Source organism: Chryseobacterium sp. C2(2020) (genome assembly GCF_014218915.1).
GTDB lineage: Bacteria > Bacteroidota > Bacteroidia > Flavobacteriales > Weeksellaceae > Chryseobacterium > Chryseobacterium mucoviscidosis.
Window position 1 is genome coordinate 173,015 of the sequence record NZ_JACLCT010000004.1, and the last position, 42,077, is coordinate 215,091.

At 37.1% G+C, this 42,077-nt stretch carries 37 protein-coding genes (1 of these 37 cut by a window edge); 27 read left to right on the plus strand and 10 right to left on the minus strand.

All coding sequences use genetic code 11. From position 1 onward, the window contains the following. Positions 1-1,392, minus strand: the 5' portion of a protein-coding gene (locus H6W52_RS04180) for a G-D-S-L family lipolytic protein (RefSeq protein ID WP_116096621.1). Its footprint begins 135 nt before the window's first position; 1,392 of the gene's 1,527 nt are visible here — the first part of the coding sequence; it begins with the start codon at positions 1,390-1,392; its stop codon lies off the left edge, out of view. A gap of 16 nt (positions 1,393-1,408) precedes the next feature. Further along, positions 1,409-2,644 (minus strand): OmpP1/FadL family transporter, encoded by a 1,236-nt coding sequence (locus H6W52_RS04185; protein ID WP_076393882.1) that lies wholly within the window; start codon positions 2,642-2,644, stop codon positions 1,409-1,411. 273 nt (positions 2,645-2,917) lie between these two features. On the opposite strand from H6W52_RS04185, the gene H6W52_RS04190 reads away from it, so the two are divergent. The 5 genes from H6W52_RS04190 (at position 2,918) to H6W52_RS04210 (ending at position 10,160) form a co-directional block, all read left to right on the plus strand. Then, positions 2,918-4,348, plus strand: coding sequence for a stage 0 sporulation family protein (locus H6W52_RS04190; RefSeq protein WP_116096619.1), 1,431 nt, complete (start codon positions 2,918-2,920; stop codon positions 4,346-4,348). After that, positions 4,341-4,805 (plus strand): gliding motility lipoprotein GldH, encoded by a 465-nt coding sequence (locus H6W52_RS04195; protein ID WP_116096617.1) that lies wholly within the window; start codon positions 4,341-4,343, stop codon positions 4,803-4,805. Before H6W52_RS04190 ends, H6W52_RS04195 begins: the two co-directional genes overlap by 8 nt. 6 nt (positions 4,806-4,811) lie before the next feature. After that, positions 4,812-7,190 (plus strand): penicillin-binding protein 1A, encoded by a 2,379-nt coding sequence (locus H6W52_RS04200; RefSeq protein WP_116096615.1) that lies wholly within the window; start codon positions 4,812-4,814, stop codon positions 7,188-7,190. A gap of 74 nt (positions 7,191-7,264) precedes the next feature. Beyond that, positions 7,265-8,806, plus strand: a complete 1,542-nt coding sequence (locus tag H6W52_RS04205; RefSeq protein WP_116096613.1) for a protein adenylyltransferase SelO — start codon at positions 7,265-7,267, stop codon at positions 8,804-8,806. Positions 8,807-8,885: 79 nt separating this feature from the next. Further along, positions 8,886-10,160: a DUF6080 domain-containing protein gene (locus tag H6W52_RS04210; protein ID WP_116096611.1), complete on the plus strand. Its 1,275-nt coding sequence runs from the start codon at positions 8,886-8,888 to the stop codon at positions 10,158-10,160. Between the two features lie 101 nt (positions 10,161-10,261). Here the strand turns inward: H6W52_RS04210 and H6W52_RS04215 are convergent, their stop codons facing one another. After that, positions 10,262-10,801 (minus strand): SPOR domain-containing protein, encoded by a 540-nt coding sequence (locus H6W52_RS04215; RefSeq protein WP_116096609.1) that lies wholly within the window; start codon positions 10,799-10,801, stop codon positions 10,262-10,264. A 184-nt stretch (positions 10,802-10,985) separates the two neighbouring features. Between H6W52_RS04215 and H6W52_RS04220 the strand changes: the two genes are divergently transcribed. The 13 genes from H6W52_RS04220 (at position 10,986) to H6W52_RS04280 (ending at position 27,068) form a co-directional block, all read left to right on the plus strand. Beyond that, positions 10,986-12,350 (plus strand): c-type cytochrome, encoded by a 1,365-nt coding sequence (locus H6W52_RS04220; RefSeq protein ID WP_116096607.1) that lies wholly within the window; start codon positions 10,986-10,988, stop codon positions 12,348-12,350. A 23-nt stretch (positions 12,351-12,373) separates the two neighbouring features. Beyond that, on the plus strand, positions 12,374-15,436 hold the full coding sequence (locus H6W52_RS04225) for a TAT-variant-translocated molybdopterin oxidoreductase (protein ID WP_116096605.1): 3,063 nt from the start codon (positions 12,374-12,376) through the stop codon (positions 15,434-15,436). Positions 15,437-15,461: 25 nt separating this feature from the next. Beyond that, on the plus strand, positions 15,462-16,859 hold the full coding sequence (nrfD, locus tag H6W52_RS04230; RefSeq protein WP_027381049.1) for an NrfD/PsrC family molybdoenzyme membrane anchor subunit: 1,398 nt from the start codon (positions 15,462-15,464) through the stop codon (positions 16,857-16,859). Further along, the gene (locus H6W52_RS04235) at positions 16,846-17,367 is read left to right on the plus strand and encodes a DUF3341 domain-containing protein (RefSeq protein WP_076393898.1); all 522 of its coding nucleotides are present in this window, start codon (positions 16,846-16,848) and stop codon (positions 17,365-17,367) included. The genes nrfD and H6W52_RS04235 overlap by 14 nt, the downstream gene beginning before the upstream one ends. Then, positions 17,360-18,076, plus strand: a complete 717-nt coding sequence (locus H6W52_RS04240) for a c-type cytochrome (RefSeq protein WP_076393900.1) — start codon at positions 17,360-17,362, stop codon at positions 18,074-18,076. Before H6W52_RS04235 ends, H6W52_RS04240 begins: the two co-directional genes overlap by 8 nt. Positions 18,077-18,084: 8 nt before the next feature. After that, on the plus strand, positions 18,085-19,416 hold the full coding sequence (locus H6W52_RS04245; protein ID WP_116096603.1) for a quinol:cytochrome C oxidoreductase: 1,332 nt from the start codon (positions 18,085-18,087) through the stop codon (positions 19,414-19,416). Between the two features lie 160 nt (positions 19,417-19,576). Beyond that, on the plus strand, positions 19,577-20,590 hold the full coding sequence (locus tag H6W52_RS04250; protein WP_116096601.1) for a hypothetical protein: 1,014 nt from the start codon (positions 19,577-19,579) through the stop codon (positions 20,588-20,590). A 50-nt stretch (positions 20,591-20,640) separates the two neighbouring features. Continuing rightward, the gene (locus H6W52_RS04255; protein ID WP_116096599.1) at positions 20,641-21,849 is read left to right on the plus strand and encodes a hypothetical protein; all 1,209 of its coding nucleotides are present in this window, start codon (positions 20,641-20,643) and stop codon (positions 21,847-21,849) included. A 2-nt stretch (positions 21,850-21,851) separates the two neighbouring features. Further along, the gene (locus H6W52_RS04260) at positions 21,852-22,388 is read left to right on the plus strand and encodes an adenine phosphoribosyltransferase (protein ID WP_116096597.1); all 537 of its coding nucleotides are present in this window, start codon (positions 21,852-21,854) and stop codon (positions 22,386-22,388) included. A gap of 239 nt (positions 22,389-22,627) precedes the next feature. Next, the gene (locus H6W52_RS04265; protein WP_116096595.1) at positions 22,628-23,323 is read left to right on the plus strand and encodes a tetratricopeptide repeat protein; all 696 of its coding nucleotides are present in this window, start codon (positions 22,628-22,630) and stop codon (positions 23,321-23,323) included. A gap of 3 nt (positions 23,324-23,326) precedes the next feature. Next, positions 23,327-23,845, plus strand: a complete 519-nt coding sequence (gene ribH, locus H6W52_RS04270; RefSeq protein ID WP_108411667.1) for a 6,7-dimethyl-8-ribityllumazine synthase — start codon at positions 23,327-23,329, stop codon at positions 23,843-23,845. A gap of 205 nt (positions 23,846-24,050) precedes the next feature. After that, positions 24,051-26,135 carry an LTA synthase family protein gene (locus H6W52_RS04275; protein ID WP_116096593.1) on the plus strand — a complete coding sequence of 695 codons (2,085 nt, stop codon included), beginning with the start codon at positions 24,051-24,053 and terminating at the stop codon, positions 26,133-26,135. Between the two features lie 81 nt (positions 26,136-26,216). Then, a complete protein-coding gene (locus H6W52_RS04280; RefSeq protein ID WP_116096591.1) occupies positions 26,217-27,068 on the plus strand; it encodes a neutral zinc metallopeptidase in 852 nt (283 codons plus the stop codon). Positions 27,069-27,126: 58 nt separating this feature from the next. Here the strand turns inward: H6W52_RS04280 and H6W52_RS04285 are convergent, their stop codons facing one another. Then, positions 27,127-27,981 (minus strand): GLPGLI family protein, encoded by an 855-nt coding sequence (locus H6W52_RS04285; RefSeq protein WP_116096590.1) that lies wholly within the window; start codon positions 27,979-27,981, stop codon positions 27,127-27,129. A 273-nt stretch (positions 27,982-28,254) separates the two neighbouring features. Here H6W52_RS04285 and H6W52_RS04290 point away from each other — a divergent pair, with 273 nt between their 5' ends. The 7 genes from H6W52_RS04290 (at position 28,255) to H6W52_RS04320 (ending at position 35,201) form a co-directional block, all read left to right on the plus strand. Continuing rightward, entirely contained in the window at positions 28,255-28,584 is a 330-nt protein-coding gene (locus tag H6W52_RS04290) for a HesB/IscA family protein (protein WP_076393920.1), read from the plus strand. Positions 28,585-28,665: 81 nt separating this feature from the next. Next, positions 28,666-30,114 (plus strand): Fe-S cluster assembly protein SufB, encoded by a 1,449-nt coding sequence (sufB, locus tag H6W52_RS04295; RefSeq protein ID WP_076393922.1) that lies wholly within the window; start codon positions 28,666-28,668, stop codon positions 30,112-30,114. 223 nt (positions 30,115-30,337) lie between these two features. After that, positions 30,338-30,646 (plus strand): GxxExxY protein, encoded by a 309-nt coding sequence (locus H6W52_RS04300; RefSeq protein WP_372487773.1) that lies wholly within the window; start codon positions 30,338-30,340, stop codon positions 30,644-30,646. Positions 30,647-30,770: 124 nt separating this feature from the next. After that, positions 30,771-31,517, plus strand: a complete 747-nt coding sequence (sufC, locus tag H6W52_RS04305; RefSeq protein ID WP_087711759.1) for a Fe-S cluster assembly ATPase SufC — start codon at positions 30,771-30,773, stop codon at positions 31,515-31,517. A 102-nt stretch (positions 31,518-31,619) separates the two neighbouring features. Continuing rightward, complete coding sequence (gene sufD, locus H6W52_RS04310) at positions 31,620-32,927, plus strand: Fe-S cluster assembly protein SufD (RefSeq protein ID WP_116096802.1); 1,308 nt, start codon at positions 31,620-31,622, stop codon at positions 32,925-32,927. A 243-nt stretch (positions 32,928-33,170) separates the two neighbouring features. Beyond that, positions 33,171-34,706 carry a YifB family Mg chelatase-like AAA ATPase gene (locus tag H6W52_RS04315; RefSeq protein ID WP_116096586.1) on the plus strand — a complete coding sequence of 512 codons (1,536 nt, stop codon included), beginning with the start codon at positions 33,171-33,173 and terminating at the stop codon, positions 34,704-34,706. Positions 34,707-34,862: 156 nt separating this feature from the next. Further along, positions 34,863-35,201, plus strand: a complete 339-nt coding sequence (locus H6W52_RS04320; protein ID WP_116096584.1) for a hypothetical protein — start codon at positions 34,863-34,865, stop codon at positions 35,199-35,201. A 93-nt stretch (positions 35,202-35,294) separates the two neighbouring features. On the opposite strand, the gene H6W52_RS21170 is transcribed toward H6W52_RS04320, so the two are convergent. The 4 genes from H6W52_RS21170 to H6W52_RS04335 all read right to left on the minus strand — a co-directional run bounded on the left by H6W52_RS21170 (position 35,295) and on the right by H6W52_RS04335 (position 38,751). Beyond that, entirely contained in the window at positions 35,295-35,486 is a 192-nt protein-coding gene (locus tag H6W52_RS21170; protein ID WP_241277887.1) for a YdeI/OmpD-associated family protein, read from the minus strand. 55 nt (positions 35,487-35,541) lie between these two features. Then, positions 35,542-35,766 carry a DUF1905 domain-containing protein gene (locus tag H6W52_RS21175; RefSeq protein ID WP_228457521.1) on the minus strand — a complete coding sequence of 75 codons (225 nt, stop codon included), beginning with the start codon at positions 35,764-35,766 and terminating at the stop codon, positions 35,542-35,544. Positions 35,767-35,776: 10 nt separating this feature from the next. Further along, positions 35,777-36,451 (minus strand): hypothetical protein, encoded by a 675-nt coding sequence (locus H6W52_RS04330; RefSeq protein WP_116096582.1) that lies wholly within the window; start codon positions 36,449-36,451, stop codon positions 35,777-35,779. Between the two features lie 98 nt (positions 36,452-36,549). Continuing rightward, a complete protein-coding gene (locus tag H6W52_RS04335; protein WP_116096580.1) occupies positions 36,550-38,751 on the minus strand; it encodes a S46 family peptidase in 2,202 nt (733 codons plus the stop codon). 87 nt (positions 38,752-38,838) lie between these two features. On the opposite strand from H6W52_RS04335, the gene H6W52_RS04340 reads away from it, so the two are divergent. After that, positions 38,839-39,273 (plus strand): META domain-containing protein, encoded by a 435-nt coding sequence (locus H6W52_RS04340; protein WP_116096578.1) that lies wholly within the window; start codon positions 38,839-38,841, stop codon positions 39,271-39,273. 201 nt (positions 39,274-39,474) lie between these two features. Further along, a complete protein-coding gene (locus H6W52_RS04345; protein ID WP_116096576.1) occupies positions 39,475-39,753 on the plus strand; it encodes a hypothetical protein in 279 nt (92 codons plus the stop codon). Between the two features lie 65 nt (positions 39,754-39,818). Here H6W52_RS04345 and H6W52_RS04350 read toward each other — a convergent pair whose 3' ends face one another. After that, positions 39,819-41,168, minus strand: a complete 1,350-nt coding sequence (locus H6W52_RS04350) for an ankyrin repeat domain-containing protein (protein ID WP_185216475.1) — start codon at positions 41,166-41,168, stop codon at positions 39,819-39,821. A gap of 8 nt (positions 41,169-41,176) precedes the next feature. After that, positions 41,177-41,974: an ankyrin repeat domain-containing protein gene (locus H6W52_RS04355; RefSeq protein WP_116096572.1), complete on the minus strand. Its 798-nt coding sequence runs from the start codon at positions 41,972-41,974 to the stop codon at positions 41,177-41,179. Positions 41,975-42,077: the final 103 nt, after the last annotated feature.

Here is a 42,077-nt window from a genome sequence, read left to right on the forward strand (position 1 = left end):
AGAGAAAGCTCCCCCAGTTACGAATTTTGCAGTGTATCTTATCCCATCATACAAAATTCCGGATTGAGAATTAAGCTCTACCATTTTAGCATTTGCATCTACAAATGCAAGTCCTTTAGCATCTGCAATAGACTTAATTGAAGTATTATAGGCAGTCATAGCTGTTGTGACATTTGCTGCTTCAGTTTTTGAAAGCACGTGCTGGTTTTCTAATGGATAAGAAATACCGTATACATTAATGGAAGCCGGAGCATTCGGATTAGTAGATCCGATTACCGCTCTGGTCGTAAGAAGGATATAATCTTCTGCGGTTGCCTGTCTCGCCTGTCCGTAAATCTGTCCGAAAGCAGCAGCTGTAGCCGCTCCTAAAGACGGCGTAAGTGCCGCAGTAAGCTGTGCTGATAAATTTGTTAAAGAAACATCTCTGATCAAAACAGGATTTGAGGCAGTAGAAGATAAAAGATTGATCCTGTCTCCTGCACCAAAGGCTGTAAGCGCCTGTTTAAGCGGACCGTACAAACTTGTGTTAAGTGTATTAAGATTAGCACCTAAAGCGGCTGGAGTTAACGGATTGTAAGGAACCGTTGTAAAGAAAGGAATAGCGGTTACGCTTGGAATATTTGCGACAACTCCTTTCGCACCGTTGGCCGTAAGAGCAGTTACATAAGAATTGATACTGGATGCAACTACATTTGGATCAGAAATATCATTAGATCCATAAGTTGCAGGATTAAGATTTCCTGTCTGAACTACAGCAGGTGTGTATGTTGTAACGCCGCCTGTGGTTGTAGAATTTGTTCCTCCACTGGTTGCATAGCTTAAAATATCGTTATTTCCGATCCATAAAGAGAAGAAAGTAGGATTTTGAGCTACTGCCGCCGCCACAGGACTTACCCCTGTAGAAAATCTTGCATAAAACGGATTAAGAGTTCCATAGCTCGCGATGCCTAAATGAAAAGATTTTGCGCCCGGAATCCCTAAATTCTGATAAGGTGCACCTGAAGAAATGTTATCTAACGCCGCTGCAGGAGCAGATGGGACCGGTGTAAGTGACCCATTTACTACACTAAGAACCAGTTTACCTGAAAATCCCGGAAGATTATTAAATCCACCAACGTTATTTGGCATTAAAGGCTGTTTAAAATCACCCCCTCCTGCAAGCTTCATCTGCATTGCAATCATTGAAGGATAAGATTCGTTTTGTCCATCCAAATAAAGAGCTCCGTCTCTATATCCCGAAGTAAGAGAGTTTCCTAAAGATACGTATTTGGAAAAATTGGCTTCTCCGGAAGTTACTACCACATCCTTTACATCAGTATCGAAGTCTGTATCACAACTTACATTTAACAACAACGCTGAAATAGCGAATGTAGAAATTAATATTTTTTTCATAATTCTTGATTAAAAATTAAAATGCGTTATAAGACAAACCTAAACCAAAGTAAAATGCTTGTGCTTTAGCCTGCCCATAAAGGTTATAAAATGCATTGTTTATATTTCTTGACTTCTGGAAGTTGTAAGCTCCTGAAAGGTCTACTCCTAATTTATTTAGTTTAAATCCAATCCCTCCGGTAATTACATTAGCATCAAAAGATGGTGTTTCCGGACTGAAGTGTGCGTCGTCATAAGGTGATTCATCATGATAATATCCTAATCTTCCTGCAACTTTATCTGTAATCATATATTGCGTTCCAATTCTGAAAGCTTTAGAATTGTGGAAGTTTTTAGGTGTTACATTTTTTGTAGGATCATCAGCCTGATTTCCTGCCAATGCGTTTTCAAAATCTAATGTAAGTTTATTATACTTCTCCCATCCGTAGTAGTTGAAATCTCCGGACACCTGCCATTTCGGTGTTATTTTATAGGTAACCCCTATTGTATATTCATCCACCAAAGGAAGAACAGCCTTAAAGTTATCCTGTCCGTTAGCGTCTAATCTTACTGAAGAATATAATGCCTGAGAAATATTAAATGTAGCTTTTCCTTTGTCCGCATTCATATAAACCGGAGATCTGTAAGCAATACTTACGTCCAGTTTTTCTTCAGGTCTGAAATAGAAACCTAAACCAAAACCGTGTCCTGAAGCCTTATCATCTTTTAGATTTAAATTTCCTCCTAATTGAGTAACTGCTTTCGTCCAGTCTACACTTCCTTTAGCATAGATATAGCTCGCTCCGAAAGAGACCCAAGGTGATAATTTCACAGAAACCATCGGCTGAAAATAAAATGCCTTCAGTTCTATATTCTCTACAATTTCTTTTCCAGCCCAGTTATCCGGCCATTCTACCGTACTTCCGTAAGGCGTTGAAAAATTAAAACCTAAAGAAAGATTATCTAACACTTTGTAAGCTACCGCAGCATAAATAGGAGTTCCCATAGGATTATCCGTAGAATAAGATTCCAAAGTAGTAAGATTCTGATAGGTTACTTTAGAACTTATCCCGAATCCGCCCGCAGCAACACTAAGTTTTGAAGGAATGAAAGACATTCCCGCAGGGTTAAAGAACGTAACACTCGCATCTTCAGCATGTGCACTGGTATGCGCCATTGCCAATTGTTTCACCCCTTGCAGAGAAACCCTGAAGCCTCCTGCGTAAGATAATACACCTGCCAATAAAGCTGTTGATATCAATATTTTTTTCATAGACTATTATTATATAATCCAAATATAAAATTATTTTAGATACATCTGTTAATAAATCATAAAATTTTAAACATCAATGCAAAAGAAAACTATGTTTAAAATAGCACTTTAAGTAAACTCTTTTGTAAATACATCATAGTTAAACATTTAATCAAAATTATATCATCCGGATGCGATTTTGTTTAGTTTTAAACAAAGCTATTCCCGATAATTTGATTATTTTAGACCTCATAAAGATAAAAATCATAAATTTGCAAATTAAATATATTATATATGAGTTGTGGATGTAAAACATCCGGCGATTCTGCACATTCTTGCGGACCCAAGAAGACCGCGAATGGCTGTGAAAATGTAAATACCTGTGGTAATAGTTATAAATTAAGTGTTTTTGACTGGCTTTCTAACATCAACAATCCCGCACCGAACCGATGTGATTTTGTAGAAGTTAGATTTAAAAATGACAGAAAATCGTTTTATAAAAACGTAAACAATATCCCTTTACATATAGGTAGTGTAGTAACAGTAGAATCGAGTCCCGGACACGATGTAGGTGTGGTAAGTCTCACCGGAGAATTGGTAAAGATTCAGATGAAAAAGAAAAAATGCTCTGAAGAATCGGCACTAAAAATATACAGACAGGCCAATCAGAAAGATCTTGAAGTTTGGCAGGAAGCAAGAAAAAAAGAGGACAGCGTAAAAATAGACGCCCGAAAAATAGCACACAGATTAGGTCTTGAAATGAAGATCACCGATGTGGAATATCAGGGAGACGCCTCTAAAGTCACATTTTATTATACGGCAGATAACCGTGTAGATTTCAGACAGTTGATTAAAGAATACGCCGGAGCTTTCCGTACAAAAATCGATATGAAACAGATCGGTTTCAGACAGGAAGCCGCAAAAGTAGGCGGAATCGGATCTTGTGGAAGAGAACTTTGCTGTTCGACTTGGTTAACGGATTTCAGATCTGTAAATACCAACGTGGCAAGATATCAGCAATTGAGCATTAACCCTCAGAAACTTGCCGGACAGTGTGGTAAACTTAAATGCTGCCTTAATTATGAATTAGACAGTTATCTGGATGCTTTAAGCAATTTTCCGTCTTCTTCCACCACTCTGGATACCGAGAAAGGAAGAGCTTTCTGCATTAAAATCGACGTTTTCAAAAAGAAAATGTGGTTTGCTTATGTAGAAAATTCAATTGCGTGGTACGATTTCGATATCGATTTGGTTAAAAAACTGATCTCCAAAAACAAACGCGGAGAAAAAACACTTCCATTGGAAGAGCTGAAACAGCCGGAAACGCCTTTTGCAAGTATTGATCTGATTCAGGAGAATAACGTAGACCGTTTCGAAAAGAAAAACAGAGGCAACAGAAATAAAAACCAAAACAGACCGAATAACAACAATCAGAACAGCCAGAATCAGCAGGGTCAGAAGAAAAACAATAACCGACCTGAGAGACAGGAACGTCCTGAAAGAAATGAAAAATCTGTTGAAAAGCCTCAAAGACTGGAAAAACAGCAACAAAATCCAAAAGCCAATTCTAATAACAACCAACCGAGACCGCAAAAGCCTCAACAGCCTAAACCTCAGTTGGAAAAAGTAGATGCTTCTTCTGGTGCTGAAACCGAGAAAAAAACCAACCCGAATAAAAAGAAATTTAAAAAGAAGTTTCCTCCAAAAAAAGATAACAATGCGTAAAATTTTAGGATTATTTACTCTTATTCTTTTCTTTAGCTGTAATTCTTCCTCCGAAGGAGAAGTTTTTATGAATTCCGTTGATAACAAATGGAATAAGAAAAGTGAACAAAAATTTAATCTTGAAATTTCAGATCCTCAAAATCCGAAAAATATTATATTTGTTGTAAGAAATAATAACAATTATCCTTACAGCAATATAAGGTTTATTGTGAATTTCACCGACCTTCAAAGTAAGAAAAAACAGACCGATACATTGAATTATGTATTGGCAAAACCTAACGGAGAATGGCTCGGAACAGGATTCGGAGATACAAAGGAAACTTTGTTTCAATATAAACTGAATTATAAATTTCCCGCAAAAGGAAAATATGAAATCGGTCTTACTCAGGCGATGAGAAACGACAACCTTCCGGGAATTGAAGACATTGGAGTAAAAATAGAAACGGCTAAACCGTAATCATCAATGGAAGTGAACAAACAAAATACTGGGAACAAAGGGAAAACCTTCCCTCTTCCTCCTAAAAAGAAAGACACTGCCTGGAAAAGGTGGGTTAAATTTATCTGGATCGGATTCTTTGCTTTGGTTTTAGGAATTTCAGGGCTATTCTTTGCCGTATCGCAAGGTTTCGTAGGAGAAATGCCGGATGTAAAAGAGCTTGAAAATCCGGATATATATGTTGCCTCACAAATCTACTCTTCAGACGGAGTTCTTTTGGGTAAATTTGAAAAAGAGAAAACACAGCCTATCATTTATAAAGATCTCCCGCCTTACTTAATCTATGCTTTACAGGCAAAAGAGGATGAACGTTTTAAAGAACACTCAGGAATTGATTTACAATCAGTTGTAAGAGCGGTAGCTTATGGAGGTAAAAGAGGCGGTGGATCCACAATAACCCAACAGCTTGCAAAATTACTTTTCACCGGAAATGCTTCTCAAAACAGAATTGAAAGAGCATTCCAGAAATTAAAAGAATGGGTTGTTGCCGTAAGTCTTGAAAAAAGATATACGAAAGAAGAAATCATAACACTGTATTTCAATAAGTTTGATTTCTTATTTAATGCTAACGGAATTGAAATGGCTTCGAAGATTTATTTTAATAAAAAAACTTCTGAGCTTACTTTACCGGAGGCAGCAACATTTGTTGCCATGCTTGAAAATCCAAGAAAAAATAATCCATACAGAAATCCTGAAAGAGCAAAAACAAGAAGAGATGTTGTTTTGGATCAAATGCTGAAAACAGGATATATTGATCAGGCAACATTTGATAAAGCTACAGCAACGCCAATTACAGTTGATTTTCATCCTATAAGTAATATTACAGAAGGCTATTCCGCTTATTATAAGTTTTATCTGAAAAAAGAAATCGACAAATATCTTGACGATTACGAAAAAGAAACCGGTAAAAAATTAAACCTTTACAAAGACGGTTTAAAAATATATGTAACTCTTGATTCCAGAATGCAAAAATATGCAGAAGATGCAATCAGAGAGCATTTAACGGATCTTCAGAAAAGATTTGACGCTGAACAGAGAGGAAGAAAAAACTGGCCATTTTATTACCTGAATGATAAACAGGTGAACGATCTGATGCTTCAGGCAATGAGAAGAACAGGACGCTACAAACTTCTTAAAGCAGACGGAATGCCGGAAGATTCTATTTTAATGGAATTTAAAAAACCTGTTAAAACCTCAAGATTTACATGGGCTGGAGAAGAAGAAGTAGAAATGTCTCCTTGGGATTCTATCAGATGGCACAAGAAAGTTGCTCAGGCAGGATTGATGTCTGTAATTCCGGGAACAGGAGAAATTAAAGCCTGGGTTGGAGGAATCGATTGGCAGCATTTCCAGTATGACCACATTAAGCAGGGTAAAAGACAGGTAGGTTCAACATTTAAGCCTTTCGTTTACGCAACTGCGATTATGAAACTAGGTTTAACACCGTGTTCTACCATCTCTAATGCAACATTTACAAAAGGAAACTATCGTGTTCCGGGAAGAGGCGGAATGCTTACTTTAAAAGATGCATTGGCACACTCGCAAAACCCAGTTGCGCTTCGTCTTGCCGAAATGACGGGAACACAAAGCGTAATACAAACCGCGAGAGATTTGGGAGTAACAGAAGAAATCTCCACAAGCTTACCAATGGCTTTAGGAGCTTCGGATATTACCATTTACGAAATGGTAGGAGCTTACAGTACTTTTGCCAACTATGGTAACTACAACAAACCGGAGATGATCTGGAGAATTGAAGATGCCAACAGCCGCGTAATTAAGGAAGTAAATGTAGAACCTAAAGAAGTGATGAATCCGCTGTACGCTTATACCATGATTGAACTGATGAAAGGTGTAGCGCAATACGGAACCGCTTCTGGAGAACTGGGAAGAAAAGGAATTTCAAAAGATATAGAAATTGCCGGTAAAACAGGAACTACCCAGAACAACTCAGACGGTTGGTTTATGGGAATCGTACCGAAACTGGCAACCGGAGCATGGGTTGGATGGGAAGACAGAGCCACCCACTTCTACGGAACAGGAGAAGGACAGGGAGCTAAAATGGCATTACCGATCTGGGCAATCTACATGAAGAAAGTCTGGGCAGATAAAAGCTTAAAAATCTCTCCGGATGATAAATTCGTGAAACCTTCGGAGTGGAAAGACGGCTGTTCAAACCTTAAAGGATTAGGAGCAGGTTATGGAGATGATGGCGGATTACAGACGCTTGATGAGATCAAAAATCCGAAACCGGCAGATCCAAGCGGACCAAAAACATCCGGTAAAAAAGAAGAAAATGTAAACGAAAACCTAAATACAGGGGAAGATATAGACTTCAATAATAAATAAATTCTTTTTTAGAAATATACAAGACCTTTCAATCATTTGGAAGGTCTTTTCTTTTTAATTAATACCTTTGAATTATGAATCTTGAAAACATACAACAACCCTTTATAAAAAAGTTTCCCGGAGATTTTTCCGGCAATAACCTACAGAGAAATACTCCGAAGGTTTTATTTTCCACTGTTCAGCCGGTTGGTTTTGATCATCCAGAGTTAATTGCTTTTAACGAAAAACTTTCAGAAGAAATAGGGCTTGGAGCGCTTGAAGAAAAAGATCTTAATTTTTTGGCAGCAACACATCTTCCCGAAAATATCAAAACCTACTCCACGGCTTATGCAGGACATCAGTTTGGGAACTGGGCTGGACAATTAGGCGACGGAAGAGCCATTCTTGCCGGAGAAATTGAAAACAATTCAGGAAAGAAAAACGAAATACAGTGGAAAGGAGCCGGAGCAACGCCTTATTCCAGACACGCAGATGGAAGAGCCGTATTAAGGTCGTCTGTTCGTGAATATCTGATGAGCGAAGCTATGTTTCATTTAGGAGTTCCTACAACCAGAGCATTGAGTTTAGTATTTACCGGAGAAGACGTCGTAAGAGATATCATGTACAGCGGAAATCCGGAACTGGAAAAAGGAGCGGTAGTCATCAGAATCGCAGAAAGCTTTCTTAGATTCGGTCATTTTGAATTGATGTCTGCCCAACAGGAATACAAAACATTGCAGGAACTTGCAGATTATACCATTCATCATTATTTCAAAGAAATTTCTTCGGAGGGGATTCAGAAGTACAAAGATTTCTTCGAAAATGTATGCAGGAGAACGGCAGATCTTATGGTGGAATGGTATCGTGTAGGATTTGTTCATGGAGTAATGAACACAGATAATATGTCGATTTTAGGTTTAACGATCGATTATGGACCTTATTCGATGATGGATGAATACGATTTAAATTTCACCCCGAATACCACCGATCTTCCAGGAAGAAGATATGCTTTCGGAAAACAGGGACAGATTTCCCAATGGAACCTATGGCAATTGGCAAACGCACTTCATCCTTTAATTAAAGATGAAAAATTTCTGGAAGATGTTTTAAATGATTACGGAAGCTATTTCTGGGAATCGCACGACAGGATGCTTTGCAGAAAATTTGGTTTTGATCAGTTGCTAACCAGCGACGAAAAATTCTTTACAACATGGCAAAGTCTCATGCAGGATCTTCAATTAGATTATACCTTATTTTTCAACGAACTCGAAAAATATGATGACCAGAAAGATCTCAGACAGCAATTTGAAAATGTCTCTTACACATTTTTAAATGATGAGAAACTTTCGAAACTGGAAGATTTTATGAAAGCTTATCATTCAAGGTTAGAAAAAAATATTATTTCAAGAGAAAAATCTTTGGAAATAATGCATAAAACCAATCCAAAATTTATTCTTAGGAATTATCTGCTGTACCAATGTATTGAAGAAATTAATAACGGTAAAACCGATTTGCTTACAAAACTGACTCACGCTTTAGAAAATCCTTATCACACCGTTTATCCGGAATTTTCATCAAAAAGACCTTCTGGTTATGATGGCGTTTCGGGATGTTCCATGCTGTCGTGCAGTTCGTAGTTTTAAAATCATAAAATCAAAACAAAACTCATCAGATTTGGTGGGTTTTTTATTTTACTTTTGCAGAAAGTTTTTGCAGGTGTCAAAATTCAAAACAAAATTTATCCATTTTTTCAAATTGCTTTTTCCGTCGACGGGAATTGAACTTATTGTTCTTCTTTTCTTTCTCGTTGCATACGGATATATGGGATCATACATTGCGATTCATCATAAAATTATTTTTGACGGAAGAATTCCTTGGGATGCGTATTTCAGCTTCGATAACAAATCTATTGTAATGACCGGCGGAAGTTTTGAAAGACACCCTCTCTCCTATTATTTTTTCAACTGGATCCGGGAACTGGCTTTACTTTTCTCCAACGGAAAAATGGATGGAAATTTCCGTTTCGCTTTAGCCTGGCTGAGTAATCTTGCCGTAAGTTTAAGCGTTCTTCAGGTGTTTAAATATCTTAAAAACATTATTGGACTTCCATTAATTTTAAGTATCTTATTAATTCTGTTTTTCGGAGCCTTTTCAACGAATATACTACTTTCCTTCACGCCGGAAAATTTTACCTACACTTTATTTTTCCTGACCCTCTTTCATCATTATTCAGCTATAAAATTAAAGAAAGAGGAGAAAATTCCGCCTTTAGCTTTGGCTTTTTCAGGAATTACCATAGGAGGTTTAACGGTAACGAATATTGTTAAAGTATTCATTCCGGTAGCTTTTGAGAAAGGACTTTTTAAGGATTGGAAAAAATTCGGGAATGCTGTTTTCAGAGCAGTTTTTACCTGTGTGTGTTTTGTTTTATTATATCTGAACCGAATCGATTTTAAATACCAAAATATATTCAGTAAAACCAATGAACAGTACGAAAAGTTCTCCAATGTAAATTCTACTCCGACTTGGGATATGATCCTTTCCTACTTTTTCGGCGGAAATATACTTTTTTCAAATTTTCTGATCCGCGATAAACATAACATGAGCGGTTACCACTATAAAGGGATCATTATGGATGTTTATTCATCATGGATTCCTTATATTTTTATTGCCGTTTTATTGATCCTGATTTGTTGGAGTTATTTTAAAAATTTCAGAAATAAACTCGTTCAGGTTTTAATGATTTCATTCCTGTTTGATGTTATCATTCACTGTGTTATGAGATTCGGACTTCACACTTCTTACATCTACGGTGGTCATTTTGTTTTTGTCTATCCACTGTTGGTTGGTTGGCTTTTTTACAGCTATAAAGAATCACCGAAAATGCTGTCTTTTTTATCCGTAATCTTTATAATTTTATGCGCTTACCTGATCACCAACAATTATTTGAGAATGACCGAATTCTTTTGGTTTTTAAATAAATTTTATTAAAATTTTACTTTTTGTTTTGAAAAATTAAAATTCAAAATCAATAAAAAAAGCTGAGAAATAATTTTTCCCAGCTTTTTTATTTTTCTATTGCTAAATGTAAATTATTTTGCTTCCGCACAGAAAATTCTGTACTGTACTGCAAGTGCAGATTTAAAATATTCTCTCACTCTGGAAAGGTCAGAAGCCGCACTTTGTTTTGTGAAATAACTCCCCGCTAAAATTTTATAATTCGGTCTTAAAGAAGCATCAGTTTCCACTTTCAGGTTAGGAAATCTTTTTCTGAAATAAGCCTTTACCTCATTGGCTTCTTCATTACTTTTTACCGTTGTAATCTGAATTTTATACCCTAAAATTCTTGGATTTTTTCTGCATATTTCAGCATTGGTAAGTTCCCTGTTCGGAACATAAATTTTAGTTGGTTTTGAAGGGCTGTAATCTTCGTCATCTTCCCTTGAAGAAGTTGCCAAAGTTGTTTTGGAACACTTATCCTCTATGCTTTCCAGAGCCGCATTCACCTTAGAATCCATCGTCATCGTAAGTTCTGTTCCCGCCAAAGTATCTTTTCTTACAACTTGTTGTGCATCAACACCATAAAATGCAAGCACAGACAGCATCGAAATTATTTTGATTACATTTTTCATTTAAACTTGTTTGCGCAAATTTATACAAATTAAAAAATTATACCAAATTCAGTTATTTAGAATAATTACAAATTAAACGGAAATGACATTTTCCCCTTTCCATATACCGTTAAATTCCTGTTAAAAATATTATTTTTGCGGGATTGATTGAATGTTCAATATTTACTAACATAAGATAATTTAAATGATTAGTTGGAGAAAGCATTATAGACAGACGTTGATCGCAATAGGCTTATTGCTATCGACCAGTGCTTCAATTTACGGGCAGGACGGCGATCCTAAGAATGGTGAGAAGCTTTTCAAAGCGAATTGTACTGCATGTCACGCACTAGACAAGAAACTTGTAGGTCCTGCTCTTGGAGGAGTAGTTGAAAGACTGAAAAAAGATCAAAATCTAGACATTGACTGGTTTCAAAAATGGATAACCAACAATGAAAAACTTAGAGCTTCCGGAGACAAGTATGCTAATGAAGTATACGAAGCCAACGGAAAAGCGGCAATGCAGGTTTTTGAAGGGAAACTTTCAGAAAAAGATATCAACGATATCTTGGCATACACCTCAAATCCTCCGGCTGAAGAGCCTAAAAAGGATGATGCAAAAGCAACAGCAGCAACAACTGATCAGGCTGCTCCGGCAAACAACACTACAACAAGCGTAGTAATCATTTCACTTTTAGCAATCGCAGCGCTATTGGTTTGGATCCTGGTAAAATTAAGACAATTGGTAAAATTGGGTCAGTCAGACGACTTAGCCGGTCTTAACGAAACAAGGGTAAAATCTTTCAGCGAAATCTATGCAAAATATCACTATGTAGGAAAAGGATTAATCGCAATCCTTGCACTTCTGGCAACTTACGGAATCTGGAACTGGATCATGTGGATCGGGGTTTACAAAGGATATAAGCCAGAACAGCCTATTTATTTCTCCCATAAAATCCACGCTGGAGAACAGAAAATCGACTGTCAGTTGTGTCACTCCAGTGCCAAATACGGTAAAGTATCTGAAATCCCTTCGATGAACGTTTGTATGAACTGTCACAGAACAATTTCTGAATACAACGCAGATCACTACATGGAGCCAGGAAAAGATAAGGCTTTCTATGACGGAGAGATCAAGAAAATCTATGCCGCTACAGGTTGGGATCCTGAAAAACAACAGTACACAGGAAAAACTCAGCCGGTTGAATGGACAAGAATCCACAACATGCCAGACTTCGTATACTTTAACCACGCACAGCACGTAGTAGCAGGTGAACAAGCGATCATCAATTCTTTCAACAAAAAGAACCCTAACAACAAAATTGATGTTGTATGTAAAGCTTGTCACGGAAAAATCGATACAATGAATGTTGTTCAGATGGCTAACGACTTTACAATGGGATGGTGTATCGAGTGTCACAGAACTACAGAAGTTGACATGAACAACGGTTATAATAAAGAATACTTCAAAAATCTACACGACAAGTTGAAAAAACAGTACCCTAAAGATGGTGGTAAGATTACGGTAGATGCTATTGGAGGTCTTGAGTGTGGTAAATGTCATTATTAATAACTAAAAATTAGAAGTATCAAATGGCTTCAAACAAAATACAATTCAGAAGTATTCACGAACTTAAAGATCCGGCTTTAAACAATAAGCTGGCTCAGAAAGAGTTCCAGGAAGAAATTCCGGTAGAAGATTTCCTTGATGATGCGGAAAAGAACGGTTCTGCTACTTCAAGAAGAGATTTCTTAAAACTATTAGGTTTCTCTACTGCAGCGGTAACATTAGCTGCCTGTGAAGCTCCGGTAATCAAAACGATTCCTTATGTGGTAAAGCCGCATGAAATCATTCCGGGGATTCCAAACTATTACGCTTCAACGTATTTCGACGGTTTCGATTTCGCAAGCGTATTGGTAAAAACAAGAGAAGGAAGACCTATCAAAATTGAACCAAACCCGGCAGCAGGAGATTTAGGTAAAACGAATGCAAGAGCTCAGGCAAGTGTACTTTCTCTTTATGATAATGATAAAGTAAAGCAGCCTAAATTTGAAGGAAAAGACGAAACTTTCGACAAAGTAGACAGCTTCGTTATCAAAGGACTGGATGAGGCTAAAGCAGCAGGTAAAAGAATTGTTTTACTATCTCATTCTTTTGCATCCCCTACTTTCAAAAAATTATTTGCTGAATTTAAAGCTAAATATCCTACAGCAGAATTAGTAACCTATGATGCTTATCCTTATGCTGCAGCATTAGACGCAGCTCAGGAAGTTTTCGGAACAAGAGCATTACCAGTTTATGATCTTAAAGGAACTGAATTGGTGGTTGCATTCCAGGCTGACTTCTTAGGAGACTACAACGCGGGAGGCTTAGAGTCTTCTTATGCAGTGGCAAGAACTCCGGGAAAAAATATGTTGAGACACGTTCAGGTTGAATCCAATATGTCTTTGACGGGAGCAAACGCAGATTCAAGAATCAGACTAAAACCAAGCCAGGTAAACAAAACTTTAGTTGAAGTTTACAACGCAATCGTTGGTGGTGGTACTTCTGACAAAGCTGCATCTGAAATTGCAAAAGAATTATTGGCAAAAGGAAGCAAAGCAGTTGTTTTCGCTGATGGTTCTAAAGGAGCTCAGGTTTTAGCGCACTTAATTAACCAAAAATTAGGATCAGTAGCTTTCACCGGGAAAGCGAACTTCTTAAAAGATTTTGACAAAGCAAGATTCGAGGAATTCCTTGGATGGGTAAACGGTGGACAGGTTGGTGTATTGATCGCTAACAATGTAGATCCTATTTACTCTTACCACAAAGGAGAAGATTTCAAAAAATCATTATCTAAAGTTCCTTACGTAATTGCTGTTGCAGATAAGAAAAATGAAATGTACAAAGCAGCGAAAGCTGTAATTCCTGTAGCCAACTGGCTGGAATCTTGGGGAGATATCGAACCACAGACAGGAGTATATTCATTAATGCAGCCTACGATCCAGAAAATCTACAAATCAAGACAGATTGAAGAATCTTTATTGGTTTGGAAAAACGGTAAAAACAATGCTGCTAATAATTATTATGATTATTTAAAAGCAAATGCTACTTCTATCTTAGGAGCAACTTCTTTCAACAAAGCTTTATATAACGGTATCAATGCTTCTTCAAATGCGACAACATTATCGTACGCAGGAGGAAACGGTGCACAGGCTGTTGCTGAGTTAGGAGGTTTCAAAGCTTCAGATTTAGAATTGGTATTGTATACTAAGACAGCAATGGGAGACGGAACTCAGGCAAACAACCCTTGGTTGCAGGAATTACCGGATCCAATCACAAGAATGTCTTGGGATAACTACTTAACAATGTCTCCGAAAGACGCAGAAAGATTGGGTATTGATAACGATCTTAACGCGAGAATGCAGTTAGACGGTTCTCTTGTAAACCTTACTGTAAACGGAGTAACAATAAAAGATGTTCCTGTATTCGTACAACCGGGACAGGCAGACGGATCAGTAGGTCTTGCGCTTGGATACGGTAAGAAAAACTCAGGAGCGACAGCAGATACCGGTGTAAATGCTTATCCTTTATTCGATGGTTCTAACTTAGTTGTTTCTAATGTTAAAATCGAAAAAACAGGAGAAGATCACGAATTCGCAGGTATCCAGCTTCAGAATACATTAATGGGACGTTACGAAATTGCTAAAGAAGTACCTTTGGCTGATTTCTTAAACGTAGCTTTTGATGATGAACACGACGGATGGAACAAACCTTTGGAGTATCACACCATTAGCGGAGCTCTTCCAGCAAGAAAAATTGACCTTTGGGATGCTTTTGATGACACCGATGGTCCTCACTTCAACTTATCGATTGACCTGAACTCTTGTACTGGTTGTGGAGCATGTATCATTGCTTGTCAGGCAGAAAATAACGTTCCGGTTGTAGGAAAAGAAGAAATAAGAATGTCAAGAGATATGTACTGGTTAAGAATTGACCGTTACTATTCATCAAGACAGAAGGTAGAAGTTTATGAAGGATTAAAAGAAGGAATGGCAGTTCCTGAATTATACGGAACAGCTTTTAACAAAGAAGGCGGTGCATTGAATCACCCGGCTGACAATCCGGATGTAATCTTCCAGCCTGTAATGTGTCAGCACTGTAACCACGCTCCTTGTGAAACAGTATGTCCGGTAGCGGCAACTTCACACGGTAAGCAGGGACAAAACCACATGGCTTATAACAGATGTATCGGTACAAGATATTGTGCAAACAACTGTCCTTATAAAGTAAGACGTTTCAACTGGTTTACTTATAACCTGAATGACAAGTTCGATTTCAACATGAACAACGATCTTGGAAGAATGGTTCTAAACCCGGATGTTGTGGTAAGAACGAGAGGGGTTATGGAGAAATGCTCTATGTGTATCCAGATGACTCAGACTACTATTCTTGAAGCTAAAAAAGAGAATAGAATCGTGAAGGACGGAGAGTTCCAGACAGCTTGTTCTAAAGCTTGTTCTACAGGTTCAATCAAGTTCGGAGATATGAATGACAAAGAATCTGAAGTGAGAAAGCAATACGCTTCAAACAGAAGATATTATTTACTGGAAGAGATCGGAACAAAACCAAATGTGTTCTATCACACTAAAGTAAGAAACAGAGTAGAAAAATAAAGTTTAAATAATAAATAGGTAAAAAATGTCAGGACATTACGAAGCTCCGATAAGGGAACCTCTAATTATTGGTCACAAAACTTATCACGATATCACGGAAGATATTGCACGACCTATCGAAGAAAGAGCAGGCAAATTATGGTGGATTTCATTGTATGCAGCCCTAGTTCTATTCATCTATGGATTCGGATGTATCGCTTACACTATCGGAACAGGTATTGGAGCATGGGGACTAAACAGAACTATTAACTGGGGATGGGATATTACTAACTTCGTATGGTGGGTTGGTATCGGTCACGCCGGAACCCTAATCTCAGCGGTATTATTATTATTTAGACAGAGATGGAGAATGTCTGTAAACAGATCTGCAGAGGCGATGACGATCTTTGCGGTTGTACAGGCGGCAATCTTCCCGGTTATCCACATGGGTAGAGTTTGGGTAGGATATTGGGTATTCCCTTTACCAAACCAGTTCGGTTCTCTTTGGGGGAACTTCAACTCTCCTCTACTTTGGGACGTATTTGCGATCTCTACGTATTTCTCGGTATCAACTGTATTCTGGTTCATGGGATTGATCCCTGACTTTGCAATGATCAGAGACAGAGCGAAAACGCCTTGGACTAAGAAAATTTATACTTTCCTTGCATTCGGTTGGGGTGGTAAAGCAAAACACTGGCAAAGATTCGAAGAACTATCTTTGGTTCTTGCAGGTTTGGCAACTCCACTTGTATTCTCAGTACACACTACCGTATCTTTTGACTTCGCAACTTCGGTTATTAAAGGATGGCACTCCACAATTTACCCTCCTTACTTCGTTGCCGGTGCGATCTTCTCAGGATTCGCAATGGTACAGACGTTATTGTTAGTTGCAAGAAAAGTATGTCACCTTGAAGATTACATTACTATGTATCATATCGAAATTATGAACATCGTAATCATCTTAACAGGTGGTATGGTAACTGTAGCTTACGCAACTGAATATTTTATCGGATGGTATTCAGGATCAAGATTTGAAGATTTCACATATCTTTCTCCTGGTGCTGCTGTTGGACCTTACTGGTGGGCTTTCTGGTCACTAATTATCTGTAACCTTGTAGTTCCTGCTTCTTTCTGGTTCAAGAGACTTAGAACGAATATTATCTGGACATTCATTGTTGCATTAATTATCAACATCGGTATGTGGTTTGAGCGTTTTGACATCATCGTTATCAACCTTTCAAGAGATTACTTGCCGGGTTCTTGGACGATGTTTAAGCCAACAATCATTGATGTGGGAGTATATTTAGGAACAATCGGGTTCTTCTCTGTATTATTCTTATTATACGCAAGAACATTCCCTGTAATTGCACAGGCTGAATTAAAATCGATTTTGAAAATCTCAGGTGAAACTTATAAAGCAAAAGAAGGAGATGAGCACCACTAAAATTGTATACGGACTTTATGCGGACGACGACGATTTAATGAACGGCGTTAAAGCATTCAACGATAAAGGAATCAAAATAAACGAAGTGTATACTCCGTTTCCGGTTCACGGACTAGATAAAGCTTTAGGGTTAAAGAAAACAAGAATTTCTGATGCCGCTTTTATCTACGCTTGTTATGGAGTTACGATCGGTGCTACTCTTACATGGTATGTAATGAACCACGACTGGCCTCAGAACATTGGGGGTAAACCAGCTTTCGACTGGGCTCACAATATGCCGGCTTTCGTAGTACCTATGTTCGAACTTATGGTATTCTGCGCAGCACACATGATGTCATTAACTTTCTTGGTAAGAAACAAAATGTATCCCGGAGCACCTGCACAAAACCCGGATCCAAGAACAACGGATGATAAATTCTTAATGGAATTTGTAACTGAAGATGTAGAATCTGTAAAGCAGTTGCTTATTGAAACTGGAGTTGAAGAAATAACTGTTAAAGATGCTTAAAATGAAAAAGAATGTATTAAAAATTACAGCAGTTTTAGGTTTAACAACAGTTTTACTTAACTCTTGCGGACCAAAAGAGAATACTCCGCTGGTCTATTTCCCGGATATGTATTTTCCGGTAGCATACGATCCATTGATGAAAGCTCAGGACGCTTATTCAGATCATGAAAATGAAATTCCTGCTTTTGTTAAAAATAATTTTGCAACAGGTCTTTCTCCTGTAGAAGGATCCGTAGCTCAAAATAAAGATGGTGTTTTCGAAGAAGGATTACTTCCAAAAACACCGGATGAATACAATGCTGGTTATGATGCTTCAAAAACAGTAACAGGATCTCCTTTAAACCCAGCAAACGCTGCAAAAGATCTTGAAAGAGGAAAAAGCCTTTTCGAGAAAACCTGTTCAGCTTGTCACGGTGTAGGAGGAGACGGACAAGGGCCAATCGTTCAGTCCGGAGCATTCTCTGGTGTACCAAACTATGCAGACAGAGATATTACTGTAGGATCTGTTCATTATGTAATAACCAACGGTAGAAACGCAATGGGATCTTATGCAGGACAACTTAGCGCTGGAGACAGATGGAGAGTTGCCATGTATGTAATGGATGCTTTCAAAAAAGGAGCTGCAGCACCTGCGGCGGCTACAGCAACAGCTACTACAGCGGCTGCCCCTGCGAAATCTGAAACGATGACTACCGAAACTAAAAAATAAGAAAAGAAATGTATAGTTTTTCACCAAAATTAAAATCAACTTCTATAATCCTTCTTGTTGTAGGTTTAGTTCTTTTTGCTGTTGGTTTCTTTATGAATAAAGGAATTACTACTGAAAAAATAGAACACATGATGGAAGCGGTTCATGCTTCTGGTCATACAGCTCCTACGCATTCTAGTGAAATGGTAGGACCTCAGGATCATGCAGCTCACCTTGAGCATGCTACTCTTCAGGTTCACAACCAGCCTTTAGCGGCAATACATTTTGTAGCTGTATTTTTCTTTGGAGTAAGCTGCTGCGTATTATTCTTCTATTCTATTCAGCACGCTGCACACGCAGGTTGGCCAATTATCATTACAAGAGTAATGGAAGCTATTGCTTCTTATATTCCTTACGGTGGTGCTATTCTAATCATTCTAATGATTTTAAACATCACACACCAAGGTCACCTTTTCCATTGGATGGATCCGGAATTAACAGACCCAAATTCTGCTCATTTCGATGTGATCTTATTTGAAAAAAGAATTTTCTTAAATATCCCTTTCTATGCAGTAAGAACTTTCATCTATGTAATAGGTGCTTCTTTCTTCGCTTGGAAACTGAAAGCTCAGTCTAAAAAAGTAGACGAAACAAAATCAAGAGTAGAATATCAAATGCTTTACAGATGGGCAGTAGGATATATTGCATTCTTCGGTTTTGCTTCTGCAGCTTGGGCTTGGGACTGGTTGATGTCTATTGATCCTCACTGGTATTCTACCATGTATATCTGGTATTCAATGGTGAGCTGCCTTTCAAGTGGCATTGCGGTAATTATTCTTTTAAGTGTTTATTTAAAGAAAAACGGATTCCTTCCACAGTTCAACGATAACCACTTACACGATTTAGGAGTATTCCTTTTCGCGACAAGTATGCTTTGGACGTATACATGGTTTGCACAGTTCATGTTATACTGGTACGCAAACATTCCGGAAGAGGTTAACTATTTCTTCGGAAGATTCCAGCACTACTCTCCTACTTTCTTACCAATGCTTATTGTAAACTTCTTATTACCGTTATTGGTATTGGTGAGCAGCAGCATCAAGAGAAACTACAAAGTGGTTACAACAATGGCTGTAGTCGTAATTTGTGGTCACATCTTAGATTACTTCAACATGGTAATGCCGGGAACAGTAGGACCATACTGGAAAACTCCTGAAGTATTTATCTTAATCTTAGGAGCAATCTTATTCGTAGTTGGATTATTTATGTTCACTGTGCTTTCAGCATTATCTAAACTTAAACTGATCCCTACAGGTAACCCTTACCTTCACGAATCTGAAATTTATGAATATCCTTTCTAAGGAATTTGTAACAAGATAAAAACAAAAAAGACTGATTGTAATGATCAGTCTTTTTTTTGCTTTTTTGTACAGAAATAAAAAAACAATGCAACCTTTTTAAGTTTTCGTTGTCATATAATCAAAGAATGATTTAACTAAAAAAACATTAATTGTATCAATCATGAAAAAAAATCTCCTGTTATTATTTTTAACAATCCTCGTAAACTTCATCAATGCACAAAGTATCACTTTCGTTTCAGAAAAAACCAATAAGCCCCTTCCGAAGGTTTCTGTGTTTGGCAAAGACGGGAGCATTTTAGCTTATTCGGATATCGACGGAAAAATCGACAGGCAGTCCATAAAACCGGATCAGGAAAAGTTTCAGCTCATCTACGATAATATGTCTGTTGCGACTTTATCCTATGCGGATTTCGACAAAGAAATTATTAAAGTGGATGACAGGATAAAAGATATCGAACGCGTTGTCATAAAAAATAACAAGCCTGCAAAATATATTTTCGTAAAAGGAAACTTTAATACGTACGTTACCGTAAACAACAAACTAAACTGCTACACAGACGGAATTATTACTTACATTTTTGATAATAAAACAAAAAAACTGAAAAGTGCCAATGTAGAACAGTACAGAGCATTCAGGATTGAAGACAAAAATGTTGACAAAAAACTGACAGCTTCCTTTGATTATGGTAAAATGATGAATGTTCCTGAGATGAAAGATGTCGGAAATATTCAGGAATATAAAAAAAAGAATGCCGTCATTAAAGAACTGAAAGGAGACCGGAAAGATCAGATCGAAATTGCTCACAGTGCTTTACAGGAAAAAGAAGTAAATTTTTTAGGATACCGTTTTTACGATGTAAGAGTAATCTCAAATGCTTCTTACGAAAAAGAAAGCAGTAAGACCTTAAGAGAGCTTCTGGAATTTAACGACATTCGATTTATCAAATTAAAACACAAAAGTGAACCAAACTACAATCAGTTGATTTACTACAGCAATTTTTATCCCGCAGAAATAGAATTCAGAGACGATAATGATATCGAAAGTGTAAATTTGAATACCAATAAAAGCAGCTATACAACAAAATACTGGGAAGATTCATCTTTTCCGAATATGCAGACTGTTTTCAGCTCATTTTTCAAAGATCAGCTGAAAGAACAACAAAATAAAAAATAAAACACTCTATTAATAAAGGTTTTATTATTTTTGTGGTAAACCGAAAAAAAATGAAAAAGTTGTCTTTTCTACTAATTTTCAGCATGTTGCTTTTCACAGCATGCAAGCAAGATCATGTAGATGCTACCAATACTAAAACTTTGCAGTCGAGTATCAACGATATGACGGCAAGTCTGCCTACCATTAAACAGATTAAATTTAACGAGGCACTCTACATCCTGAAAACTTTCGGAGTAGACGCAGATGGCGATTTTGCCGAACTGAAAGCCTTAGGACAAATGATTGATGGAAAAAAAGTTCCCGAAATCATGGCAATGGCAGATCAGGTAGCCCAGAAAAACGGAATCGAATGGGCAAGTACAGCACCTCCTTCGTTAGGAGCATTAGGAGAAATGAATATCTTTGGAAACGAAACAGCTAAAGAAAGCGATCCGAATGACGTAAAAGCAAACTCGTTAAGCATTTCTACAAGACCAACGGGAGATGACGGAACCGGAGCTCCAACAGCAATTCAGATTGTTCCGAGATTGGTAGACAATGCCGGAAATCCGGTGTCTTTTACAGGAGCAGGTCTGGAAGCAACACTGGAAGTTTTCAGCAATGGAGTAAAGCTTTCTACGGCTAAAAATTTAATGCAGGATAACAATTTCAAAGGATTTAATTTAAAATTCTCTTCACTTCCTGCAGCTCAGGTTGTTGATAATAAAATCGACATCACGGTTTCTGTAAAAACAACTGCGAAAACTTTCAAAATGACAAAAATCGGACTGGATGTTAATCCTCTTTTACTAAAAGTTCCGGCTGCTCCGAAAATAGATTCAACAGCAGTTATTCAGGATCCCGCTGTAATCGATCCGAATAATCCGAATGCAACGGTTCCTTCCACAACAGATCCGAATGCAGCCACACCTACAACTCCTGCAGCACCAAAACAGCCAGCTTCAGATCCGAAAAGTACCGTTTCAGGATTTTTAAATAACGTAAGCGCTCAAAACCTAAAAGCTGCGTACAACTCTGCAAGCAACCCGAGTTGGGGAAGTTATGAGTCATTTTCGAACCCGACTTCAGGATTTGGTTCGGTGAAAAACGTAAGCGTAAAAAACATCACCACCAATGCTTCCAATGCAACTTCTGCAAGTGTGAGTGCAACGTATGATGTAACGGATAAAAGTGGAAAAACAACTTCACTGAGAGCAACTTTCGGACTTAAAAATGTAAACGGAGACTGGAAAATTTCCAGCTACAAAATCAATCCATAAAAATGGCATCGCAGCAGCTCATCAAGAAACTGGAAGAAACCATTGAAAATATACCTGATTTTCCGATTCCGGGAATTCAGTTTAAGGACATCTCTCCTATTTTCCTGAACCCAAAACTGTATGAAGAGGTCATTGCAGATCTGGTACAATTCAGCAAAGGAAAAGTTGATGCAGTATGCGGAATTGAAAGCAGAGGTTATCTTTTCGGGATTGCCATTGCTGTTGCATTAGAAGTTCCTTTTATTTTAATCCGAAAAGCAGGAAAACTTCCGCCACCCGTCATTTCGGAAGAATATGATCTCGAATATGGAAGTGCTGTTATTGAAACCCGAGAAGGACAGTTAAAATCCGGACAGAGAGTTCTGATTCATGATGATCTTTTAGCAACGGGAGGAACTACAGAAGCCACCGCAAAATTGGTTGAAAAACAAGGCGCAACCGTTTCCCAATTCAGTTTCCTAATTGGATTAAAAGATTTAAAAGGCGAAGAAAAACTGAAGAAATTTAATGCAGAAATTTATCATATTTTAGAATATTAAACTGAATTAAATTAGATGCTTCGACAAGCTCAGCATGACAACGCTAATAATTTAACGTTACATCAAAACATATAGTATTAGAGATGTCATGCTGAGCTTGTCGAAGCATCTTTTAGTAAATTCACGATTCATAATTAACAATTCTACTTGATTAATTCAAATAAAATCAACAATACGCACAAAGTATTTTGTAAATCATTCAGAAACAATTAAATTTGCATTTCAATTTTTAATAATTTATGGCAAAAATTACAAACGAGCAGGAAGGTAAAGAAACTGTTGAGTTTTTTAAAGATCTTGACAGAGAGGCTTTAAACACAGAAAGGTTCCTTGAAAAATATTCAAAACCTTTAGGAATTGTTTTCGGACTACTTATTTTAGGAGTTCTGGGCTTCTTCGGTTACAAACAATTTGTTGTAGCTCCTAAAAATGCAGAAGCTGTAAAAAGTTTCCTGGCTGCTCAGAAAAATCTTGCTGACGGTAAAGATAAAGAAGCTTTAGGCGGAAAATCTGCTGCGAACCCAGGTTTCTTAGGAACTTATAACGAATATTCTGCAACCAACGTAGGCAAGCTTTCTGCTTACAACGCTGGATTGATAAAATTCAAAGAAGGAAAATTTCAGGAAGCTTATGATCTTTTAGACAGTTTTTCATCCGACAACAAAACGTTGATGGCAATGAAATACGGAGCGATGGCAGATGCAAAATCCGGTCTTAACAAAAATGATGAAGCACTTCAGTTATTAGACAAAGCGGCTTCAGCTTCAGACGATCCTTACACAACGTATTATTTTACAAGAAAAGCAGGTATTTTAGCTTTAGGATTAAAGAAAAATGCAGAAGCTAAAAAGTATTTTGCAACAATCGACGAAAAATATCAGGACTACGACAACGGAATGTCTGATTCTTATATTGAAATGACTAAATATTACTAAACAATGGCAACAGTTAATCTTTCTGATTACAAGCCACTTAACATAACCAATGCCGATGATTTTTCTATCGGCATTGTTTTTTCTGAGTGGAATGATTTTGTAACCTACAATCTCCGTGATGCAGCTCTGGAAATCCTTCAAAAAGAAGGAGTAAAATCTGAAAAAATTTCTCTTTTTCCGGTTCCTGGAGCGTTTGAGTTAAGCTACGCAAGTATGCAACTTTGTAAAGAACGAACCTTTGATGCAGTAATTGCGATCGGATGTGTGATCCGTGGAGAAACACCACATTTCGACTATGTCTGTTCGGCGGTTGCACAGGGAATTAAAGATTGTAATATTTTAACGGATACTCCGACGATTTTTTGTGTTTTAACAGACGACACTAAAGAGCAGTCGATTGCGAGAAGCGGCGGCGATCTTGGGAACAAAGGAGTTGAAGCGGCTGTTACGGCTTTGCAGATGATAGATTTTAAAAAGAATCTTTCTGGCAGAAAAGGAAACATCGGATTTGGAAATTCATAATTTTTCAAAGTAAAAAATATTTGAAAGAACTATTGAAGAATAGTTCTTTTTTTTTATCTCCGAACAGTTACCTCCTGAATATTATATTGTTAAAATAATTTTAAATATTTATAAACTTTCTAATTATTGTGGTATTTTAAAAAAATATACGCTCAAATAATATTCAATACTTATTTTTGTAAGAATTCATATTCAAATCATAACAATGTTTGTTCAGAAAACAAAACCATTCCTTTATTTAGGAATCTTTTACCTTATCATTTCTTTAATCATAAGGATTGTATTTTTCTTTCATCCCATTACCACAGCCAGTTTTGGAGTGTTTGAAATTTTAAAAATAATTTTGGTGGGTGTTCTCAATGATGCTTTGGTTTTTGTTTTAGCCAGCACCTTTTTAGCCCTCTATTTTTTATTTTTATCCAATTCAAAATATCAGAAACCTTACGGACAGATTATTTTGGGAATTTTAGTGCTCTTTTTCCTGTACATCCTTCTGATTCCGAACAATATCTTCAAACAATATGGTGGCTCGGTTGCAGAAATTGCTCTGGCTTTTATCGGGTTAAAAATTATATGCTTCGCATTAATGCTTTTCCTTCCGAAACAACGTTTGAAAATACGGAATGTACTCTATTTCATAACGCTTTTTCTGTACGTTCTACTTATCGTATTCAACGCAGTAAGTGAATATTTCTTCTATAACGAATTCGGATTGAGGTACAATTTCATCGCGGTAGATTATCTCATCTACACCAATGAAGTGATTGGAAACATCATGGAAAGCTATCCCGTTGTTCCTCTTTTCTCAGCAATTTTTATCGTAACACTTTCCATTACATTCTTCATTTTTAAGAAAACCAAAAAAGAACTTTCAGATCTTCCGAATCTGAAGCAGAAATTTATTTTACTGGGATCATTTGTTCTTTTGATCGGAGTAAGCTTATTTGGATTGAATTTCACAACAAAAATGAAAGGAAACAGCGTTTTTGAAGAAGAAATTCAGGCAAACGGTCTTCCGAAATTCTATTGGGCATTTACCCACAACGAGCTGGATTATTTCCAGTTTTATCGAGAAATTAATCAGAGTCAGGCAGAAAAAAACTTTTTAAGCCAGTTTGCTCCATCTGTCCTGAAAAGAAATATTGTGTCTGCAGAACCGGAACTGAAAAAAAATGTGGTTTTAATTTCCATTGAAAGTTTATCGGCAGACTTTTTAGCACATTATGGAAATACGCAGAAAATCACTCCTTTTTTAGACAGTTTAGCCGATAAATCATTAATGTTCACCAATCTTTACGCTACCGGAAACAGAACCGTTCGTGGTCTGGAAGCATTAACGCTCTGCATTCCTCCTACTGCCGGAGAAAGTATTATTAAAAGAGAGAACAACAAAAATAAATTTACCACAGGAAGTGTTTTCAAATCAAAAGGATATGAGGTGAAATTTTTGTACGGTGGATACAGTTATTTCGATAATATGCAGGATTTCTACGCCGGAAACGGTTATGACATTGTCGACAGAAATAATTTCAAGCCGGAAGAAATCACCTTTGCAAACGTTTGGGGCGTTGCCGATGAAGACATGGCAAAAAAAGCCATCCAAACCATGAATGCGGAAGCAAAATCCGGAAAGCCTTTCTTCAATCATTGGATGACGGTTTCCAACCACAGACCTTTTACCTATCCTGAAGGAAAAATTGATATCCCCGGAAATGCGAAATCCCGTGAAGGCGGTGTAAAATACACAGATTATGCTTTGAAAAAATTCTTCGAAATGGCTAAAAAACAGGATTGGTATAAAAACACGGTCTTCGTGGTTATTGCAGATCATTGCGCTTCCAGTGCAGGAGACACAGAACTTCCGATGGATAAATACCGAATTCCTGCGATGATTTTCTCGGAAGGATTTATCCAGCCGCAGAAATTTACCCAAACCATGTCTCAGATCGATGTGATGCCGACTGTTTTAGGTTTGCTGAATTTCAGTTATCAGTCGAAATTTTTAGGGCAGGACGTTTTCAGCAAAGAATTTCAGCCGAAAGCTTATGTAGCAACGTATCAGGATTTAGGATTTGTAAAAGATAATTATTTAACGGTTATTTCTCCTTTAAGAAAAATTAAGCAATACGCTTTGGTTCAGCAGAAAAACAATCTTGCTCCGGAATTTAATATTTATTTTGATGAAAACCCATTAAAAGAAAAGGAACAGAATAAGCCGATGGTGGATGCAACGATTTCAGCATATCAGTCGACTTCTTTCTGGCTGAAAAAAAATCAACTGAATCGATAAATATTTTGAAAATATCATAATCCGCACAAAAATTGTAAGGTTTAAATTTTTAAATTTACCAACAAATAAAAAATACAAACTATGAAATGGACGGACGACAGAGGCGGTAATGTGGAAGACAGACGTGGACTTGGCGGCGGAGCCGTTGTAGGAGGCGGACTGGGAACGCTTATTATTGCTGCAATTATATTCTTTTTGGGAGGTGATCCTTCCTCGATTCTTTCTTCGGGAGCGGGTTCCGGATCTCCGAGAACGGAGCAGCGAGAACTGACTGCTGAAGACAAAAAAATCGGAGAAATGGTAGACATGATGGGAAAATGGAACATCACGACATGGGATCAGGTTTTTCAGGAAAACGGAATGCAGTATACTCCACCGAAAATTATCCTTTTTTCGGAAACCACACAGTCCGGCTGCGGAGTGGCACAGTCTGCAATGGGACCTTTTTACTGTCCTGCAGATCAGTCTGTTTACATGGACATGAGCTTTTTTAATGAACTTCAGCAGAGATTCGGAGCTAAAGTAACGGAATTTACGGTAGCCTATGTTTTGGCGCATGAAGTGGGACATCATGTTCAGACGCTTTTAGGAACAACGCAAAAAGTAGATAAGCTAAGAAGAAGCGGAAAATATTCTGAAGCAGAAATGAACAGAGTTTCTGTTGCCACAGAACTTCAGGCAGATTTTTATGCAGGAGTCTGGGCAAGAAGAACAGATGCAGAAAAGCACATTCTTGAACCCGGAGATATTCAGTCGGCTATTGAAGCGGCTGAAGCGGTAGGTGATGATAATATCCAGAGAAGATCACAGGGATACGTTAATCAGGAAAGTTTTACGCACGGATCATCTGCGCAGCGTAAAGAATGGTTTATGAAAGGATACAACACCGGAGATATCCGACAGGGAGATACTTTCAACCAGCTTTTGAAATAATTATTTAAATCAGCCAAATAAAAATTAACCCTGAAGAACCAATCTTCAGGGTTAATTTTTATTGTAATTCTATCGGGTTGCTGTTTCTTTTTGCTTCCTCTTTTACTCTTTCTTCCATCCGTTTTCTGAAATCTCCGGAATTTCCTCCTCCGAATCCACCGCCGCCACGGTTTCCACCACCGCCGTCAATTCTCACCGGCGCACCAATTCCGCCACCTTGAGTCATAAATGACATCGGGTCTTCCATAAATTTTTTCTGCTGTTTTACATAATCGCCTCTTTTTACTTTAATGGTGTTTCCGAACTGATTCATTGTTGGGAAATCTGCGATTTTATAATTTTTCATTAAATCGAAAGAATATTCTCCTTTGTCATCCTCCACTTTCACAATAAGTCCCGGAAGTCCGCCAAATTTGTAAGGTCCGTCCTGATAAGGCAGATCTGTGGTAAACCACGCCGTCCATTTTCTTCCTCCAAAATCTGTTTCTGCTTTTTGAACTTTATAATCTCCGATTTTCGTGGTTTCCGAAGCAATTTTCCAGTTGATCGGGCGATCTTCCTCGTAAGTATAAATATCTCTTCCTATTCTGTCTTTGAATGTCATTTTCTGACTTTTTTTATCTTTTTCAACAGAATAATTGATGTTGGATCGTAAAGCTTCCATCTGATCTCTGTTGAAACCTCTCGCTCCTCCACTTTGCATGGCAGCCTGAATTACAGAATCTCTTTTAATTCTGTTTTCGGAATAAAAAACAGATTTTTCCGGAGAAATGTCCAGATAAGCATTTTCTGTTTTCGTATCTGTTTTATTGGACGCATCGGGTTTCATCGTCACCTGATATACAAATCTGTTGGTCTGTGCAAAAGCCGTCTGCATGAACAAAGCCAAAGCAAGAATGCCTAATTTTTTCATTTATAGTATATTTTTATTGTAAACTGTAATTTTAAAGACTACACAAAAAAACAGTGAAATCTTTGTTTTATTTATAGATTTAAAATCCCGATCAAAGTTAAATCAAAAACAGGCTTTACGACGTCTATTAAGAAAATTTAAATATTTTTAACAGTAATTTTATCACTGAAATACATCTATTAAGAACAGAATCATCAAAATAGATATCTTCGATTTGAGATTGCGGAAATTAGTTCGTATTTTTGCATCATTAAATCATTCTAAATAAATACAATGATAAAAGTATCAGATCAAGCAAAAGCAAAAGCCATTCAGCTGATGACAGAGGACGGTTTTAAGCCTTTTGAAGACTATATAAGAGTTGGGGTGAAAAGCGGAGGATGCTCTGGTTTAGAATATGTTCTTAAGTTTGACAACGAAAAAACAGATACCGACCAGATTTTTGAAGACAATGATATCAAAATTATTGTAGATAAAAAATCAATCCTCTATTTAGCAGGAACCATTCTTGAGTATTCGGGAGGTTTAAACGGAAAAGGATTTGTTTTTAACAATCCTAATGCATCCAGAACTTGCGGATGCGGTGAGAGTTTTTCTTTGTAAAAAAAGACATTGGATGCAGATTTCAGATTTGGATAAAAAATCAGATCTGAAATCTGTCTTCTAAAATCTTAAAAAAAAATAATGAATAAATATACTGAAGACGATCTAAGAGTCGATCTGGAAAATAAAAAATACGAATTCGGCTGGGAAACAAAAATCGATTACGAAGATTTCCCAACGGGTTTAAATGAAGACATTGTCCGTGCAATTTCTGCTAAAAAGGAAGAGCCGGAATGGATGACGGAATGGCGTCTGGAATCGTTCAGAATCTGGCAGAAAATGACGGAGCCGGACTGGGCAAATATTAAATATGAAAAACCTGATTTTCAGGCGATTAAATATTATGCCGCGCCAAAAGTAAAACCTGAGCTGGAAAGTCTGGATGAAGTAGATCCTGAATTGCTGAAGACTTTCGAAAAATTAGGAATCAATATCGAAGAACAGAAAAGACTTTCAGGAGTTGCCGTAGATATTGTAATGGATTCCGTTTCTGTAAAAACTACTTTTCAGGATACTTTGATGGAAAAAGGAATTATTTTCTGCTCCATTTCAGAAGCGATTAAAAATCATCCTGATTTAGTAAGAAAATATCTTGGAAAAGTAGTTCCGAGAGGAGACAATTTCTATGCAGCTCTTAATTCTGCAGTATTTTCTGACGGAAGCTTCTGCTACATTCCGAAAGGCGTAAGATGTCCGATGGAATTATCTACGTATTTCAGAATCAATCAGGCAGGAACAGGTCAGTTTGAAAGAACACTTGTGATTGCGGATGAAGGAAGTTATGTTTCTTATCTGGAAGGCTGTACAGCTCCGTCAAGAGATGAAAACCAGCTTCACGCAGCGGTTGTTGAGCTGATCGCAATGGATGATGCCGAAATTAAATATTCCACTGTACAAAACTGGTATCCGGGAAATGAAGAAGGTAAAGGAGGGGTTTTCAATTTCGTAACCAAAAGAGGACTTTGCGAAAGAAATGCAAAAATCTCATGGACTCAGGTTGAAACCGGTTCTGCGGTAACATGGAAATATCCGTCTTGTATTCTGAAAGGAGATCATTCCATCGGTGAGTTCTACTCTATCGCCGTTACGAATAATCACCAATATGCAGATACAGGAACCAAAATGATCCACATTGGCAAGAATACCAAATCTACTATCATTTCCAAAGGTATTTCCGCAGGGAAATCCAATAATTCCTACAGAGGTCTGGTAAAAGTAATGCCTTCTGCAAAAGGAGCTAGAAATTTCTCTCAGTGCGATTCTTTACTGATGGGAAATGAATGTGGAGCTCATACTTTCCCGTATATTGAGATTAAAGATCCGACTGCACAACTGGAGCACGAAGCAACGACTTCAAAAATCGGGGAAGACCAGATTTTTTACTGCAACCAGAGAGGAATTGATACAGAAAGAGCTATTGCTTTGATTGTGAACGGTTTCAGCAAAGAAGTTTTAAATAAACTGCCAATGGAATTTGCCATTGAAGCCCAGAAATTACTGGAGATTTCATTAGAAGGTTCTGTGGGATAATTATTTTATCGCAAAGCTAAACTAAGCTTTTTTAGTCGCTTACTATTTATTCTCAAGATAAACAAAGGCACTAACGCTTAGGAAAGTAATACAAAGTTTTTAAATTGAATTCCTACAATTAACTTGTGTATCTTTGCGAAAATTATACAAATGACAGAAAAATGAAATTTCAAAAATTGTTTTTGAAAGTGGATTAAAAATTCACAGAAAATTAGGAATAGGCTTGTATGAAAGCATTTATGAAGAATGTTTATTTTATGAATTGAAAAAAGCCGGGATTAATGTGGAAAAGCAAAAATCTCTCAATATTCAATACGAAGAACTATTTTTAGAAAATGCTTTCAGAATGGATTTACTAGTTGAAAACAAAGTGGTTTTAGAGATAAAATCTGTTGAAAATTTAACCAATTTTCACGCTGCACAACTAAAAAATTATGTAAGACTTGGAAATTATAAGTTAGGAATGCTTATCAATTTCAATTCTCAACTTTTTAAAAACGGAGTTATGAGAATTGCAAATGGTCTTGATTAATTTCAGATATAAATGTAATTAAAGAAATAGTATTTCATTGATAAGCGTTAGCGCCTTTGTTTATCTTATAAAAGCAAAGGGAGATTAAAAAATCTTAGTCTAGCCTTGCGATAAATTTAAACGTATGTTAGAGATAAAAAACTTACACGCCAAAATTGAAGACGGCGACAAAGAAATTTTAAAAGGAATTAATCTTGAAATAAAGCCGGGTGAAGTTCACGCTATTATGGGACCGAACGGAGCCGGAAAATCTACGCTTTCTTCTGTTATCGCAGGAAAAGAAGATTATGAAGTTACAGACGGAGAAATTATTTTCGGAGGTGAAAACATCATCGAAGATGCTCCTGAAGAAAGAGCCCACAAAGGAATTTTCCTTTCTTTCCAGTATCCGGTAGAAATTCCGGGCGTTTCTGTAACCAACTTCATCAAAGCCGCGATGAACGAAAACAGAAAAGCGAACGGGTTGGGAGAAATGCCGGCAAAAGAGATGTTGGCAATGATTCGTGAGAAATCTGAAAAACTAGGTATTAAAAAAGATTTCCTTTCAAGATCTTTAAACGAAGGTTTTTCCGGAGGTGAAAAGAAAAGAAACGAAATTTTCCAGATGATGATGCTGGATCCGAAACTGGCTATTCTTGATGAAACCGATTCAGGATTGGACATTGATGCGTTAAGAATTGTTGCAGATGGTGTAAATGCTTTCAAAAACGAAGGAAATGCAGTTCTTCTGATTACCCACTATCAGAGATTGCTGAACTATATTCAGCCTGATTTTGTTCACGTTTTAGCCAACGGAAAAATCATCAAAACCGGTGATAAATCTCTTGCGTTGGAGCTTGAAGAAAAAGGGTACGACTGGCTTTTAAATTAATTAAAAGATTAAAAAATTCAGAGATTTTATCTGATCTCTTAGTTTAACAATTTCAGCCAAACAAAAAAAGAAAAAATGGTGCAAACCACAGATATACCAGTAATGGCATTAAAAGAACAGATCATACAAAACCATAATGAATTTTTGGAGAGCCTTCGTCACAGATTTCTGGATGAAGACCGTAAAGCAGCTCTTGAGAGATTCGAAAAAGCTGGTTTTCCTACAAAAAAGGACGAAGAATACAAATATACCAACCTAAAGGAAATTACCGAGAAGAATTACAATTTTTTCCCGAAAGAAAGTCACAACATCACCAAAGAGCAGTTGGATCAGCTTCATTTAGGCGAAGAAAATTTCGACTGGATTACTTTCGTGAACGGTAAACTTCATAAAGAGTTATCTAAAGTTTCCATTGAAAATGTTGAGTTTCTTTCATTCAATTATGCGCTGAATGATGAGAAACACAGAGATGTTTTCGAGAAATATTTCAACACAATTGCTGAAGATCAATCTGCTTTCACGAATTTAAATCAGGCATACTGCAAATACGGTTTCTTTTTGAAAGTTCCGAAAAATGTAGTGATTGAAAAACCGATTCACGTTTTTTATATTTCTCAGAATCAGGAAGAAAACACATTCTACAATACAAGAAATTTATTAATCGTAGATGAAGGTGCCAAAGTGGAAATCATTGAAAGTCATCACAATTTTGACAGTACTTATGTTCTGACCAATTCTGTGACGGAAATTTTTACTTATCCGAATGCAAAAGCGGACTGGCATAAATTACAGAACGACAACGATACCTCTTATTTAATCGACAATACTTTCGCAAAACAGGAAAAAGACAGCTTAACGACTGTAAATACATTCTCTTTCGGAGGTAAACTGGTAAGAAATAATCTGGATTTCATTCAAAACGGATCAAATATCAATTCATTCATGAACGGAATTACCATTATCGGGAAAGATCAGTTGGTAGATCATCACACGGCGGTTCACCACAATCAGCCGAATTGCGAAAGTTACCAGAATTACAAAGGTATTTTTGACGGAAAATCTCACGGGGTTTTCAACGGAAAGGTTTTCGTTGATAAAATTGCCCAGAAAACGAATGCTTATCAGCAAAACAACAACGTTTTACTCAGCGAAGGAGCTACAATTGACACCAAACCTCAGCTTGAAATTTTTGCAGATGATGTAAAATGTTCTCACGGTTGTACAGTAGGACAATTGAACGAAGATGCATTATTTTATCTGAGAGCAAGAGGGATTTCTAAAAAGGAAGCTCAGGCGTTATTGTTATACGCTTTTGCGAACGATGCCATGCAGAACATTGACATCGAGCCATTAAAAGAAAAAATTTCAAAACTTCTTGCCGAGAAGCTTCAGGTTGATATAGAGTTTTAACAATATATAATTGATCAATACGAAGGCTGTTTCATTTTTGGAACAGCTTTTATTTTTTTTTACTCTTAAAAATTTACATCACATAAGTTATTTTTTTCAACGGATTAATAAATTCATAGAAAATCTACATCAGGAATGGATCATTTCAGTGAATCTCATTTTATTTTTTAAATATTCAGGTAAATTCTTTTAAGAAAATCATTATTTAAAAATTTTTCTACATTTACGGCAAACACATAAAAAATGCTGATTAAAGTCTATGGAAGTGCCATTCACGGTGTGGCTGCACAAACCATTACGATAGAAGTAAATGTAGATACAGGCGGAGTTGGTTATCATCTTGTCGGGCTTCCGGATAACGCTATCAAAGAAAGTAGTTATAGAATTTCTGCTGCTCTGAAAAACGTCGGCTTTAAGATTCCCGGAAAGAAAATTACAATCAATATGGCTCCTGCAGACCTCAGAAAGGAAGGCGCCGCTTATGACCTGAGTATTGCCATCGGAATTCTTGCCGCTTCAGATCAGATTGTTGCCGAAAATATTCAGGAGTATGTGATTATGGGGGAACTTTCTCTGGACGGAACTTTACAGCCCATAAAAGGGGTTCTTCCCATTGCGATTCAGGCTCGTGAAGAAGGTTTTAAAGGAATTATTTTACCAAAACAAAATACACGGGAAGCAGCAATTGTTAACAGTCTTGATGTTTTTGCCGCCGAAAATATTAAAGAAGTTATTGATTTTTTTAATGAAGGTAAACCACTCCCAAAAATCGAAGTGGATACCCGGAAAGAATTTCAGGAAAAAATTAATGATTTCCCATTTGATTTTTCTGAAGTGAAAGGACAGGAAGCTGCAAAAAGAGCGATGGAAGTTGCCGCAGCGGGAGGACACAACATCATCCTGATCGGACCACCCGGAAGCGGAAAAACAATGCTTGCCAAGAGAGTTCCGAGTATTTTACCACCTTTAACTTTAAAGGAAGCGCTGGAAACAACCAAGATTCATTCCGTAGCCGGAAAAATGGGTACGGAAACGTCACTCATGACGGTGCGTCCTTTTCGATCTCCCCATCACACGATATCGGATGTCGCTTTAGTTGGCGGCGGCGGTTATCCGCAACCGGGGGAAATTTCACTGGCTCATAACGGTGTTTTATTTCTGGATGAAATGCCGGAATTTAAAAGAACGGTTCTTGAAGTGATGAGACAGCCTTTGGAAGATCGTGAAGTTACTATTTCAAGAGCCCGATTTACGGTAAATTATCCTGCCAGTTTTATGCTCGTTGCTTCGATGAACCCGAGTCCGAGCGGATTTTTTCCCGACGACCCGAACAATACTTCCTCAACCTACGAAATGCAGCGGTATATGAGTAAGCTTTCCGGGCCGCTTCTGGACAGAATTGACATTCATATTGAAGTACAAAAAGTAGAATTTGAACAATTGGCAGAGCGCAGAAAAGGTGAAAAAAGTGAAGACATCCGAAAGCGGGTTCTTATTGCCCGCGAAACACAGAGAGAACGTTATAAAGATTTAAAAATCAGCTACAATGCTCAAATAGGACCGAAAGAAATTGAAAAGTTCTGCGAACTGGATGCCGCATCTTTCAACCTCATCAAAATGGCTATGGAAAAGCTTAATCTTTCCGCACGAGCTTACGACAGGATTTTGAAAGTATCCCGCACCATCGCAGATCTTGAAGAATCTGAGAATATTCTTTCTCATCATGTTTCGGAAGCCATCCAATACAGGAGTTTAGACCGTGAATTCTGGAATGCCTGATCATAAAATATCTCTTTGTTTTAATTATAATTTTTTGTGGTTTCGGGGCAGCTTTGCTGCCCCGAAACTTTTATTAAAATATTTTTTAATACGACAAGTTTTGTCGTTATAAAGATTCATGTTTGCATAAAGATCAAGTAAAACTCAAAATAAAAAATGAAAACTGCTGTAGAAATTTGCGAAACAGATGCTCAGGAGCATCATTTCAAATCTGTCATTCTTCTGTCAAAAGATTTTGCTCCGCATGAAAGTTCGGTAGCAGAGATCGACACTGCCATCCTCAAAAATGATTTCGGAATCTTAATCATTAAAAACAGTCAGGATCAGACGGCAGAATTTTCATGGCAGAAAAATATTATTTCTTCCAATACGGAAAGTGGCTATTTTAAGGAAATAATGAATGATCTGGGAGTAACCGTTCATCATAATGAAGATTCTATTGCCATAATTAATGGTGGAGTGAAACAGTTTCTGACGATTCATTTTATGATTTAATTGTAAAAAATTAAGCTAAATAAAAAAGTCCGCCAAAATAATGAGCGGACTTGTTCTTTATGATAAAACCTGTTCAAGGGAGAACTGCATTTTTTAAATTCCTTTCTTTCCATCCAAGATCATTCTTATCATTTTTACTTTTCTGTTTTCTCTTGTTTCCGGCTTTTTTGCTTCTTCAATCCAGCGGATATATTCCTTTCTGTGGGTATAGCTCATCTTGTCGAATAATACTTTCGCTTCAGGATTTTCATTAAAGACTAACGCAATATCTTCTGCAATTTCCACTACTCTTTCTTCTTTGTCTTCAAGCAGATAAACAGAAACCTCATCACCGAAAGTTTTACCTGTTTCTTATTTCCTGAGTTAAGCCTAAAATGTGACAGTCGGATTTCATTTTAGCGAGGCTTCCGCGATATTCCACCTTATCGTCAAAAACAGCTTTTATTTTTACCTGACCTTTTTTATCAAATATCTCTTCCGTGAAAAAAGGAAATTCAACAAAAGCGGCATCCATTTCTCCGTTTTGCTTAATAACTGCTTTAAATTGTACAGAATCTGTTTTCATACATTTACATTTAGCACAATAACCACCACAGATTAAAATTATCCAGTTTTCCGTCTTTAAAATAGAAAATAAAGGAATCTTCTATCTCCTTTCCTACCGGAATGCTGAAACGCTGAATATTCTTCTGATCGGTATTTTCGATTTTCAGTTTGGGAAATAACTTTTGGAAATCTTCAACAGTGGTTTCATGAGTAAGGATAATATGATGCGACTGGATCTCGAAACGGTTATTTCCGGATTTCGCACTGCTGAAAATAACCTTATGATTGTTTGAAATAAATTCAGCATTGTTGGTATAGAAAGTCGTTATTTTACCATCAAAGTTTACAAGATCTTTTCCGTATGTTTTTTCCATCCAGGATTTATCTAGCCATTCAAAAGGACTTCCGCATTCCCACGGTTCCGTTTTAACAGAATCATGTTTTGGATGGAGTTTTTGGAATTGTTCCTGAGGTAAAACAATATCATTTCCATTCACCTGAACATTCTCAATTTTCAGGAAATCATCTGTAAATACTTTAGGCAATTCTTTTTCTGATTGTTTTTCTTTAGGTAAACTGTCTTGTTTGATAATCGTTTGTAAAGAATCCTTGTCCTGTAAAGATTTTAAATCTTCTTTCTCTTTTTTCTGACAGCTCCATAATGCTAAAAACATCAGCAAGGCCCCTAAAATTTTACTTTTCATTTTTTAATAATGTATTTTTGATCGGGTTAAAGTAATAAAAATTCAGCATAAAAAAACCGCGAAAGTAAACTTTCGCGGCTCCCATATCTGTTAAAAGATTATTTTTTCTTTCCTTTTGCAGGAATTGCTTTTGGCATTTTTGTTTTGGTGTCTGCAGGAGTGTTCTCGTCTCTTACCAATTGTAATTCGTCGATAAGTCTTCTTGCACCCGCATATTTGTCGATCGTCCAAAGAACGAAACGAACGTCTACGTTAATGGTTTTCTGCCATTCCTGTTCGAAAACGATATCACCGCTTAATGCTTCGCTGTTTCCGTCGAATGCAATACCAATTAAGTTTCCGTCTGCATCGATCACCGGAGAACCGGAGTTTCCTCCTGTAATATCATTGTTGGAAAGGAAGTTTACCGGCATATATCCTTTTGCATCTGCATACTGTCCGAAATCTTTCAGGTTGTAAAGATCGATCACTCTCTGTGGAAGATCAAACTCTTCGTCCCCTTTCTTGTATTTCCCTACAAGTCCGGTCATATCAGTATAATAGTTATCGGTAATTCCGAAGTAGTTTCTGTCTGATCGGATTGGCAATTTGTCTACCGTTCCGTACGTTAATCTCATGGTAGAGTTTGCATCCGGATAGAATTTTTTCTCAGGCATTGCCTTCATTAATCCTGCTAAGAACAATCTGTTGTTTTTAGCAAAATTATCATCAATTTTCACAAATCTTTCAGCGGAAGCTTTTTGATCTGCCATAATTCCGTTTGCAATTTTCCAAAGCGGATCTGCATCCAGTTTCAACGGATCAGGATTCAGCATAAAGTTTGTTGCAGAAGTTTTGTTTGCGAAGATGGAAGAATACGCTACATTCGAAAGATTTTTAGCATCCAGTCCCATAATGGTTTCAGAAGCTACATCTTTGTTTACTCTTGTCTGGTAAAGGTTTACCATAGAGTTCATCATTTCTCCTTCAAGCTTGATATTGATGTTTTCATAAGCAGATTTCAATGCTGCCTCTACTTTCGGCTTCATTGCCAGTCTTCCTGCCATATCCTGTTTTGCATATGCCTGAAGAACGCTTCCTACCTGTAATGCAAGTGTGAAATATTTAGAATTTCTGGAAAGCTGCGTCATGTACATTCTCTCCACGTTTCTGTCTGAAGTCTGCTTGTAATAAAGTCCGATATCTTCTAAAACCGTTTCGTACTCAACCACATTTTCAGGTTGTACCGCCCATGTTTTAAATCTTTCTTCAATCTTTTGCTTGTCTGTGATGGTTCCGTTTTTAATAACGGCATCAATAGTACCTTGTCTGTTTTTCCAATAGTTTGCAACTGAAGCGTACTGAGAAGCGTAGTTCAACTGAGTTCCTTTGTCTTTATCCATGTACTTCTTCATTACATCCATCGCTAATTTAGAAGCTTCAACCCAAGCCGGATAGTCTTTGTTTACCATCTGCTGAATTCCGTAAGAAGTCAGGTAACGGTTTGTTCTTCCCGGATATCCTAAGATCATTGAGAAATCTCCCGGCTTTACTCCTTTCAGAGAAACCGGTAAGAAATGTTTAGGCTTCAAAGGAACGTTGCTTGGAGAAAATTCCGCCGGATTTCCTGCTGCATCAGCATATACTCTGAAAACCGTAAAGTCAGCCGTATGTCTTGGCCACTCCCAGTTATCGGTATCACCTCCAAATTTTCCCAGTGCAGAAGGCGGAGCTCCCACTAATCTGATATCTTTATAATCCTGATAAACGAAATAGTAGAATTCGTTTCCGTTGAAGAAGTCTCTTACAACTACTGTGTATTTTCCGTTCTCAGAGTTTTCAGACTGGATCGCTTTTGTTTCAGCGTCAATAACAGCTTTTCTCTCTGCAGCGGACATATTGTTGTTTAGTTTAGCGTTGATTCTTTGGGTAGCATCATCCATTCTTACCAAAAATCTTACGTAAAGATCTTTTGCATTGAATTCGTCTTTCTGCTTCATTGCCCAGAATCCGTTCTTCAGATAATCTTTCTCTGGTGTAGAAGCGGCAGCTACAGCACCATATCCACAGTGGTGATTGGTAAAAATAAGACCCTGATTGGAAACAATTTCTCCTGTACAGAATCCTCCAAAGCTTACAATTGCATCTTTTAAGCTTGAATTATTGACAGAATAAATCTCTTCCGGTGTAAGATGCAATCCTTCTTTTTGCATATCTACCCCATTCAGTCTTTTCACGAGCATTAACAGCCACATTCCTTCATCTGCCCTCATCTGGACAAAACTTAAAAGGAAAGTGAATAGTAGTAATATTCTTTTCATTTTATAAAATAATTTTTGTGTCGCTAATTTACTAATTTTTTTACTGTCTGATGTCTGAGATGGTACGAAAATGGATTCCGATGAGTTATGAAAAAGAGATTCACTGCAATTTTAACATTTTTATGCCTCAGTTTTATCTTAAACTGCTCTTCCGTAACTGTAAAAACCCCACAGATCCAGAGAGAATGGATGCTGGTTTCTTTTGCAGATTACTCCAAAGAAGAGTTGATTAAAAACAATGCAAAAATTGATATTACCTCTCCTCCCGACAACGGGAAAATAAAAACTTCTGCCTTCATGGGATGCAATAAAATGTTTTTCACAACTGAATTTAAAAAAGAGAATCAATTAAAAATTTCGCAAGTTGTCTCAACAGAAATGGCGTGTCCAAATATGAAACTGGAAAACGATTTTTCTCAGAACATCAAAAAGATGAAGCATTACAAAGTGGAAGGACATTTTCTGACTTTAAATGATGATCAGGGAAATAGGATGAAGTTTATTGCGTCTGACTGGGATTGATTTCTTTGTTCTTACTTAATTTCTTCGTCTTCATTTTATCTTGCTAAAAAATTTTTATCATTTTGCTTTACCCGCTTTTTTCGCTTAGATGACTTAAAATTACCACAAAAATGTCCATTTTCCACCACCATAAAAAATTCTGACCGGTTTTGACTGCTTTTGACTGCTTTTGACCGGTTTGAAAACCCATTTCTTCGGATCATGTTTGGGTCTTCTTCGGGTCGGCTTCGGAAAAATGGGATTTTTTCCGAAGGAATACCGAACAACAGTCGAAGGATTTCGGGAGAGTCTTATGAAAGTATTTTTGCTTCATTGTACGCTTCGGCTCCGCTCGGTAGTATACTTACAGCAAAACCTTCTAAAAAACTTTTAAATCAATTATTATCGGAAGTCTTCCAAATGACGGAAACAGGAAGTATACCGGATTTTACTGATGAATTTTCAGGCAGAGATTCATTTAACGGCTTCTACGGATCATAAGAATTGGAATATTTTTCTGGTCAAATCCAAGTTCCTGTTTTTTTCCATAAACCGGCTTTTATGGTTTACAAAAGTTTTAATAGTTCGGCTTTCTTTTGATTGTATTCTTCTTCACTAATCAGTTCATCTTCTAAAAGTTCTTTTAATTCTTTTAATTTCGATTTGATATCTTCCTTTGAAACGGATGAGTTTGATGTTAAATCAATGGGGTTATTGGCTAATGGATTTTGTTTTGGCAAAGTATCGTTAGTTGGATTTTGCTGTAAGATTATGGCAGCAATTTCGTTGAAACCTCTTTGGTTGGCATAATCTAATGGTCTTTGTTCGCGTACATTGGTAAGATTTACATCGGCTCCGTGTTTGATTAAAAGGGCAACTATATCTTTTTTTCCGTTACACGCTGCGTAATGTAAAGCTGTATTTTCCGACTCGTCTTGAATGTTCACATCAGCTCCTTTTTTCAAGAGTAAATCAGCCATATAGAGATGTCCGTTTTTTACCGCCAAATGCAATAAACTTTCACCTCCGGAAATATAGCTACTGCTCAAATGATACAAACTATCTGATGATAAATCTTGGGATCTTTCCACAAAATCGAGGTAGCTTCCCAAAGTAACTGCTCCTTGTGTCGGGGTTTGAAAATTGACATCCAAACCCTGCTCCAAAAATAACTGCACCATTTGCTTCTGGTTGTAAGCACAGGCATAATAAATGGGCGAAATTCCGTTTTTACTGGTCTGAAAAACATCGGCTCCAAATTCTAAAAACAATTTGGTAAGCATTATATTATTATTGGAACACGCAAAAAGCAAAGGTGTTGTTCCGCTTGAATTAGGCTCATCAACCGCAATTCCTTTTTCTAATAAAAGTTTAATGATGGGTAAATTTCCGCTTTGCAAAGCCAAATGCAATAAGTTGTTTCCGTCTTTGGTAGTTACAAATACATTAGCTTCTTTTTGAATAAAAAGGTCAATCACCGATTTTTTGGAATACATTACGGCAATCATCAAAGGTGTTTCGCCATTGTTGGTTACACTTTCCAGGTCGAAACCGCTGGCTAAAAATAATTCACAGAGCACTTTTTGTCCGTTTCGGGTGGCAATATGAAGCAGATTGTTTCCCTGATAATCTTTAATGTCGGCTTTTGCATTTTTAGGCAAAAGCAATTTTACCACTTCCACTTGATTTTGTAAAGTGGCAAAAAACAGAGGCGTTTCTCCGTTCCGGTCTTCGTAGTTAATGTCTGCATCTTTAGTAATTAAAGCTTCACAAATTTCCAAGTACCCACGATGCGACGCATAATGCAAGGCTGTTCTGCCTTTTTCATCGGTATAATTTACATCGGTAACTTCTTGTTGTAGTAATAGTTCTGCTATTTTTCGGTTGCCTTGTTCACAGGCTAATATAAATGACATCGACATAGTTATTGATTTTGTTTGAGTAATAGTTGAACGGTTTTTTCTTTTAAATTATCATTGCTTGCTAAGTCAATTGGCAATTTGTCCTGTGCATTTCTGATGGAAATATCCGCTCCTTTTTCTAGTACTAGTTTTACTTTTTTATAAATATCTTTGGCTTTTTCGGCTTCAAAATTTAAGTTCACATTACAAACTTTGTGCAGTAAGGTATTTCCGTTATCGTCCTGCTCATTGATATCGGCGTATAAATGATTGAGAACGATTTCAAAAACGGCAAAATTTTTGGTAATAGCCATATCCAAAGGTGTTGTAGGACTTCCGTAATACAAACATTTGTGGGTTAAGTCTGCTCCTTGATCCAACATTTTGGATAAATAACGTAAAGAATTTTCGCTCGAATAATTGTCTAATCTTCTGATATATTCAAATAACATTGACACACCATCGGTATTGGTTTCGTCAAAATTCGGGCTGTCGAATTCGCAAAGCAAATCGTAAATATCATAATTGAGTTTATCTACCAAAGCCACGTAAAACATCGAATTTCCACGGTTGTCTTTGTGTTGTGGATCGGCTCCGTTTTCGAGTAAGGTTTGGACAGCCTTTTTGTTGCCTGCATCAATGGCTTTCTGCAAAGGAGTAACATTTCCTTTATTTTTGTGATTGACATTTAAACCATAATTAATCAGTAATCCGAAATATTCTTCAGGTAAATCTAAATGTAGTAAAGAGTTTTCTGATGGATCTATTTCATTGACTTTGCAACCTTTTTGGATTAAAATTTCGATGGCTTTTGCCGGCATTCTTTTAACCAAAGCCCATTTTAAAATAACGTGAATTCGGAGAAAAACATGAGGTGCTTAATGTCTAAAATTAATATTTTAGAATTGAACAAATACTAAAACA

Coding starts and splice junctions, on each gene's coding strand:
- H6W52_RS04185 (WP_076393882.1), bottom strand. CDS start 2,644: ATGAAAAAAATATTGATATCAACAGCTTTATTGGCAGGTGTATTATCT.
- H6W52_RS04190 (WP_116096619.1), top strand. CDS start 2,918: ATGAGTTGTGGATGTAAAACATCCGGCGATTCTGCACATTCTTGCGGA.
- H6W52_RS04195 (WP_116096617.1), top strand. CDS start 4,341: ATGCGTAAAATTTTAGGATTATTTACTCTTATTCTTTTCTTTAGCTGT.
- H6W52_RS04200 (WP_116096615.1), top strand. CDS start 4,812: ATGGAAGTGAACAAACAAAATACTGGGAACAAAGGGAAAACCTTCCCT.
- H6W52_RS04205 (WP_116096613.1), top strand. CDS start 7,265: ATGAATCTTGAAAACATACAACAACCCTTTATAAAAAAGTTTCCCGGA.
- H6W52_RS04215 (WP_116096609.1), bottom strand. CDS start 10,801: ATGAAAAATGTAATCAAAATAATTTCGATGCTGTCTGTGCTTGCATTT.
- H6W52_RS04220 (WP_116096607.1), top strand. CDS start 10,986: ATGATTAGTTGGAGAAAGCATTATAGACAGACGTTGATCGCAATAGGC.
- H6W52_RS04225 (WP_116096605.1), top strand. CDS start 12,374: ATGGCTTCAAACAAAATACAATTCAGAAGTATTCACGAACTTAAAGAT.
- nrfD (WP_027381049.1), top strand. CDS start 15,462: ATGTCAGGACATTACGAAGCTCCGATAAGGGAACCTCTAATTATTGGT.
- H6W52_RS04235 (WP_076393898.1), top strand. CDS start 16,846: ATGAGCACCACTAAAATTGTATACGGACTTTATGCGGACGACGACGAT.
- H6W52_RS04240 (WP_076393900.1), top strand. CDS start 17,360: ATGCTTAAAATGAAAAAGAATGTATTAAAAATTACAGCAGTTTTAGGT.
- H6W52_RS04245 (WP_116096603.1), top strand. CDS start 18,085: ATGTATAGTTTTTCACCAAAATTAAAATCAACTTCTATAATCCTTCTT.
- H6W52_RS04250 (WP_116096601.1), top strand. CDS start 19,577: ATGAAAAAAAATCTCCTGTTATTATTTTTAACAATCCTCGTAAACTTC.
- H6W52_RS04255 (WP_116096599.1), top strand. CDS start 20,641: ATGAAAAAGTTGTCTTTTCTACTAATTTTCAGCATGTTGCTTTTCACA.
- H6W52_RS04260 (WP_116096597.1), top strand. CDS start 21,852: ATGGCATCGCAGCAGCTCATCAAGAAACTGGAAGAAACCATTGAAAAT.
- H6W52_RS04265 (WP_116096595.1), top strand. CDS start 22,628: ATGGCAAAAATTACAAACGAGCAGGAAGGTAAAGAAACTGTTGAGTTT.
- ribH (WP_108411667.1), top strand. CDS start 23,327: ATGGCAACAGTTAATCTTTCTGATTACAAGCCACTTAACATAACCAAT.
- H6W52_RS04275 (WP_116096593.1), top strand. CDS start 24,051: ATGTTTGTTCAGAAAACAAAACCATTCCTTTATTTAGGAATCTTTTAC.
- H6W52_RS04280 (WP_116096591.1), top strand. CDS start 26,217: ATGAAATGGACGGACGACAGAGGCGGTAATGTGGAAGACAGACGTGGA.
- H6W52_RS04285 (WP_116096590.1), bottom strand. CDS start 27,981: ATGAAAAAATTAGGCATTCTTGCTTTGGCTTTGTTCATGCAGACGGCT.
- H6W52_RS04290 (WP_076393920.1), top strand. CDS start 28,255: ATGATAAAAGTATCAGATCAAGCAAAAGCAAAAGCCATTCAGCTGATG.
- sufB (WP_076393922.1), top strand. CDS start 28,666: ATGAATAAATATACTGAAGACGATCTAAGAGTCGATCTGGAAAATAAA.
- sufC (WP_087711759.1), top strand. CDS start 30,771: ATGTTAGAGATAAAAAACTTACACGCCAAAATTGAAGACGGCGACAAA.
- sufD (WP_116096802.1), top strand. CDS start 31,620: ATGGCATTAAAAGAACAGATCATACAAAACCATAATGAATTTTTGGAG.
- H6W52_RS04315 (WP_116096586.1), top strand. CDS start 33,171: ATGCTGATTAAAGTCTATGGAAGTGCCATTCACGGTGTGGCTGCACAA.
- H6W52_RS04320 (WP_116096584.1), top strand. CDS start 34,863: ATGAAAACTGCTGTAGAAATTTGCGAAACAGATGCTCAGGAGCATCAT.
- H6W52_RS21175 (WP_228457521.1), bottom strand. CDS start 35,766: ATGAAAACAGATTCTGTACAATTTAAAGCAGTTATTAAGCAAAACGGA.
- H6W52_RS04330 (WP_116096582.1), bottom strand. CDS start 36,451: ATGAAAAGTAAAATTTTAGGGGCCTTGCTGATGTTTTTAGCATTATGG.
- H6W52_RS04335 (WP_116096580.1), bottom strand. CDS start 38,751: ATGAAAAGAATATTACTACTATTCACTTTCCTTTTAAGTTTTGTCCAG.
- H6W52_RS04340 (WP_116096578.1), top strand. CDS start 38,839: ATGAAAAAGAGATTCACTGCAATTTTAACATTTTTATGCCTCAGTTTT.
- H6W52_RS04345 (WP_116096576.1), top strand. CDS start 39,475: ATGTTTGGGTCTTCTTCGGGTCGGCTTCGGAAAAATGGGATTTTTTCC.
- H6W52_RS04350 (WP_185216475.1), bottom strand. CDS start 41,168: ATGTCATTTATATTAGCCTGTGAACAAGGCAACCGAAAAATAGCAGAA.
- H6W52_RS04355 (WP_116096572.1), bottom strand. CDS start 41,974: ATGCCGGCAAAAGCCATCGAAATTTTAATCCAAAAAGGTTGCAAAGTC.